64 protein-coding genes, 4 tRNA genes and 2 rRNA genes (1 of these 70 running past the window's edge) are annotated in these 54902 nt (G+C 57.4%); 57 read left to right on the top strand and 13 right to left on the bottom strand.

The window, feature by feature from the left end; translation table 11 throughout:
• From L6D81_RS13455 to bfr, 52 genes are all read left to right on the top strand, one after another.
• Positions 1-75, top strand: a 23S ribosomal RNA gene (locus L6D81_RS13455); the annotation flags it as partial.
• Between the two features lie 151 nt (positions 76-226).
• A 5S ribosomal RNA gene (gene rrf / locus L6D81_RS13460) occupies positions 227-342 on the top strand.
• A 132-nt stretch (positions 343-474) separates the two neighbouring features.
• Positions 475-1428, top strand: a complete 954-nt coding sequence (gene birA, locus L6D81_RS13465; RefSeq protein WP_236180111.1) for a bifunctional biotin--[acetyl-CoA-carboxylase] ligase/biotin operon repressor BirA — start codon at positions 475-477, stop codon at positions 1426-1428.
• On the top strand, positions 1418-2167 hold the full coding sequence (locus L6D81_RS13470; RefSeq protein ID WP_236180113.1) for a pantothenate kinase: 750 nt from the start codon (positions 1418-1420) through the stop codon (positions 2165-2167). The genes birA and L6D81_RS13470 overlap by 11 nt, the downstream gene beginning before the upstream one ends.
• Positions 2168-2174: 7 nt before the next feature.
• Positions 2175-2615: a hypothetical protein gene (locus tag L6D81_RS13475; protein ID WP_236180116.1), complete on the top strand. Its 441-nt coding sequence runs from the start codon at positions 2175-2177 to the stop codon at positions 2613-2615.
• A gap of 143 nt (positions 2616-2758) precedes the next feature.
• Positions 2759-2843: transfer RNA gene (locus L6D81_RS13480), tRNA-Tyr, on the top strand.
• 25 nt (positions 2844-2868) lie between these two features.
• Positions 2869-2942 (top strand) — tRNA-Gly (locus L6D81_RS13485).
• 26 nt (positions 2943-2968) lie between these two features.
• Positions 2969-3044, top strand: a tRNA-Thr gene (locus tag L6D81_RS13490).
• Positions 3045-3129: 85 nt separating this feature from the next.
• The gene (tuf, locus tag L6D81_RS13495) at positions 3130-4323 is read left to right on the top strand and encodes an elongation factor Tu (protein ID WP_236180118.1); all 1194 of its coding nucleotides are present in this window, start codon (positions 3130-3132) and stop codon (positions 4321-4323) included.
• Between the two features lie 53 nt (positions 4324-4376).
• Positions 4377-4452, top strand: a tRNA-Trp gene (locus tag L6D81_RS13500).
• 45 nt (positions 4453-4497) lie between these two features.
• Complete coding sequence (gene secE / locus L6D81_RS13505) at positions 4498-4866, top strand: preprotein translocase subunit SecE (RefSeq protein WP_064589465.1); 369 nt, start codon at positions 4498-4500, stop codon at positions 4864-4866.
• Positions 4867-4875: 9 nt separating this feature from the next.
• Positions 4876-5409, top strand: coding sequence for a transcription termination/antitermination protein NusG (gene nusG / locus L6D81_RS13510; protein ID WP_007957598.1), 534 nt, complete (start codon positions 4876-4878; stop codon positions 5407-5409).
• Between the two features lie 117 nt (positions 5410-5526).
• A complete protein-coding gene (rplK, locus tag L6D81_RS13515; protein WP_003228756.1) occupies positions 5527-5958 on the top strand; it encodes a 50S ribosomal protein L11 in 432 nt (143 codons plus the stop codon).
• The gene (rplA, locus tag L6D81_RS13520; RefSeq protein WP_236180120.1) at positions 5958-6653 is read left to right on the top strand and encodes a 50S ribosomal protein L1; all 696 of its coding nucleotides are present in this window, start codon (positions 5958-5960) and stop codon (positions 6651-6653) included. The genes rplK and rplA overlap by 1 nt, the downstream gene beginning before the upstream one ends.
• 198 nt (positions 6654-6851) lie before the next feature.
• Positions 6852-7352 (top strand): 50S ribosomal protein L10, encoded by a 501-nt coding sequence (gene rplJ, locus L6D81_RS13525; RefSeq protein WP_236180121.1) that lies wholly within the window; start codon positions 6852-6854, stop codon positions 7350-7352.
• 79 nt (positions 7353-7431) lie between these two features.
• Positions 7432-7797: a 50S ribosomal protein L7/L12 gene (rplL, locus tag L6D81_RS13530; RefSeq protein ID WP_007957596.1), complete on the top strand. Its 366-nt coding sequence runs from the start codon at positions 7432-7434 to the stop codon at positions 7795-7797.
• A 220-nt stretch (positions 7798-8017) separates the two neighbouring features.
• Positions 8018-12091, top strand: coding sequence for a DNA-directed RNA polymerase subunit beta (gene rpoB, locus L6D81_RS13535; RefSeq protein ID WP_236180123.1), 4074 nt, complete (start codon positions 8018-8020; stop codon positions 12089-12091).
• 63 nt (positions 12092-12154) lie between these two features.
• A complete protein-coding gene (gene rpoC / locus L6D81_RS13540) occupies positions 12155-16354 on the top strand; it encodes a DNA-directed RNA polymerase subunit beta' (protein ID WP_236180125.1) in 4200 nt (1399 codons plus the stop codon).
• A 215-nt stretch (positions 16355-16569) separates the two neighbouring features.
• Positions 16570-16941: a 30S ribosomal protein S12 gene (gene rpsL, locus L6D81_RS13545; RefSeq protein WP_003186084.1), complete on the top strand. Its 372-nt coding sequence runs from the start codon at positions 16570-16572 to the stop codon at positions 16939-16941.
• A 108-nt stretch (positions 16942-17049) separates the two neighbouring features.
• Positions 17050-17523, top strand: a complete 474-nt coding sequence (rpsG, locus tag L6D81_RS13550) for a 30S ribosomal protein S7 (RefSeq protein WP_007957592.1) — start codon at positions 17050-17052, stop codon at positions 17521-17523.
• A gap of 30 nt (positions 17524-17553) precedes the next feature.
• A complete protein-coding gene (gene fusA / locus L6D81_RS13555) occupies positions 17554-19659 on the top strand; it encodes an elongation factor G (protein WP_236180127.1) in 2106 nt (701 codons plus the stop codon).
• A gap of 31 nt (positions 19660-19690) precedes the next feature.
• Positions 19691-20884 (top strand): elongation factor Tu, encoded by a 1194-nt coding sequence (gene tuf, locus L6D81_RS13560; RefSeq protein ID WP_010220303.1) that lies wholly within the window; start codon positions 19691-19693, stop codon positions 20882-20884.
• A gap of 157 nt (positions 20885-21041) precedes the next feature.
• The gene (gene rpsJ / locus L6D81_RS13565; protein WP_003186070.1) at positions 21042-21353 is read left to right on the top strand and encodes a 30S ribosomal protein S10; all 312 of its coding nucleotides are present in this window, start codon (positions 21042-21044) and stop codon (positions 21351-21353) included.
• Between the two features lie 80 nt (positions 21354-21433).
• Positions 21434-22069 (top strand): 50S ribosomal protein L3, encoded by a 636-nt coding sequence (gene rplC / locus L6D81_RS13570; RefSeq protein WP_007955641.1) that lies wholly within the window; start codon positions 21434-21436, stop codon positions 22067-22069.
• A 12-nt stretch (positions 22070-22081) separates the two neighbouring features.
• The gene (gene rplD / locus L6D81_RS13575) at positions 22082-22684 is read left to right on the top strand and encodes a 50S ribosomal protein L4 (protein WP_003228735.1); all 603 of its coding nucleotides are present in this window, start codon (positions 22082-22084) and stop codon (positions 22682-22684) included.
• Entirely contained in the window at positions 22681-22980 is a 300-nt protein-coding gene (rplW, locus tag L6D81_RS13580; RefSeq protein WP_002555488.1) for a 50S ribosomal protein L23, read from the top strand. Before rplD ends, rplW begins: the two co-directional genes overlap by 4 nt.
• A gap of 14 nt (positions 22981-22994) precedes the next feature.
• Positions 22995-23819: a 50S ribosomal protein L2 gene (rplB, locus tag L6D81_RS13585; RefSeq protein ID WP_003186055.1), complete on the top strand. Its 825-nt coding sequence runs from the start codon at positions 22995-22997 to the stop codon at positions 23817-23819.
• Between the two features lie 16 nt (positions 23820-23835).
• Entirely contained in the window at positions 23836-24111 is a 276-nt protein-coding gene (gene rpsS / locus L6D81_RS13590) for a 30S ribosomal protein S19 (protein ID WP_011336172.1), read from the top strand.
• An 11-nt stretch (positions 24112-24122) separates the two neighbouring features.
• Positions 24123-24455 carry a 50S ribosomal protein L22 gene (rplV, locus tag L6D81_RS13595; protein WP_003103908.1) on the top strand — a complete coding sequence of 111 codons (333 nt, stop codon included), beginning with the start codon at positions 24123-24125 and terminating at the stop codon, positions 24453-24455.
• Positions 24456-24468: 13 nt separating this feature from the next.
• Entirely contained in the window at positions 24469-25155 is a 687-nt protein-coding gene (rpsC, locus tag L6D81_RS13600; RefSeq protein WP_003176422.1) for a 30S ribosomal protein S3, read from the top strand.
• Between the two features lie 12 nt (positions 25156-25167).
• The gene (gene rplP / locus L6D81_RS13605) at positions 25168-25581 is read left to right on the top strand and encodes a 50S ribosomal protein L16 (RefSeq protein ID WP_003228729.1); all 414 of its coding nucleotides are present in this window, start codon (positions 25168-25170) and stop codon (positions 25579-25581) included.
• Positions 25581-25772, top strand: coding sequence for a 50S ribosomal protein L29 (gene rpmC, locus L6D81_RS13610; RefSeq protein WP_002555481.1), 192 nt, complete (start codon positions 25581-25583; stop codon positions 25770-25772). The genes rplP and rpmC overlap by 1 nt, the downstream gene beginning before the upstream one ends.
• Positions 25773-25774: 2 nt before the next feature.
• Positions 25775-26041, top strand: a complete 267-nt coding sequence (gene rpsQ, locus L6D81_RS13615; RefSeq protein ID WP_003194644.1) for a 30S ribosomal protein S17 — start codon at positions 25775-25777, stop codon at positions 26039-26041.
• Between the two features lie 23 nt (positions 26042-26064).
• Entirely contained in the window at positions 26065-26433 is a 369-nt protein-coding gene (rplN, locus tag L6D81_RS13620) for a 50S ribosomal protein L14 (protein ID WP_002555479.1), read from the top strand.
• 11 nt (positions 26434-26444) lie between these two features.
• Positions 26445-26759 (top strand): 50S ribosomal protein L24, encoded by a 315-nt coding sequence (gene rplX / locus L6D81_RS13625; protein WP_003186046.1) that lies wholly within the window; start codon positions 26445-26447, stop codon positions 26757-26759.
• A gap of 20 nt (positions 26760-26779) precedes the next feature.
• Positions 26780-27319, top strand: a complete 540-nt coding sequence (gene rplE, locus L6D81_RS13630; protein ID WP_003210069.1) for a 50S ribosomal protein L5 — start codon at positions 26780-26782, stop codon at positions 27317-27319.
• A gap of 13 nt (positions 27320-27332) precedes the next feature.
• Entirely contained in the window at positions 27333-27638 is a 306-nt protein-coding gene (rpsN, locus tag L6D81_RS13635; protein ID WP_003228726.1) for a 30S ribosomal protein S14, read from the top strand.
• 209 nt (positions 27639-27847) lie between these two features.
• Positions 27848-28240 carry a 30S ribosomal protein S8 gene (rpsH, locus tag L6D81_RS13640; RefSeq protein ID WP_011336171.1) on the top strand — a complete coding sequence of 131 codons (393 nt, stop codon included), beginning with the start codon at positions 27848-27850 and terminating at the stop codon, positions 28238-28240.
• 12 nt (positions 28241-28252) lie between these two features.
• The gene (rplF, locus tag L6D81_RS13645) at positions 28253-28786 is read left to right on the top strand and encodes a 50S ribosomal protein L6 (protein ID WP_011336170.1); all 534 of its coding nucleotides are present in this window, start codon (positions 28253-28255) and stop codon (positions 28784-28786) included.
• Positions 28787-28796: 10 nt separating this feature from the next.
• Positions 28797-29147 carry a 50S ribosomal protein L18 gene (gene rplR / locus L6D81_RS13650; RefSeq protein WP_003186037.1) on the top strand — a complete coding sequence of 117 codons (351 nt, stop codon included), beginning with the start codon at positions 28797-28799 and terminating at the stop codon, positions 29145-29147.
• Positions 29148-29150: 3 nt separating this feature from the next.
• Complete coding sequence (gene rpsE, locus L6D81_RS13655) at positions 29151-29651, top strand: 30S ribosomal protein S5 (RefSeq protein WP_007955637.1); 501 nt, start codon at positions 29151-29153, stop codon at positions 29649-29651.
• Between the two features lie 2 nt (positions 29652-29653).
• A complete protein-coding gene (gene rpmD, locus L6D81_RS13660; RefSeq protein WP_003176408.1) occupies positions 29654-29830 on the top strand; it encodes a 50S ribosomal protein L30 in 177 nt (58 codons plus the stop codon).
• 3 nt (positions 29831-29833) lie between these two features.
• Positions 29834-30271, top strand: coding sequence for a 50S ribosomal protein L15 (rplO, locus tag L6D81_RS13665; RefSeq protein WP_003228720.1), 438 nt, complete (start codon positions 29834-29836; stop codon positions 30269-30271).
• Positions 30272-31600, top strand: a complete 1329-nt coding sequence (secY, locus tag L6D81_RS13670; RefSeq protein WP_003228718.1) for a preprotein translocase subunit SecY — start codon at positions 30272-30274, stop codon at positions 31598-31600.
• A gap of 27 nt (positions 31601-31627) precedes the next feature.
• Positions 31628-31744, top strand: coding sequence for a 50S ribosomal protein L36 (rpmJ, locus tag L6D81_RS13675; protein ID WP_002555468.1), 117 nt, complete (start codon positions 31628-31630; stop codon positions 31742-31744).
• A 130-nt stretch (positions 31745-31874) separates the two neighbouring features.
• Positions 31875-32231 carry a 30S ribosomal protein S13 gene (rpsM, locus tag L6D81_RS13680; RefSeq protein WP_009045849.1) on the top strand — a complete coding sequence of 119 codons (357 nt, stop codon included), beginning with the start codon at positions 31875-31877 and terminating at the stop codon, positions 32229-32231.
• Positions 32232-32261: 30 nt separating this feature from the next.
• Complete coding sequence (rpsK, locus tag L6D81_RS13685; protein WP_002555466.1) at positions 32262-32651, top strand: 30S ribosomal protein S11; 390 nt, start codon at positions 32262-32264, stop codon at positions 32649-32651.
• An 18-nt stretch (positions 32652-32669) separates the two neighbouring features.
• Positions 32670-33290, top strand: coding sequence for a 30S ribosomal protein S4 (rpsD, locus tag L6D81_RS13690; RefSeq protein WP_011336168.1), 621 nt, complete (start codon positions 32670-32672; stop codon positions 33288-33290).
• A 26-nt stretch (positions 33291-33316) separates the two neighbouring features.
• Complete coding sequence (locus L6D81_RS13695) at positions 33317-34318, top strand: DNA-directed RNA polymerase subunit alpha (RefSeq protein WP_003186012.1); 1002 nt, start codon at positions 33317-33319, stop codon at positions 34316-34318.
• 42 nt (positions 34319-34360) lie between these two features.
• A complete protein-coding gene (rplQ, locus tag L6D81_RS13700) occupies positions 34361-34747 on the top strand; it encodes a 50S ribosomal protein L17 (RefSeq protein ID WP_007955635.1) in 387 nt (128 codons plus the stop codon).
• A gap of 238 nt (positions 34748-34985) precedes the next feature.
• Positions 34986-36440: a catalase gene (locus L6D81_RS13705; protein ID WP_236180128.1), complete on the top strand. Its 1455-nt coding sequence runs from the start codon at positions 34986-34988 to the stop codon at positions 36438-36440.
• A 149-nt stretch (positions 36441-36589) separates the two neighbouring features.
• Complete coding sequence (gene bfr, locus L6D81_RS13710) at positions 36590-37057, top strand: bacterioferritin (RefSeq protein WP_236180130.1); 468 nt, start codon at positions 36590-36592, stop codon at positions 37055-37057.
• A 65-nt stretch (positions 37058-37122) separates the two neighbouring features.
• Here bfr and uvrA read toward each other — a convergent pair whose 3' ends face one another.
• Positions 37123-39957, bottom strand: a complete 2835-nt coding sequence (gene uvrA, locus L6D81_RS13715; RefSeq protein WP_236180132.1) for an excinuclease ABC subunit UvrA — start codon at positions 39955-39957, stop codon at positions 37123-37125.
• A 191-nt stretch (positions 39958-40148) separates the two neighbouring features.
• Between uvrA and L6D81_RS13720 the strand changes: the two genes are divergently transcribed.
• Positions 40149-41546, top strand: coding sequence for an MFS transporter (locus L6D81_RS13720; protein WP_236180134.1), 1398 nt, complete (start codon positions 40149-40151; stop codon positions 41544-41546).
• A gap of 9 nt (positions 41547-41555) precedes the next feature.
• The gene (locus L6D81_RS13725) at positions 41556-42074 is read left to right on the top strand and encodes a single-stranded DNA-binding protein (RefSeq protein ID WP_007966163.1); all 519 of its coding nucleotides are present in this window, start codon (positions 41556-41558) and stop codon (positions 42072-42074) included.
• A 76-nt stretch (positions 42075-42150) separates the two neighbouring features.
• Here L6D81_RS13725 and L6D81_RS13730 read toward each other — a convergent pair whose 3' ends face one another.
• From L6D81_RS13730 to L6D81_RS13760, 7 genes are all read right to left on the bottom strand, one after another.
• Positions 42151-43308: a glutathionylspermidine synthase family protein gene (locus L6D81_RS13730; protein WP_236180136.1), complete on the bottom strand. Its 1158-nt coding sequence runs from the start codon at positions 43306-43308 to the stop codon at positions 42151-42153.
• 2 nt (positions 43309-43310) lie between these two features.
• Complete coding sequence (locus L6D81_RS13735; protein WP_236180138.1) at positions 43311-44003, bottom strand: DUF1190 domain-containing protein; 693 nt, start codon at positions 44001-44003, stop codon at positions 43311-43313.
• A 17-nt stretch (positions 44004-44020) separates the two neighbouring features.
• Positions 44021-44446 (bottom strand): DUF350 domain-containing protein, encoded by a 426-nt coding sequence (locus L6D81_RS13740; RefSeq protein ID WP_236180140.1) that lies wholly within the window; start codon positions 44444-44446, stop codon positions 44021-44023.
• 13 nt (positions 44447-44459) lie between these two features.
• Positions 44460-45110, bottom strand: coding sequence for a DUF2491 family protein (locus L6D81_RS13745; protein WP_085654911.1), 651 nt, complete (start codon positions 45108-45110; stop codon positions 44460-44462).
• Between the two features lie 123 nt (positions 45111-45233).
• Positions 45234-45932 carry a PspA/IM30 family protein gene (locus L6D81_RS13750; RefSeq protein ID WP_236180142.1) on the bottom strand — a complete coding sequence of 233 codons (699 nt, stop codon included), beginning with the start codon at positions 45930-45932 and terminating at the stop codon, positions 45234-45236.
• 17 nt (positions 45933-45949) lie between these two features.
• On the bottom strand, positions 45950-46618 hold the full coding sequence (locus tag L6D81_RS13755; protein ID WP_236180143.1) for a YjfI family protein: 669 nt from the start codon (positions 46616-46618) through the stop codon (positions 45950-45952).
• Between the two features lie 142 nt (positions 46619-46760).
• The gene (locus tag L6D81_RS13760) at positions 46761-47315 is read right to left on the bottom strand and encodes a cysteine hydrolase family protein (protein WP_236180145.1); all 555 of its coding nucleotides are present in this window, start codon (positions 47313-47315) and stop codon (positions 46761-46763) included.
• Between the two features lie 100 nt (positions 47316-47415).
• Between L6D81_RS13760 and L6D81_RS13765 the strand changes: the two genes are divergently transcribed.
• The 3 genes from L6D81_RS13765 (at position 47416) to L6D81_RS13775 (ending at position 50444) form a co-directional block, all read left to right on the top strand.
• Positions 47416-48411: a GlxA family transcriptional regulator gene (locus L6D81_RS13765; RefSeq protein ID WP_236180147.1), complete on the top strand. Its 996-nt coding sequence runs from the start codon at positions 47416-47418 to the stop codon at positions 48409-48411.
• A 178-nt stretch (positions 48412-48589) separates the two neighbouring features.
• Positions 48590-49696, top strand: coding sequence for a DUF3182 family protein (locus L6D81_RS13770; protein WP_236180148.1), 1107 nt, complete (start codon positions 48590-48592; stop codon positions 49694-49696).
• Complete coding sequence (locus L6D81_RS13775; RefSeq protein WP_236180150.1) at positions 49686-50444, top strand: alpha/beta hydrolase family protein; 759 nt, start codon at positions 49686-49688, stop codon at positions 50442-50444. Before L6D81_RS13770 ends, L6D81_RS13775 begins: the two co-directional genes overlap by 11 nt.
• On the opposite strand, the gene L6D81_RS13780 is transcribed toward L6D81_RS13775, so the two are convergent.
• The 5 genes from L6D81_RS13780 to L6D81_RS13800 all read right to left on the bottom strand — a co-directional run.
• Positions 50445-51434, bottom strand: coding sequence for a lysylphosphatidylglycerol synthase domain-containing protein (locus L6D81_RS13780; protein WP_236180152.1), 990 nt, complete (start codon positions 51432-51434; stop codon positions 50445-50447).
• Positions 51431-52717 (bottom strand): cardiolipin synthase ClsB, encoded by a 1287-nt coding sequence (gene clsB / locus L6D81_RS13785; protein ID WP_236180154.1) that lies wholly within the window; start codon positions 52715-52717, stop codon positions 51431-51433. Before clsB ends, L6D81_RS13780 begins: the two co-directional genes overlap by 4 nt.
• Positions 52714-53511, bottom strand: a complete 798-nt coding sequence (locus L6D81_RS13790) for an endonuclease/exonuclease/phosphatase family protein (RefSeq protein ID WP_236180156.1) — start codon at positions 53509-53511, stop codon at positions 52714-52716. The genes clsB and L6D81_RS13790 overlap by 4 nt, the downstream gene beginning before the upstream one ends.
• Positions 53508-54434 (bottom strand): DUF72 domain-containing protein, encoded by a 927-nt coding sequence (locus tag L6D81_RS13795; RefSeq protein ID WP_236180158.1) that lies wholly within the window; start codon positions 54432-54434, stop codon positions 53508-53510. Before L6D81_RS13795 ends, L6D81_RS13790 begins: the two co-directional genes overlap by 4 nt.
• A 103-nt stretch (positions 54435-54537) precedes the next feature.
• Positions 54538-54902, bottom strand: partial view of an MFS transporter gene (locus tag L6D81_RS13800; RefSeq protein ID WP_236180160.1) — the 3' portion only. 847 nt of this gene lie beyond the right edge of the window; 365 of the gene's 1212 nt are visible here — the last part of the coding sequence; its start codon lies beyond the right edge, outside the window; the stop codon is at positions 54538-54540.

Below are 54902 nucleotides of genomic sequence, written 5' to 3' on the forward strand. Positions count from 1 at the left end.
CGTTGATAGGTTGGGTGTGTAAGCGCTGTGAGGCGTTGAGCTAACCAATACTAATTGCCCGTGAGGCTTGACCATATAACACCCAAGCAATTTGAGTCGAAAGGCCAGATTGCGGTGTGTGAAGACGCAATGAACCGAAAGTTCGACGTTCACAAGATACCGACAGCTGTCACATACCCAATTTGCTGAAGCGAGGCCAGCCGGCCGCGAGTCAGTACCCGAATTTCTTGACGACCATAGAGCGTTGGAACCACCTGATCCCATCCCGAACTCAGAAGTGAAACGATGCATCGCCGATGGTAGTGTGGGGTTTCCCCATGTGAGAGTAGGTCATCGTCAAGATTAAATTCCGAAACCCCAATTGCGAAAGCAGTTGGGGTTTTGTTTTGTCCGCAGGAAAATGAATTGTTTGAATTCTATGCAGTGGCCCCGTGCATGGCTATTATTCGGGCCTCATTCTGAGGCGAGATCTGCATGCTGACGTTGTTGAACCTTCTGAAGGATGGTCGATTCCATTCCGGTCAGGCCCTGGGTGTTGCCTTGGGAATTAGTCGAAGTGCGGTGTGGAAGCAGCTTCAGCATTTGGAGGTGGAGCTTGGGTTATCCATACATAAAGTTCGAGGGAGGGGCTATCAATTAGCCTCGCCGCTGACGTTGCTTGATTCGCTCAAAATAGAGGAAGGTCTTGTCGGCTTGTCTGTCAGTGTCTTCGATTCTATCGACTCAACTAATGCTGAATCGTTGCGCGCCGTCGATCGAGGCCGGGTGGCGCCCTTTCTAATATTGGCTGAGCGGCAGAGCTCCGGGCGCGGGCGCAGAGGTCGTAAATGGGTAAGCCCGTTTGCCGAAAACCTTTATTACAGTCTCGTGTTGCGTGTTGATGGTGGGATGCGTCAGCTTGAAGGGTTAAGTCTCGTTGTTGGTCTCGCGGTCATGCAGACCTTGCGCGCGCTTGGGGTGCAAGGTGCTGGGCTGAAATGGCCCAATGATGTATTGGTCGGGCAAAAAAAAATCGCCGGGATACTGTTGGAGCTGGTTGGTGATCCGGCAGACGTGTGCCATGTAGTGTTGGGCATAGGCATCAATGTGAACATGCAGGCTACAGATGAAGTCGATCAGCAATGGACTTCGATGCGTTTGGAGTCGGGCAAATCCTGTGATCGCAACAATCTGGCGGTTGAGCTGAGTAAGCGGCTGCAACTCTATTTGCAACGGCACCAAACTGACGGCTTCTCTACGCTTCAGGCGGAGTGGGAGGCAAGCCACTTGTGGCAAGGAAAGCCGGTTTCTCTCACTGCCGGCGTCAATCAGGTGGATGGTGTGGTGCTAGGAATTGATAATCAAGGTGCGCTCCGGCTGAAGGTGGATGGTATGGAAAAAGTCTTTAGTGGTGGTGAGCTCAGCTTGAGGTTGCGTGATGATTCTTGAGCTTGATTGTGGAAACAGCTTTATCAAATGGCGGGTGCTGAGTGCTGAGGCGGGTGCTCTGGTCGCGGAAGGTGTAGTTGATTCTGATGGGGCATTGGTCGAGGGGCTTCGATCGCTAGAGAACATGTCTCTCGATAAATGCCGCCTCGTCAGCGTAAGAACCGAAGAAGAGACCCGTTTGCTGATTGGTTTGCTCGAGCGGGAGTTCGGTATTTCCGTTATCTGTGCGGCGCCAGCTCGCGAGATGTCCGGCGTGAAAAATGGTTACGACGATTATGAGCGCCTTGGCCTCGATCGCTGGCTGGCGATGCTTGGTGGTTTTCGCTTGGCTAAAGGGGCTTGTCTGGTACTTGATTTCGGGACGGCGGTGACTGCCGATTTCATCTCGGCGGACGGTGAGCATCTGGGAGGTTTCATTTGTCCTGGCATGCCGCTAATGCGTAATCAGTTGCGTACCCATACCCGAAAAATTCGCTATGGAGATCTCGTGGCGGAGCGGGCATTGATGAGTCAGGCTCCGGGGCAAAATACGGCTGAGGCTGTAGAGCGTGGCTGTTTGTTGATGCTCAGGGGGTTCGTATTGACCCAGTTAGAGATGGCGCATTCCTACTGGGGTGATGACTACAGTGTCTTCATTACGGGTGGTGATGCGGAGCTGGTCTCGGATATTGCTCCGGAGGCCCGCGTTGTTTCCGATTTGGTGTTCGTGGGTTTGGCTATGGCGTGTCCTTTTTCCTGAGGTTGGTATGCGTTGGTTGTTCCTTCTGCTTCTGGTACTCAATGTGTTTTATTACGTCTGGCATCAGCAGGAGGCGCCGCTGCGTGCAAAGGATGTTACGCCGCTCAGTCTTTATCGTGGCCCGCAACAAGATATTCGCTTGTTGAGTGAGGCGGGTGGTAATGCTTTTCGTGAAAAAAGGACTGGGGCAAAGTCTGATAGTCAGTGCCTATATATAGGTGGCTTGAGTCGCCCTGAGTCTGCTCGGGCATTGGAGCAGCGTTTTGCTGAAGTGGGGGCCAAAGCTCTTCAATTGCCGAAAGAGTCTCCCGGCGGCTCATATTGGTTCCAGGTCACCCCCGAAACCCAGTGTTTGCTGGGGGATGCTCAACTTCAAAACCTTTCCAAGGAATTCAATGAGTTAAAACATAAAATAATGCCGTGCGAGGGGGTTGCACCTGCTGAATAGTTTGCATAGAATGGCGCCCGCTCCACAGCGAAGACCTGAAAAGGTTGGTGCGGCGGAGTGGTGTCAATGCAGCTAACCTCAGGTTTTTAAATGAGAAAATGCTTGACAGGGGTTTGGCATAGTATAGAATGCCGGCCTGATTAGGAGGGGTTCCCGAGCGGCCAAAGGGATCAGACTGTAAATCTGACGTCTACGACTTCGAAGGTTCGAATCCTTCTCCCTCCACCAGATTTTAGCGTGAGCTGCAGGCTCCGCGGGTATAGTTTAGTGGTAGAACCTCAGCCTTCCAAGCTGATGATGCGGGTTCGATTCCCGCTACCCGCTCCAAGTTTGCAGGTTGTGCAAGGCGTTACGCTCTTGTAGCTCAGTTGGTAGAGCACACCCTTGGTAAGGGTGAGGTCAGCGGTTCAAATCCGCTCAAGAGCTCCATATAACAAGGCAGATATGAAAATATCTGCCTTTGTTTTAATGGTTTGTGTTGTTTGCTCAATTTCTTCTGTTAGGGGTGATATCGATGGCTAAGGAAAAATTTGATCGTTCCCTGCCGCACGTCAACGTAGGGACCATTGGTCACGTCGACCACGGTAAAACCACTCTGACCGCTGCTCTGACTCGCGTCTGCTCCGAGGTTTTCGGTTCGGCCGCAGTTGAATTCGACAAGATCGACAGCGCTCCAGAAGAAAAAGCTCGCGGTATCACCATCAACACCGCGCACGTTGAGTACAACTCGAACATTCGTCACTACGCTCACGTTGACTGCCCAGGTCACGCTGACTACGTGAAGAACATGATCACTGGTGCTGCGCAGATGGACGGCGCGATCCTGGTTTGCTCGGCCGCTGATGGTCCGATGCCGCAAACCCGTGAGCACATCCTGCTGTCCCGTCAGGTAGGCGTTCCGTACATCGTGGTTTTCCTGAACAAGGCTGACCTGGTAGACGACGCTGAGCTGCTGGAACTGGTTGAGATGGAAGTTCGCGACCTGCTGTCCACCTACGACTTCCCAGGCGACGACACCCCGATCATCATCGGTTCGGCTCGTATGGCGCTGGAAGGCAAAGACGACAACGAAATGGGCACCAGTGCTGTCAAGAAGCTGGTGGAAACTCTGGACAGCTACATCCCAGAGCCAGAGCGTGCTATCGACAAGCCGTTCCTGATGCCAATCGAAGACGTGTTCTCGATCTCGGGTCGCGGTACTGTTGTAACTGGTCGTATCGAGCGCGGTATCGTTCGTGTTCAAGACGCCCTGGAAATCGTTGGTCTGCGTGACACCACCACCACCACCTGCACCGGTGTTGAGATGTTCCGCAAGCTGCTGGACGAAGGTCGTGCTGGCGAGAACTGCGGCGTTCTGCTGCGTGGCACCAAGCGTGACGACGTTGAGCGTGGTCAGGTTCTGGTCAAGCCAGGTTCGGTTAAGCCGCACACCAAGTTCACCGCAGAAGTTTACGTTCTGAGCAAGGAAGAAGGCGGTCGTCACACTCCGTTCTTCAAAGGCTACCGTCCACAGTTCTACTTCCGTACTACTGACGTGACTGGTAACTGCGAGCTGCCAGAAGGCGTTGAAATGGTAATGCCAGGTGACAACATTCAGATGACTGTTACCCTGATCAAAACCATCGCGATGGAAGACGGTCTGCGTTTCGCAATCCGTGAAGGCGGCCGCACCGTTGGTGCTGGTGTTGTAGCCAAGATCATCGAGTAAACAGTTGTAATGTCTTTTTCGGGCCGGCATAATGGTCGGCCTGATTTTGTTTTAGGTCAGTAGCTCAATTGGCAGAGCGACGGTCTCCAAAACCGTAGGTTGGGGGTTCGATTCCCTCCTGACCTGCCAGATTCACTCGGTGTGTCTGGCTTTCTTTTCACAGGATCTTCATAGATGACTCCTAAGGCTGAAGCTCAAGGCTCTCGCTTCGATTTGCTCAAGTGGCTTGTAGTAGTCGCTTTGGTGGTTGTTGGCGTTGTTGGCAATCAGTATTACGCTGCTTCGCCGATCCTGTACCGTGTGCTCGCTTTGCTTGTTATTGCTGCTGTGGCTGCCTTTGTAGGTCTGCAAACAGCCAAGGGCAAGTCTTTCTTTGTACTGGTTAAGGAAGCTCGCACCGAGATTCGTAAAGTCGTATGGCCAACTCGCCAAGAGACCACGCAGACCACGCTGATTGTTGTGGCTGTTGTTCTGGTTATGGCGTTGCTGTTGTGGGGGCTTGATTCCCTGCTCGGCTGGCTTGTTTCCTTGATTGTCGGCTAAGGGTGTCCCGTGGCTAAGCGTTGGTACGTTGTGCATGCTTACTCGGGTTACGAGAAGCATGTCATGCGTTCGTTGATCGAGCGCGTAAAGCTGGCTGGCATGGAAGATGGCTTCGGCGAAATTCTGGTTCCCACTGAAGAAGTGGTTGAGATGCGTAATGGCCAGAAACGCAAAAGCGAGCGCAAATTCTTCCCAGGTTATGTGCTGGTTCAGATGGATATGAACGAGGGTACTTGGCACTTGGTCAAGGATACTCCTCGGGTGATGGGTTTTATCGGCGGTACTGCTGATAAGCCAGCACCAATCACAGATAAAGAAGCTGAGGCGATTCTGCGTCGCGTTGCCGACGGTAGTGACAAGCCGAAGCCGAAGACGTTGTTCGAGCCAGGTGAAACCGTTCGAGTCAATGACGGGCCTTTCGCTGACTTTAACGGTGTCGTTGAAGAAGTTAACTACGAAAAGAGCCGGATCCAAGTGGCGGTGCTCATTTTCGGACGCTCTACTCCGGTAGAGTTGGAGTTCAGTCAGGTCGAAAAGGTCTAGCTGAGCAAGCATCCCAACCCCGCAGCCCTAGGCTGTGGGGTTTTGTCGTCACTGGGATAAACGCGCAAGTAACCGGGGAGCCTTTCGAGGCGTTCGAACCCGTAATTGGAGTGCCTCATGGCCAAGAAGATTACCGCTTACATCAAGCTGCAAGTGAAGGCCGCTCAGGCTAACCCAAGCCCACCTGTTGGTCCTGCTCTGGGTCAGCATGGCGTGAACATCATGGAATTCTGCAAAGCTTTCAACGCCCGTACCCAGGGTCTGGAAGCGGGTCTGCCGACTCCAGTGATCATCACTGTCTACAGCGACCGTAGCTTCACTTTCGAAACCAAATCCACCCCTGCTTCGGTTCTGCTGAAGAAGGCGGCCGGTCTGACCAGCGGTTCCGCTCGTCCAAACACCGTTAAGGTTGGCACTGTTACCCGTGCTCAGCTGGAAGAAATCGCGAAAACCAAAAACGCGGATCTGACTGCAGCTGATATGGATGCAGCCGTGCGCACTATCGCCGGTTCTGCTCGTAGCATGGGCCTTAACGTGGAGGGTGTGTAATGGCTAAGCTGACCAAGCGCCAAAAGGCTATCGCTGAAAAAATCGAAGCGGGCAAGTCCTACAACTTCGAAGAGGCCGCAACTCTGCTGGCTTCGCTGCCGGCTGCCAAGTTCGTCGAGTCGTTCGACGTAGCTGTAAACCTGGGCGTAGACCCGCGTAAATCCGACCAGGTCGTTCGTAGCGCTACTGTGCTGCCACACGGCACTGGCAAGACTGTTCGCGTTGCTGTGTTCACCCAGGGTCCAGCTGCTGAGGCCGCTCTGGCTGCCGGCGCTGACCGTGTAGGTATGGACGACCTGGCTGCCGAAATGAAAGGCGGCGACCTGAACTATGACGTAGTGATCGCATCCCCGGATGCCATGCGCGTTGTAGGTCAACTGGGTCAGATCCTCGGTCCACGTGGTCTGATGCCTAACCCGAAAGTCGGCACTGTTACCCCAGACGTCGCTACCGCGGTTAAAAATGCCAAGGCTGGTCAGGTTCGTTATCGCACCGACAAAAACGGCATCATCCACACTTCCGTTGGCAAGATCGGCTTCGATGCCGTCAAGCTGAAGGAAAACGTTGAAGCCCTGATCGCTGATCTGAAGCGTATCAAGCCAGCTTCTTCGAAAGGTATCTACGTCAAGCGCGTTACCCTGAGCACCACTATGGGCCCAGGTCTGGTCATCGACCAGAGCTCGCTGGACGCGTAAGACAAAAATTGGCGCAGTTGACTGCGCCAATTGAAAGATTGGGGTCCCTGCCTGGCGGGGGCTATCCAAGACCGTAGGCGACGCAAGTCTTAAACCTCAAGCCTACGCAGATGGTGCTCCCGGTTCCTTACCGAATCAGACACCAAAACGACATTCGGTTTCGATCGAATGAAACGGTAACAAGCAGGAGTTAAACCCGTGGCAATTAATCTCGAAGACAAGAAGGCCATCGTCGCTGAAGTCAACGAGGCTGCCAAAGTCGCTCTGTCCGCTGTCGTGGTTGATGCCCGTGGCGTAACAGTAGGCGCAATGACCGGACTCCGTAAAGAGGCTCGTGAAGCTGGCGTTTACGTACGTGTTGTACGTAACACCCTGCTCAAGCGCGCTGTTGCTGGCACTTCATACGAAGTGCTGGGCGGCGCGTTCACCGGCCCGACCCTGATTGCATTCTCCAACGAACATCCGGGCGCTGCTGCTCGTCTGTTCAAGGAATTTGCCAAGGGTCAGGACAAGTTCGAGATCAAGGCAGCTTCGTTCGAGGGCAAGTTCCTCGCAGCGAATGAGATCGACGTGCTGGCAAGCCTGCCAACTCGCGACGAAGCTATTGCGAAACTGATGAGCGTGATTCAAGGCGCTACCAGCAAGCTGGCTCGTACTCTGGCGGCAATTCGCGATCAGAAAGAAGCAGCTGCAGCCTGAGGCTGAGCGTTTCCACTCTCGCGTATTTTTGTTTATTTCGACAGCCGTACAGGCTGTCCACCAAATCAGGAATTGAGTCATGTCTCTGACTAACGAACAAATCATCGAAGCAATCGGCCAGAAAACCGTTCTGGAAGTTGTTGAGCTGATCAAAGCAATGGAAGAAACCTTCGGCGTGACCGCTGCTGTTGCTGCTGCTGGTCCAGCTGCTGCTGCCGCTGTTGTTGAAGAGCAAACCGAGTTCAACGTTGTTCTGGTTGAAGCCGGCGAGAAGAAAGTCAACGTGATCAAGGCAGTTCGTGAACTGACCGGTCTGGGCCTGAAAGAAGCCAAAGAGAAAGTCGACGGCGCTCCTCAGGTTGTAGCTGAAGGCGTTTCGAAAGAAGCTGCTGAAGACGCTAAGAAGAAGCTGGAAGAAGCAGGCGCTAAAGTCGAGCTGAAGTAAGCATCGACTTTGCTCCTCCAGCCCGAGCGTCAAGCGACAGGCTGATGGCTGGTGGCTCTTGCCACCGGCCTTTTTCCGTTATTGGCAGCCGACTGGGTCGGTGTCGATAACGAGCTGTAACCACCCGATGCGGTGGCGCAAACCATGGGGTTTGCACGATTTTCTGGCTGCTCCCGTCGGGAGGGGCCAAACAAGCAGGTGACCAAGCTGGGGAACGCTGATGGCTTACTCATATACTGAGAAAAAACGTATCCGCAAGGACTTTAGCAAGTTGCCGGACGTCATGGATGTGCCTTACCTCCTGGCCATCCAGCTGGATTCGTATCGTGAATTCTTGCAAGCGGGAGCGACTAAAGATCAGTTCCGCGACGTGGGCCTGCATGCGGCCTTCAAATCCGTTTTCCCGATCATCAGCTACTCCGGCAATGCTGCGCTGGAGTACGTCGGTTATCGCCTGGGCGAACCGGCATTTGATGTCAAAGAATGCGTATTGCGCGGTGTAACTTTCGCCGTACCTTTGCGGGTAAAAGTGCGCCTGATCATTTTCGACAAAGAATCGTCGAACAAAGCGATCAAGGACATCAAAGAGCAAGAAGTCTACATGGGTGAAATCCCATTGATGACTGAGAACGGTACCTTCGTAATCAACGGTACCGAGCGCGTTATCGTTTCCCAGCTGCACCGTTCCCCGGGCGTGTTCTTCGACCACGACCGTGGCAAGACGCACAGCTCCGGCAAACTGCTGTACTCCGCGCGTATCATTCCTTACCGCGGTTCGTGGCTGGACTTCGAGTTCGACCCGAAAGACTGCGTCTTCGTGCGTATCGACCGTCGTCGCAAGCTGCCGGCCTCGGTTCTGCTGCGAGCACTCGGTTACACCACCGAAGAAGTGCTTGACGCGTTCTACACCACCAACGTATTCCACCTGAGCGGCGAAACCCTCAGCCTGGAGCTGGTGCCATCGCGCCTGCGTGGTGAAGTTGCGGTTCTGGACATCCAGGATGAGAAGGGCAAGGTCATCGTTGAGCAAGGCCGCCGTATTACCGCGCGCCACATCAACCAGATCGAAAAAGCCGGTATCAAGACGCTGGATGTGCCGCTGGACTACGTCCTCGGTCGTACGACCGCCAAGGCCATCGTGCATCCGGCTACCGGCGAGATCCTGGCGGAGTGCAACACCGAGCTGTCGACCGAAGTCCTGGCGAAAATCGCCAAGGCTGGCGTTGTACGCATCGAAACGCTGTACACCAACGACATCGACTGCGGCCCGTTCGTCTCCGACACGCTGAAGATCGACTCCACCAGCAACCAACTGGAAGCGCTGGTCGAGATCTATCGCATGATGCGTCCAGGCGAGCCGCCAACGAAAGACGCTGCCGAGACCCTGTTCAACAACCTGTTCTTCAGTCCTGAGCGCTATGACCTGTCTGCGGTCGGCCGGATGAAGTTCAACCGTCGTATCGGTCGTACCGAGATCGAAGGTTCGGGCGTGCTGTGCAAGGAAGACATCGTCGCGGTACTGAAGACTCTGGTCGATATCCGTAACGGTAAAGGCATCGTCGACGACATCGACCACCTGGGTAACCGTCGTGTTCGCTGCGTTGGCGAAATGGCCGAGAACCAGTTCCGCGTTGGTCTGGTACGTGTTGAGCGTGCGGTCAAAGAGCGTCTGTCGATGGCTGAAAGCGAAGGCCTGATGCCGCAAGACCTGATCAACGCCAAGCCAGTGGCTGCGGCTGTGAAAGAGTTCTTCGGTTCCAGCCAGCTGTCGCAGTTCATGGACCAGAACAACCCGCTGTCCGAGATCACCCACAAGCGTCGTGTCTCTGCACTCGGCCCTGGCGGTCTGACTCGTGAGCGCGCGGGCTTCGAAGTCCGTGACGTACACCCGACTCACTATGGTCGTGTCTGCCCGATTGAGACGCCGGAAGGTCCGAACATCGGTCTGATCAACTCCCTGGCTGCTTACGCGCGCACCAACCAGTACGGTTTCCTTGAGAGTCCGTACCGCGTGGTGAAAGAGGGTGTGGTCACCGACGACATCGTGTTCCTGTCCGCCATTGAAGAAGCCGATCACGTGATCGCGCAGGCTTCGGCGACCATGAACGAGCAGAAAGTCCTGATCGACGAACTGGTGGCCGTACGTCACCTGAACGAATTCACCGTCAAGGCGCCGGAAGACGTGACCTTGATGGACGTTTCGCCGAAGCAGGTAGTTTCGGTTGCAGCGTCGCTGATTCCGTTCCTCGAGCACGACGACGCCAACCGTGCGTTGATGGGTTCGAACATGCAGCGTCAAGCTGTACCAACCCTGCGCGCTGACAAGCCGCTGGTCGGTACCGGCATGGAGCGTAACGTGGCTCGCGACTCCGGCGTTTGCGTCGTGGCTCGTCGTGGCGGCGTGATCGACTCCGTTGATGCCAGCCGTATCGTGGTTCGCGTTGCTGATGACGAAGTTGAAACCGGCGAAGCGGGTGTCGACATCTACAACCTGACCAAGTACACCCGCTCGAACCAGAACACCTGCATCAACCAGCGTCCGCTGGTGAGCAAGGGTGATCGTGTTCAGCGTGGCGACATCATGGCCGACGGCCCGTCCACCGACATGGGTGAACTGGCTCTGGGTCAGAACATGCGCATCGCGTTCATGGCATGGAACGGCTTCAACTTCGAAGACTCCATCTGCCTGTCCGAGCGTGTGGTTCAGGAAGACCGTTTCACCACGATCCACATTCAGGAACTGACCTGTGTGGCTCGTGACACCAAGCTTGGCCCAGAGGAAATCACTGCGGACATCCCTAACGTGGGTGAAGCTGCACTGAACAAGCTGGACGAAGCCGGTATCGTTTACGTCGGTGCTGAAGTCGGCGCCGGCGACATTCTGGTAGGTAAGGTCACTCCGAAAGGCGAGACCCAACTGACTCCGGAAGAAAAGCTGCTGCGTGCGATCTTCGGTGAAAAAGCCAGCGACGTTAAAGACACTTCCCTGCGTGTGCCAACCGGCACCAAAGGTACTGTCATCGACGTGCAGGTCTTCACTCGTGACGGTGTTGAGCGTGATGCTCGTGCCCTGTCGATCGAGAAGTCCCAGCTGGACGAGATCCGCAAGGATCTGAACGAAGAGTTCCGCATCGTTGAAGGCGCGACCTTCGAGCGTCTGCGTTCCGCTCTGGTAGGCCACAAGGCTGAAGGTGGCGCGGGCCTGAAGAAAGGTCAGGACATCACCGACGAAGTACTCGACGGTCTTGAGCATGGTCAGTGGTTCAAACTGCGCATGGCTGAAGATGCTCTGAACGAGCAGCTCGAGAAGGCCCAGGCCTACATCGTTGATCGTCGCCGTCTGCTGGACGACAAGTTCGAAGACAAGAAGCGCAAACTGCAGCAGGGCGATGACCTGGCTCCAGGTGTGCTGAAAATCGTCAAGGTTTACCTGGCAATCCGTCGTCGCATCCAGCCGGGCGACAAGATGGCCGGTCGTCACGGTAACAAAGGTGTGGTCTCCGTGATCATGCCGGTTGAAGACATGCCGCACGATGCCAATGGCACACCGGTCGACGTCGTCCTCAACCCACTGGGCGTACCTTCGCGTATGAACGTTGGTCAGATCCTTGAAACCCACCTGGGCCTCGCGGCCAAAGGTCTGGGCGAGAAGATCAACCGGATGGTCGAAGAGCAGCGTAAAGTCGCTGAACTGCGTACCTTCCTGGACGAGATCTACAACCAGATCGGCGGTCGTAACGAAGATCTGGACAGCTTCTCCGATCAGGAAATCCTGGATCTGGCGAAGAACCTGCGTGGTGGTGTTCCAATGGCCACTCCAGTGTTCGACGGTGCCAAGGAAAGCGAAATCAAGGCCATGCTGAAACTGGCAGACCTGCCAGAAAGCGGCCAGATGCAGCTGACCGACGGCCGTACCGGCAACAAGTTCGAGCGTCCAGTTACCGTTGGCTACATGTATATGCTGAAGCTGAACCACTTGGTAGACGACAAGATGCATGCGCGTTCTACCGGTTCGTACAGCCTGGTTACCCAGCAGCCGTTGGGTGGTAAGGCGCAGTTCGGTGGTCAGCGTTTCGGGGAGATGGAGGTCTGGGCACTGGAAGCATACGGTGCTGCTTACACTCTGCAAGAAATGCTCACAGTGAAGTCGGACGATGTGAACGGCCGGACCAAGATGTACAAAAACATCGTGGACGGCGATCACCGTATGGAGCCGGGCATGCCCGAGTCCTTCAACGTGTTGATCAAGGAAATTCGTTCCCTCGGCATCGATATCGATCTGGAAACCGAATAACACGTGACGCGATCGAGAGCGGGGCAGGATTGCCCGCTCTCTGCTCCGCCAGGAGGAAAGGCCTTGAAAGACCTACTGAATTTGCTGAAAAACCAGGGTCAAGTCGAAGAGTTCGACGCCATCCGTATCGGATTGGCCTCGCCTGAGATGATCCGCTCGTGGTCGTTCGGTGAAGTTAAAAAGCCGGAAACCATCAACTACCGTACGTTCAAGCCTGAGCGTGACGGTCTGTTCTGCGCCAAGATCTTTGGCCCGGTAAAGGATTACGAGTGCCTGTGCGGTAAGTACAAGCGCTTGAAGCACCGTGGTGTGATCTGCGAGAAGTGCGGCGTTGAAGTTGCACTGGCCAAGGTTCGTCGTGAGCGCATGGCGCACATCGAACTGGCTTCGCCGGTTGCCCACATCTGGTTCCTGAAATCGCTGCCGTCCCGTATCGGCCTGCTGATGGACATGACCCTGCGTGATATCGAACGCGTTCTCTACTTCGAGAGCTATGTCGTTATCGATCCGGGCATGACCACTCTTGAGAAAGGTCAGCTGCTGAACGACGAGCAGTACTTCGAAGCGCTGGAAGAGTTCGGTGACGACTTCGACGCCCGCATGGGTGCTGAAGCTGTGCGTGAGCTGCTGCACGCTATCGACCTGGAACACGAGATTGGCCGTCTGCGTGAAGAAATTCCGCAAACCAACTCCGAAACCAAGATCAAGAAACTGTCCAAGCGTCTGAAGTTGATGGAAGCCTTCCAGGGTTCCGGCAACCTGCCAGAGTGGATGGTGCTGACCGTTCTGCCGGTTCTGCCGCCAGATCTGCGTCCACTGGTACCGCTGGATGGTGGTCGTTTCGCGACTTCCGACCTCAACGATCTGTATCGTCGAGTGATCAACCGTAACAACCGCTTGAAGCGTCTGCTGGATCTGTCCGCTCCGGACATCATCGTGCGCAACGAAAAGCGTATGTTGCAGGAAGCTGTCGATGCACTGCTCGACAACGGTCGTCGTGGCCGCGCTATCACAGGTTCGAACAAGCGTCCTCTGAAATCCCTGGCTGACATGATCAAGGGTAAACAAGGTCGTTTCCGTCAGAACTTGCTCGGTAAGCGTGTTGACTACTCCGGTCGTTCGGTAATTACCGTAGGTCCGACCCTGCGTCTGCACCAGTGCGGTCTGCCGAAGAAGATGGCTCTCGAGCTGTTCAAGCCGTTCATTTTCGGCAAGCTGGAAATGCGTGGTCTGGCGACCACCATCAAGGCCGCCAAGAAAATGGTCGAGCGTGAGCTGCCAGAGGTTTGGGACGTTCTCGCTGAAGTGATTCGCGAACACCCGGTTCTTCTCAACCGTGCACCGACCCTTCACCGTCTGGGCATCCAGGCGTTTGAACCGGTACTGATCGAAGGTAAGGCTATCCAGCTGCACCCGCTGGTCTGCGCCGCGTACAACGCCGACTTCGACGGCGACCAAATGGCCGTGCACGTACCGCTGACGCTGGAAGCCCAGCTCGAAGCGCGTGCGTTGATGATGTCGACCAACAACATTCTGTCGCCAGCCAACGGTGAGCCGATCATCGTTCCGTCGCAGGACGTTGTATTGGGTCTGTACTACATGACTCGTGAAGCGATCAACGCCAAGGGCGAAGGTCGTGTGTTCGCGGATCTGCAGGAAGTTGACCGTGTGTTCCGTGCCGGCGAAGCCGCACTGCACGCCAAGATCAAGGTTCGTATCAACGAAACCGTGAATGATCGTGACGGCAACAGCGTGAACAACACCCGTATCGTCGACACCACTGTCGGCCGTGCGCTGCTGTTCCAGGTTGTGCCGAAAGGTCTGTCGTTCGACGTCGTCAACCTGCCGATGAAGAAAAAGGCGATCTCCAAGCTGATCAACCAGTGCTACCGCGTGGTGGGTCTGAAAGAGACCGTGATCTTCGCTGACCAGTTGATGTACACCGGTTTTGCCTACTCGACCATTTCCGGCGTTTCCATCGGTGTTAACGACTTCGTTATCCCGGATGAAAAAGCCCGCATCATCGGTGCTGCCACCGACGAAGTGAAAGAGATCGAGAGCCAGTACGCCTCCGGCCTGGTAACCCAGGGCGAGAAGTACAACAAAGTGATCGACCTTTGGTCGAAAGCGAACGACGAAGTCTCCAAGGCGATGATGGCCAACCTCTCGAAAGAGAAAGTCATCGACCGTCACGGCGACGAAGTCGAGCAAGAATCGTTCAACTCGATGTACATGATGGCCGACTCGGGTGCGCGGGGTTCCGCAGCACAGATTCGTCAGCTGGCCGGTATGCGTGGTCTGATGGCCAAGCCGGACGGTTCCATCATCGAAACGCCGATTACTGCGAACTTCCGTGAAGGTCTGAGCGTACTCCAGTACTTCATCTCGACTCACGGTGCTCGTAAAGGTCTGGCGGATACCGCATTGAAAACTGCGAACTCCGGTTACCTGACTCGTCGTCTGGTAGACGTGGCGCAGGATCTGGTCGTGACCGAGATCGATTGCGGCACCGAACACGGTCTGCTGATGACTCCGCACATTGAAGGCGGTGACGTTGTAGAGCCGTTGGGTGAGCGCGTATTGGGTCGTGTCATTGCCCGTGACGTATTCAAGCCGGGTACCGAGGACGTCATCGTTCCTGCAGGCACTCTGGTAGACGAGAAGTGGGTCGAGTTCATCGAGCTGAACAGCATCGACGAAGTGATCGTGCGTTCGCCGATCAGCTGCGAAACCCGCTATGGCATTTGCGCCAAGTGCTACGGCCGTGATCTGGCTCGTGGTCACCAGGTCAACATCGGTGAAGCGGTCGGCGTTATCGCTGCCCAGTCCATTGGTGAGCCGGGTACCCAGCTGACGATGCGTACGTTCCACATCGGTGGTGCGGCAAGCCGTACTTCCGCAGCCGACAGTGTTCAGGTGAAGAATGGCGGTACCGTCCGTCTGCACAACCTGAAACACGTTGAGCGTGTGGACGGCAATCTGGTTGCTGTGTCCCGTTCCGGTGAGCTGGCAATCGCTGACGACTTCGGTCGTGAGCGCGAGCGTTACAAGCTGCCGTACGGTGCCGTGATTTCGGTTAAAGAAGGTGACAAGGTCGACGCTGGCGCTATCGTGGCCAAGTGGGATCCGCACACTCACCCGATCGTTACCGAAATGAAAGGTACCGTGACCTACGTGGGCATGGAAGAAGGCATCACGATCAAACGTCAGACTGACGAATTGACCGGTATGACCAACATTGAAGTGCTTGATCCGAAAGATCGTCCAGCTGCCGGCAAGGACATTCGTCCAGCTGTGAAGATGGTCGATGACAACGGCAAGGATCTGTTGCTGCCAGGCACTGACGTTATCGCTCAGTACTTCCTGCCAGCCAACGCCCTGGTCGGTGTTGCGGACGGTGCGAAGATCGCGATCGGTGATGTTATCGCTCGTATCCCGCAAGAGACTTCGAAGACCCGTGACATCACCGGTGGTCTGCCGCGTGTTGCCGACCTGTTCGAGGCTCGTCGTCCGAAAGAAGCATCGATTCTGGCTGAAGTCAGCGGCACCATCGCGTTCGGTAAAGAAACCAAGGGCAAGCGCCGTCTGGTCATTACCCCGAACGACGGTAGCGATCCGTACGAAGAGCTGATTCCGAAGTGGCGTCACCTGAACGTGTTCGAAGGCGAACAGGTAAACCGCGGCGAAGTTATCTCCGACGGCCCGAGCGATCCGCACGACATCCTGCGTCTGCTGGGTGTGAGCGCGCTGGCCAAGTACATCGTCAACGAGATCCAGGACGTTTACCGTCTGCAAGGCGTGAAGATCAACGACAAGCACATCGAGACCATCCTGCGTCAGATGCTGCGTAAAGTTGAGATCTCCGAGTCTGGCGATTCCAGCTTCATCAAGGGCGACCAGATGGAACTGACTCACGTTCTGGTGGAGAACGAGCGTCTGAACGCGGAAGACAAGTTTGTCTCCAAGTTCACCCGCGTTCTGCTGGGTATCACCAAGGCGTCGTTGTCGACCGAATCGTTCATCTCGGCGGCTTCCTTCCAGGAAACCACCCGCGTATTGACCGAAGCGGCCGTAACCGGCAAGCGCGATTACCTGCGCGGCCTGAAAGAAAACGTGGTCGTGGGTCGTCTGATCCCGGCCGGTACCGGTCTGGCTTATCACAGCGAGCGCAAGCGTCGTCGTGATGCAGACAAGCCGTTGCGCGTAAGCGCCAGTGAAGTGGAAGCTGCACTGACCGAAGCGCTGAACTCGAGCGGTAACTGAGTTCTGCGAAAAATGAGCTGAGGCCCTGATCAAGCCGTTCATCGAGTCGAGACAATTTGTCGAGGTTCGACGAGCGGGGAGGTCGGGGCCTTGCCTTGACTGGGGACAAGATCCTCTTTAGACTCTTGATCCCCTAAATTTGGCGGGAATTCGTTCCTGCCATTTTGCTTTTCTTGCAAGACAATAGCGTCGCAAGACAACAGTGGAGCTAGTAGATGGCAACTATCAACCAGCTGGTACGTCAGCCGCGTAAGCGTATCGTCGAGAAATCCGACGTGCCTGCGCTGCAGAACTGCCCGCAACGTCGTGGCGTGTGCACCCGTGTGTACACCACTACGCCGAAAAAACCTAACTCGGCACTGCGTAAAGTATGCCGTGTGCGTCTGACCAACGGTTTCGAGGTTTCCTCGTACATCGGTGGTGAAGGCCACAACCTGCAAGAGCACAGCGTGGTACTGATCCGCGGCGGTCGTGTAAAAGACTTGCCAGGTGTTCGTTACCACACCGTTCGCGGCTCCTTGGATACTTCCGGCGTTAAAGGTCGTAACCAGGGTCGTTCGAAGTACGGTACCAAGCGTCCGAAGTAATCGGCCGTTTTGCAGATTTTCATTTTATTGAGTCGATAAGAGTAAGGTCGGGCGCGCATCCACTGGATCTGTCCCGAGCTAACCTGAAGACCGTTTGAGGGCTTATCAATGCCAAGACGTCGCGTAGCAGCAAAGCGTGAGATTCTGGACGATCCGAAATACGGAAGCCAAATCCTCGCCAAATTCATGAACCACGTTATGGAAAGCGGCAAGAAAGCCGTTGCCGAGCGTATCGTTTATGGTGCCCTGGAAACCGTTGCGGCTCGCAAGACCGGTACCGATCCCCTGGAACTCTTCGAAAAAGCACTCGACGCCATCGCTCCGCTGGTCGAAGTGAAGTCGCGCCGCGTTGGTGGTGCTACTTACCAGGTTCCGGTCGAGGTTCGTCCGTCCCGTCGTAACGCTCTGGCAATGCGCTGGTTGGTAGACTTCGCCCGCAAGCGTGGCGAGAAGTCTATGGCTCTGCGCTTGGCTGGCGAGCTGCTGGATGCTGCTGAGGGTAAAGGTGCTGCTGTTAAGAAGCGTGAAGACGTGCACCGTATGGCCGAAGCTAACAAAGCTTTCTCGCACTACCGCTTCTAATTTTAGCTTCACTAATTTTGCGAGGGCTTTATGGCTCGTACTACTCCGATTAATCGCTACCGTAACATTGGTATCGTCGCACACGTGGATGCTGGTAAAACCACCACCACTGAGCGCGTCCTTTTTTACACCGGCAAAAGTCACAAAATGGGCGAGGTGCATGACGGCGCCGCGACCACAGACTGGATGGTTCAGGAGCAGGAGCGTGGTATTACCATTACTTCTGCTGCCATTACCGCCTTCTGGAAAGGTTCCGAGAAGCAGTACCCACACGAGCATCGCTTCAACGTAATCGATACCCCGGGCCACGTAGACTTCACCATTGAAGTAGAGCGTTCCCTGCGTGTACTCGACGGCGCTGTCGTTGTGTTCTGCGGTACTTCGGGTGTTGAGCCTCAGTCGGAAACCGTATGGCGTCAGGCCAACAAATACGGCGTTCCACGTCTTGTTTACGTAAACAAGATGGACCGTGCTGGTGCCAACTTCCTGCGCGTGATCGGTCAGATCAAGCAGCGTTTGGGTCACACTCCGGTGCCGATCCAGCTGGCTATCGGTTCGGAAGACAACTTCCAGGGCCAGATCGACCTGATCAACATGCAAGCTGTCTACTGGAACGACTCTGATAAGGGTATGGTTCCGGTTCGCAAGGAAATCCCTGCGGACATGCTTGAACTGGCTGAAGAATGGCGCAACAACATGGTTGAAGCCGCCGCCGAAGCCAGCGAAGAGCTGATGAACAAGTACCTGGAAGGTGAAGAGCTGTCGATCGCCGAGATCAAGGCTGCTTTGCGTCAGCGTACTATCGCCGGCGAAATCGTTCTGGCCGTTTGCGGTTCTTCGTTCAAGAACAAGGGTGTTCCCCTGGTTCTCGACGCCGTTATCGACTTCCTGCCAGCTCCGACCGACATTCCTGCTATCAAGGGTTCCAACCCTGATAACGAGGAAGAGGAAATGGAGCGTCACGCAAGTGATGACGAGCCGTTTGCAGCACTGGCGTTCAAGATCGCTACCGACCCATTCGTGGGTACCTTGACCTTCGTCCGTGTTTACTCGGGCGTGTTGAACTCCGGCGACGGCGTGATCAACTCGGTTAAAGGCAAGAAAGAGCGCGTGGGTCGTATGGTGCAAATGCACGCAAACGCCCGTGAAGAGATCAAGGAAGTGCGCGCTGGCGACATCGCGGCCCTGATCGGCATGAAGGACGTCACCACTGGTGAAACCCTCTGCAACGCTGAGAAGCCAATCATCCTGGTTCGCATGGACTTCCCGGAGCCGGTTATTTCGGTTGCTGTAGAGCCTAAGACCAAGGATGACCAGGAAAAAATGGGTATCGCTCTGGGCAAGCTTGCTCAGGAAGACCCGTCTTTCCGCGTTAAAACTGATGAAGAGACTGGTCAAACGATCATCTCCGGCATGGGCGAGCTGCACCTGGACATCCTGGTTGACCGGATGCGCCGTGAGTTCAACGTCGAAGCCAACATCGGCAAGCCGCAGGTTTCGTACCGTGAGCGCATCACGAAGAACTGCGAAATCGAAGGCAAGTTCGTTCGTCAGTCCGGCGGTCGTGGCCAGTTCGGTCATTGCTGGATTCGCTTTGCTCCTGCTGACGAAGGTCAGGAAGGTCTGCAATTCCTGAACGAAGTAGTGGGTGGTGTGGTTCCTAAGGAATACATCCCGGCTATCCAGAAGGGTATCGAAGAGCAGATGAAGAACGGCGTTGTTGCCGGCTATCCGCTGATCGGCCTGAAGGCTACCGTGTTCGATGGTTCTTACCACGACGTCGACTCCAACGAGATGGCGTTTAAAGTGGCTGCTTCCATGGCGACCAAGCAACTGGCCCAGAAGGGCGGTGGTGAGTTGCTCGAGCCGATCATGGCGGTAGAGGTTGTTACGCCTGAAGACTATATGGGTGATGTGATGGGCGACCTTAACCGTCGTCGCGGCATGATCCAGGGTATGGAAGACACAGTGTCCGGCAAGGTTATCCGTGCCGAAGTTCCACTGGGTGAGATGTTCGGTTATGCGACCGACGTTCGTTCCATGTCCCAGGGTCGCGCAAGCTACTCTATGGAATTCAAAAAATACGATACGGCTCCGTCGCACATCGTCGAATCCGTTACCAAAAAACAAGGCTGATTCAGCCCCTTTAGGCTAGGAGTTAATTGTCGTGGCTAAAGAAAAATTTGATCGTTCCCTACCGCACGTAAACGTTGGCACCATCGGCCACGTTGACCACGGTAAAACCACTCTGACCGCTGCTCTGACTCGCGTCTGCTCCGAAGTTTTCGGTTCGGCCGTAGTTGAATTCGACAAGATCGACAGCGCTCCAGAAGAAAAAGCTCGCGGTATCACCATCAACACCGCGCACGTTGAGTACAACTCGAACATTCGTCACTACGCTCACGTTGACTGCCCAGGTCACGCTGACTACGTGAAGAACATGATCACTGGTGCTGCGCAGATGGACGGCGCGATCCTGGTTTGCTCGGCCGCTGATGGTCCGATGCCGCAAACCCGTGAGCACATCCTGCTGTCCCGTCAGGTAGGCGTTCCGTACATCGTGGTTTTCCTGAACAAGGCTGACCTGGTAGACGACGCTGAGCTGCTGGAACTGGTTGAGATGGAAGTTCGCGACCTGCTGTCCACCTACGACTTCCCGGGCGACGACACCCCGATCATCATCGGTTCGGCTCGTATGGCGCTGGAAGGCAAAGACGACAACGAAATGGGCACCACCGCTGTTAAGAAGCTGGTGGAAACTCTGGACAGCTACATCCCAGAGCCAGAGCGTGCTATCGACAAGCCGTTCCTGATGCCAATCGAAGACGTGTTCTCGATCTCGGGTCGCGGTACTGTTGTGACCGGTCGTATCGAGCGCGGTATCGTTCGTGTTCAAGACGCCCTGGAAATCGTTGGTCTGCGTGACACCACCACCACCACCTGCACCGGTGTTGAGATGTTCCGCAAGCTGCTGGACGAAGGTCGTGCTGGCGAGAACTGCGGCGTTCTGCTGCGTGGCACCAAGCGTGACGACGTTGAGCGTGGTCAGGTTCTGGTCAAGCCGGGTTCGGTTAAGCCGCACACCAAGTTCACCGCGGAAGTTTACGTTCTGAGCAAGGAAGAAGGCGGTCGTCACACTCCGTTCTTCAAAGGCTACCGTCCACAGTTCTACTTCCGTACTACTGACGTGACTGGTAACTGCGAGCTGCCAGAAGGCGTTGAAATGGTAATGCCAGGTGACAACATTCAGATGACTGTTACCCTGATCAAAACCATCGCGATGGAAGACGGTCTGCGTTTCGCAATCCGTGAAGGCGGCCGTACCGTTGGTGCTGGCGTCGTAGCTAAAATCATCGAGTGATCTCTTTATTGAGTCAGCTTTGATGAGTTGAAAGAGCCCCCGCTTAGCGGGGGCTTTTTTATTGGGTTGACACCTATCTGGGGCGTCTATAGAATTGCGCCTCCTTTTAACGGGCGTATTGCGCCCGGTGGGAATAGCAGCCGGAGTCTGAAATCCAATGCAAAATCAGCAAATCCGTATCAGGTTGAAGGCTTTTGACCATCGCCTGATCGACCAATCAACCCAGGAAATCGTGGAAACCGCGAAACGTACTGGTGCTCAAGTGCGTGGTCCAATTCCACTGCCTACCCGTAAAGAGCGGTTCACCGTTCTGGTTTCTCCGCACGTCAACAAAGACGCGCGTGACCAGTACGAGATCCGCACTCATAAGCGCGTTCTGGACATCGTCCAGCCAACGGATAAAACCGTTGATGCACTTATGAAGCTTGATCTTGCGGCCGGTGTGGAAGTGCAGATCAGCCTCGGCTAAGACTCGGTCTTGGTCGTGTAACGCTCTGAAATGGGCGGCCATAGCGGGTGAAAGCCCCGTACACTCATGAGGTTTACAACATGACTATTGGTGTAGTCGGTCGTAAAGCGGGTATGACCCGTATTTTCACCGAAGAAGGTGTCTCCATTCCGGTCACGGTCATTGAGATCGAGCCGAATCGCGTCACCCAGTTCAAAACTGAAGAAACCGATGGCTATCGTGCAGTGCAAGTCACTGTCGGCGAGCGTCGTGCTTCCCGTGTTACAGCTGCTCAGGCTGGCCACTTCGCCAAGGCGAACGTTGCCGCTGGTCGTACCGTAATGGAGTTCCGTCTTGAAGAAGGCGAGTACCAGGCCGGCGATCTGATCAACGCTGAAATCTTCGCTGCTGGTCAACTGGTTGATGTAACCGGTCAGTCCAAAGGTAAAGGCTTCCAGGGTACGATCAAGCGTTGGAACTTCCGCGGGCAAGATAATACCCACGGTAACTCCGTATCCCACCGCGTCCCAGGCTCTATCGGCCAGTGCCAGACTCCTGGTCGTGTATTCAAGGGCAAAAAAATGTCCGGTCATATGGGCGCTGAGCGCGTGACCGTGCAGTCCCTGGAAGTAGTGCGCGTGGACGCTGAACGCAATCTGTTGTTGGTCAAGGGCGCTGTACCTGGCGCTACTGGCGGCAACCTGGTTGTACGTCCGGCAGCCAAGGCTCGCGGTTAAGGGGAAGCTGACATGCAATTAAATGTAAATGACGCTCAAGCGATCGAAGTTTCCGAACTGACATTTGGCGGCGAGTTCAACGAGACGCTGGTTCACCAAGCAGTCGTGGCCTACATGGCTGGCGGCCGTCAGGGTAGCAAGCAGCAGAAGACCCGTTCCGACGTTCGTGGTGGCGGCAAGCGCCCATGGCGTCAGAAAGGTACTGGCCGTGCTCGTGCCGGTACTATCCGCAGCCCAATCTGGCGCGGCGGCGGCACCACCTTTGCAGCTCGTCCACAGGATCACTCCCAGAAGCTGAACAAGAAGATGTATCGCGCAGCAATGCGTTCCATCCTTGCTGAGCTGGTGCGTACTGATCGTCTGGTCGTGGTTCAGGATTTCGCAGTTGAAACTCCGAAAACCAAAGACCTGCTGGGCAAACTGAACAACATGAGCCTGACCGATGTTCTGATCGTGTCGGATGCTGTTGATCAGAACCTGTACCTGGCTGCTCGCAACCTGCCGCACGTAGATGTACGTGACGTGCAAGGTTCCGATCCAGTTAGTCTGATCGCATACGACAAGGTGTTGATCACCGTGTCGGCCGTGAAGAAATTCGAGGAGCTGCTGGGATGAACCAGGAACGCGTATTTAAAGTTCTGCTTGGCCCGCACGTTTCCGAGAAGGCTACGGTTCTGGCAGACAAGAAAGGCCAGTTCGTTTTCAAGGTTGCTACTGACGCAACCAAGCTGGAAATCAAGAAGGCCGTCGAAAGCCTGTTCAGCGTGAAAGTTGAGCGTGTTACTACCCTGAATGTTCTGGGTAAGAGCAAGCGCACCGCTCGCGGTCTGGGCAAGCGTAATGACTGGAAGAAGGCAGTTATCTCCCTTCAGCCAGGCCAAGATCTCGATTTCAGCAGCAGTGCTGAGTAAGGAAGGGGTGCATCATGGCAATCGTTAAATGCAAACCGACTTCCCCTGGCCGCCGTTTTGTGGTCAAGGTGGTCAACCAGGAGCTGCATAAAGGCGCTCCTCACGCACCGCTGCTCGAGAAAAAATCGAAGTCTGGTGGTCGTAACAACAATGGCCGTATTACCACTCGTCACATCGGTGGTGGTCATAAGCAGCATTATCGTCTGGTCGACTTCCGTCGCAACGACAAAGATGGCATCGCTGCCACTGTCGAGCGTATCGAATACGATCCAAACCGTACTGCTCACATCGCTCTGCTGCTGTACGCAGATGGCGAGCGTCGCTACATCATCGCCCCTAAAGGCGTGAGCGCTGGCGACCAGCTGATCGCAGGTGCTCTGGCACCGATCAAGCCGGGCAACGCTCTGCAACTGCGCAACATTCCAGTTGGTAGCACCGTACACGGCATCGAACTGAAGCCAGGTAAAGGCGCACAAATCGCTCGTTCCGCTGGTGCTTCGGCTCAGCTGATCGCTCGTGAAGGCGTTTACGTGACCCTGCGTCTGCGTTCCGGTGAAATGCGCAAAGTGCTGGCTGAGTGCCGTGCGACCCTGGGTGAAGTCTCGAACTCCGAGCACAGCCTGCGTTCGCTGGGTAAAGCTGGTGCCAAGCGCTGGCGTGGCGTTCGCCCAACCGTTCGTGGTGTTGCCATGAACCCGGTTGACCACCCACATGGTGGTGGTGAAGGTCGTACCTCTGGTGGTCGTCATCCGGTATCGCCATGGGGCTTCCCGACTAAGGGCGCGAAGACTCGTGGTAATAAGCGTACCGACAAAATGATCGTCCGTCGTCGCAAGTAAATAGAGGGATACGACAGTGCCACGTTCTCTGAAAAAAGGTCCTTTTATTGATCTTCACCTACTGAAGAAGATCGAAGTGGCGGCGGAAAAGAACGATCGCAAACCAATTAAGACTTGGTCGCGTCGTTCGATGATCCTGCCACAAATGGTCGGTCTGACCATCGCAGTACACAACGGTCGTCAGCACGTCCCAGTTCTCGTTAACGAAGACATGGTCGGCCACAAACTGGGCGAGTTCGCCGGTACCCGCAACTATCGCGGGCACGTGGCAGACAAGAAAGCCAAGCGTTAAGGGGTAAGGAAATGGAAGTAGCCGCTAAGTTGTCGGGCGCTCGAATCTCCGCCCAGAAAGCCCGCTTGGTCGCCGACCAGATCCGCGGGAAGAAGGTGGGCGAAGCGCTCAACCTGTTGGCTTTCAGCAGTAAGAAAGCCGCCGAGATCATGAAAAAAGTGCTGGAGTCGGCCGTAGCCAACGCCGAGCATAACGAAGGCGCAGACGTTGATGACCTGAAGGTCAGCACCGTTTTCGTCAACGAAGGGCGTTCGCTGAAGCGCATCATGCCACGTGCCAAAGGCCGTGCTGATCGCATCGTCAAGCGGTCTTGCCATATCACTGTCAAGGTTGCTGACAAGTAACGGAGTCGAAGAGATGGGTCAGAAAGTACATCCCATTGGCATTCGCCTGGGAATCGTCAAGGAGCACACCTCCGTCTGGTACGCAGACGGTCGGACTTATGCGGACTACTTGTTCGCTGATCTGAAGGTGCGTGAATACCTCCAAGACAAACTAAAAAGCGCGTCCGTAAGCCGTATCGATATCCATCGTCCGGCCCAAACTGCACGCATCACCATCCACACCGCTCGTCCAGGTATCGTTATCGGGAAGAAAGGTGAAGATGTTGAGAAACTGCGTCAGGACCTGACCAAGCAAATGGGTGTGCCTGTGCACATCAATATCGAAGAGATCCGCAAGCCGGAGCTCGACGGTATGCTGGTTGCGCAGAGCGTAGCTCAGCAGCTGGAGCGTCGTGTAATGTTCCGTCGCGCCATGAAGCGCGCTGTACAGAACGCCATGCGCATTGGTGCCAAAGGCATCAAAATCCAAGTGAGCGGTCGTCTCGGCGGTGCTGAAATTGCACGTACTGAATGGTATCGCGAAGGTCGTGTGCCACTGCACACCCTGCGTGCCGACATCGACTATGCCAACTACGAAGCTCACACCACTTACGGTGTGATCGGTGTAAAGGTTTGGATCTTCAAAGGCGAAGTAATTGGTGGTCGCCAAGAAGAGCTGAAGCCACAAGCACCAGCGCCTCGTAAAAAAGCTGCTAAGTAAGGGGTACGCCAAATGTTGCAACCTAAGCGTACGAAGTTCCGCAAGCAGATGACCGGCCACAACCGTGGTCTGGCACTGCGCGGTAGCAAAGTCAGCTTCGGCGAGTTCGCGCTGAAGTCTGTAGCTCGTGGTCGTCTCACCGCTCGTCAGATCGAGTCAGCGCGTCGTGCTCTGACCCGTCACGTAAAACGTGGCGGCAAGATCTGGATCCGTGTATTCCCGGACAAGCCGATCTCCAAAAAACCTCTCGAGGTTCGTATGGGTAAAGGTAAGGGTAACGTGGAGTACTGGGTTGCCCAGATTCAGCCAGGCAAAGTCCTGTATGAAATCGAGGGTGTTTCTGAAGAGCTGGCGCGTGAGGCTTTCGCCCTGGCTGCTGCAAAGCTGCCGCTCGCCACCTCCTTTGTTAAACGGACGGTGATGTGATGAAAGCGAATGAACTTCGTGAAAAATCCGCACAGCAGCTGAACGAGCAACTGCTCGGCTTGCTGCGCGACCAGTTCAATCTGCGTATGCAGAAAGCAACTGGCCAGTTGGGGCAGTCTCATCTGCTCTCGCAAGTTAAGCGTGACATCGCTCGCGTGAAGACTGTGCTCAACCAGCAGGCAGGTAAGTGATCATGGCTGAAGCCGAAAAAACTGTCCGTACGCTGACTGGCCGTGTTGTCAGCGACAAGATGGACAAAACCATCACCGTTCTGATCGAGCGTCGCGTTAAGCACCCGATCTACGGTAAATACGTTAAGCGTTCGACTAAGCTGCACGCGCACGACGAAACCAATCAGTGCCACATCGGCGACAAAGTCACTATTCGTGAAACTCGTCCGATGGCTAAGACCAAGTCTTGGGCGCTGGTTGATGTTCTCGAACGCGCTGTGGAAGTCTAAGGGCTAGGGGTCGGAGAAATTATATGATTCAGACTCAATCCATGCTCGATGTGGCCGATAACAGCGGCGCTCGCCGTGTTATGTGCATCAAGGTGCTGGGTGGCTCCCATCGTCGTTACGCTGGTATCGGTGACATCATCAAAGTTACCGTGAAGGAAGCAATTCCTCGCGGTAAGGTGAAAAAAGGCCAAGTGATGACTGCTGTTGTAGTCCGCACTCGTCACGGCGTACGTCGTGCTGATGGCTCCATTATCCGCTTTGATGGCAACGCTGCTGTTCTTCTGAACAACAAGCAAGAGCCGATCGGCACCCGTATCTTTGGGCCAGTGACCCGTGAACTTCGTACTGAGAAGTTCATGAAGATCGTCTCGCTCGCCCCAGAAGTGCTGTAAGGAGATCCGACATGCAAAAGATTCGTCGTGACGACGAGATCATCGTGATCGCCGGCAAAGACAAAGGTAAGCGCGGTAAGGTGCTGAAGGTTCTTGCTGACAACCGTCTGGTTGTTGGTGGTCTGAACCTGGTCAAGCGTCATACCAAGCCTAACCCGATGTCGGGCGTACAGGGCGGTATCGTCGAGAAAGAAGCGCCACTGCACGCTTCCAACGTCGCCATCTTCAATGGCGAAACCAACAAGGCTGACCGCGTTGGTTTCAAAGTAGAAGACGGTAAGAAAATTCGTGTCTTCAAGTCGACCCAAAAAGCGGTTGATGCTTGAACACTGCTAGGTAGAAGACCATGGCACGACTAAAAGAGATTTACCGGAAGGAAATCGCTCCGAAACTTAAGGAAGAACTTAAGCTTTCGAACGTGATGGAAGTTCCGCGCGTTACAAAAATCACCCTGAACATGGGTCTGGGCGAAGCTATCGGCGACAAAAAAGTCATCGAGCACGCTGTTGCTGACCTGGAAAAGATCACCGGCCAGAAAGTCGTTGTGACCTACGCTCGCAAATCCATCGCTGGCTTTAAAGTCCGTGAAGGTTGGCCGATCGGCGTCAAAGTGACTCTGCGCCGTGAGCGTATGTACGAGTTCCTGGATCGTCTGCTGTCGATCTCCCTGCCTCGGGTTCGCGACTTCCGCGGCCTGAATGCCAAGTCCTTCGATGGTCGTGGCAACTACAGCATGGGCGTGAAAGAGCAGATCATCTTCCCGGAAATCGACTACGACAAGATCGATGCTCTCCGCGGTCTGGACATTACCCTGACCACCACTGCCAAGAACGATGACGAAGGCCGCGCTCTGCTGCGTGCTTTCAAATTCCCGTTCCGCAACTGATTGGAGTAGGAAAATGGCCAAGAAGAGCATGAAAAACCGTGAGCTGAAGCGTCAGCTCACTGTTGCCAAGTACGCCACCAAGCGTGCAGCGCTGAAAGCTATCATCGTTGATCTGAACGCAAGTCCAGAAGCGCGTTGGGAAGCTACCGTAGCTCTGCAGAAGCAGCCTCGTGACGCAAGCGCTTCGCGCATGCGTAACCGCTGCCGCTTGACTGGTCGTCCGCACGGCGTTTACCGCAAGTTCGGCCTGGGCCGTAACAAGCTGCGTGAAGCTGCAATGCGTGGTGACGTTCCAGGTCTGGTTAAAGCCAGCTGGTAATTGCTGTCAAAGTCTCGATGGCTTGGTTCGCAAGAACCTGACCATCGGTGGCCTTGAACATGAATCAAGCCCCTTTTGGGGCTTGATTCATTTCTGGGGTGTGTCTAGAATGACCGGCTCGCCTGAGCCCGTGTTTTTTATGCCCGGAATTTCTCGGCGACAAGTAGTAGCCGCAAGGCTAATTTTTCTGTATTAGGAGCGTCTAGCCCATGAGTATGCAGGACCCGTTAGCGGACATGCTAACTCGAATCCGTAATGCCCAGATGGCTGAAAAGTCCGTCGTAAGCATGCCTTCTTCCACGTTGAAGGTGGCTGTAGCTAAAGTCCTGAAGGACGAAGGTTACATCGCGGGTTATCAGATCAGCAGCGAAACCAAGCCACTGCTGTCTATCGAGCTGAAATATTTCGAAGGCCGTCCGGTCATCGAAGAAGTCAAGCGCGTTAGCCGTCCAGGCCTGCGTCAGTACAAGTCCGTCGAAGAGCTGCCAAAAGTACGTGGCGGTCTCGGCGTGTCTATCGTCTCCACCAACAAAGGTGTGATGACTGATCGTGCTGCGCGCGCTGCCGGTGTCGGCGGCGAAGTTCTTTGCACTGTGTTCTAAGGGGGGATAAGCATGTCTCGCGTCGCTAAGAACCCCGTTAAGCTGCCAGCCGGTGTCGAAGTCAAATTCGCAGGCCAACAGCTTTCGGTGAAGGGTGCCAAGGGTACTCTTGAACTGAACGTCCATTCGTCCGTTGAAGTCGTTGAAGAAGCCGGTGAGCTGCGTTTTGCTGCTCGCAATGGCGATCAACAGACTCGCGCAATGGCCGGTACCACTCGTGCGTTGGTAAACAACATGGTCCAGGGCGTAAGCCAAGGCTTCGAGCGCAAGCTCCAGCTGGTCGGTGTTGGTTACAAAGCGCAAGCAAAAGGTCAGGTGCTGAACCTGGCTCTTGGCTTCTCGCACCCAGTGGATTACGAACTGCCGGAAGGCATCACCGCTGAGACTCCTAGCCAGACCGATATCCTGATCAAGGGCATCGACAAGCAGCTGGTAGGTCAAGTGGCCGCCGAGATCCGCGACTTCCGTCCACCAGAGCCGTACAAAGGCAAAGGTGTGCGCTACGCGGACGAAGTCGTCCGTCGTAAAGAAGCCAAGAAGAAGTAGGGCATAGCAAATGACCGACAAAAAAGTTACTCGACTGCGTCGCGCTCGCAAAGCACGCCTGAAAATGCACGAACTCGAAGTCGTGCGTCTCTGCGTGTTCCGCTCTTCGCAGCACATCTACGCCCAGGTCATTTCGGCCGACGGCAACAAAGTCCTGGCAAGCGCCTCGACTTTGGATAAAGAACTGCGTGATGGCGCCACTGGCAACATCGACGCGGCCACTAAGGTTGGCCAGCTGGTCGCTACGCGTGCTAAGGCCGCTGGCGTCTCGCAGGTGGCTTTCGACCGCTCTGGCTTCAAGTACCACGGCCGCGTTAAAGCGCTGGCTGATGCTGCTCGTGAAGCTGGGCTGGAGTTCTAAGTTATGTCAAATAACGACCAAAAGCGCGACGAAGGCTACATCGAGAAGCTGGTTCAAGTTAACCGCGTAGCCAAAACCGTTAAAGGCGGCCGTATCTTCACTTTCACCGCGTTGACCGTGGTTGGTGATGGTAAAGGGCGTGTTGGCTTCGGCCGTGGCAAGTCGCGTGAAGTGCCTGCTGCGATCCAGAAGGCAATGGAAGCTGCTCGCCGCAACATGATCCAGGTTGATCTGAACGGCACCACCCTGCAGTACGCAATGAAGTCTGCCCACGGCGCTTCGAAGGTGTACATGCAGCCTGCTTCTGAAGGTACCGGTATCATCGCAGGCGGCGCTATGCGTGCTGTCCTCGAAGTTGCTGGCGTTCAGAACGTTCTGGCCAAGTGCTACGGCTCGACTAACCCCGTAAACGTGGTTCACGCCACTTTCAAGGGTCTGAAGGCTATGCAGTCTCCTGAGTCCATTGCAGCCAAGCGTGGCCTGCGTGTTGAGGAGATCAAGTAATCATGGCTACCGTTAAAGTTACGCTGATCAAAAGCATGACCGGCCGCATCCCTAACCACAAACTGTGCGTTAAGGGTCTGGGTCTGCGTCGCATCGGTCACACTGTAGAAGTCCAGGATACTCCCGAGAATCGCGGGATGATCAACAAGGCTTACTACATGCTGCGTGTCGAGGGTTAATCGATGAAACTCAATGATCTGAGTCCAGCGCCGGGTTCCCGTCGCGAAAAGCATCGTCCGGGCCGTGGTATCGGTAGTGGTTTGGGTAAGACTGGTGGCCGTGGTCACAAAGGTCAGACTTCCCGCTCCGGTGGCACTATTGCTCCAGGCTTTGAAGGTGGTCAACAGCCACTGCATCGTCGCCTGCCGAAGTTCGGTTTCGTTTCCCTGAAGGCCATGGATCGCGCAGAAGTGCGTCTGTCCGAGCTGGCTAAAGTGGAAGGCGACATCGTCACCGTGCAGTCCCTGAAAGATGCCAACGTGATCAACGTCAACGTACAGCGTGTGAAAATCATGCTGTCCGGTGAAGTGACTCGCGCTGTCACTATCGGCAAGGGAATCGGCGCCACCAAAGGTGCGCGTGCGGCTATCGAAGCAGCTGGCGGCAAGTTCGAGGAATAAATGGCTAAGCAAGGTGCTCTCTCTGCGCTCGGCAAAGGCGGTATGTCTGAACTTTGGGCTCGTCTGCGTTTTCTGTTCCTGGCGATTATCGTCTACCGAATAGGCGCACACATCCCGGTTCCAGGTATCAATCCGGACCGACTCGCAGACCTGTTTCGACAGAATGAGGGGACCATTCTTAGCTTGTTCAACATGTTTTCCGGCGGCGCGCTGGAGCGGATGAGCATCTTTGCACTGGGGATCATGCCGTATATTTCGGCATCGATCATCATGCAGCTGATGACCGCTGTCAGCCCGCAGCTGGAGCAGTTGAAGAAGGAAGGTGAAGCTGGCCGTCGCAAGATCAGCCAGTACACCCGCTACGGCACCGTCGTCCTCGCTCTCGTCCAGGCCATTGGCATGTCCATTGGTCTGGCGGGGCAGGGCGTTGCGTTCACTGGTGACTTTGGCTTCCATTTCGTCGCGGTCTCCACGTTTGTGGCTGGCGCGATGTTCATGATGTGGCTGGGTGAGCAGATTACTGAGCGTGGTGTAGGCAACGGTATCTCGATGTTGATTTTTTCGGGTATCGTCGCCGGTCTTCCGAGAGCAATCGGGCAGTCTTTCGAGTCTGCACGTCAGGGCGATATCAACATCTTCGCTTTGGTTGCCATCGGTTTGCTGGCAGTAGCGATTATCGGTTTCGTGGTGTTCATTGAGCGTGGTCAGCGGCGTATCGCTGTTCACTACGCCAAGCGTCAGCAGGGCCGAAAGGTTTTTGCTGCGCAGACAAGCCACTTGCCGCTGAAGGTGAACATGGCCGGTGTTATTCCGGCTATTTTCGCGAGCAGCATTTTGCTGTTTCCGGCTTCGTTGGGTGCCTGGTTTGGTCAGTCTGAAGGTATGGGCTGGTTGCAGGACATCTCGCAGTCGATCGCTCCTGGTCAGCCGTTGAATATTCTGCTGTTTAGTGCAGGGATTATTTTCTTCTGCTTCTTCTATACGGCGTTGATGTTCAATCCGAAAGACGTAGCGGAAAACCTGAAGAAGTCCGGTGCCTTTATTCCGGGCATCCGTCCAGGTGAGCAGTCCGCACGCTATATTGATGGCGTTCTGACTCGCTTGACCATGTTCGGTGCTCTTTACATGACGGCCGTGTGCTTGTTGCCCCAGTTCCTGGTGGTTGCAGCAAACGTTCCGTTCTACCTTGGCGGGACCTCGTTGCTGATCGTGGTCGTGGTTGTGATGGACTTCATGTCCCAAGTACAATCGCACCTCGTTTCGCACCAGTACGAATCCCTGATGAAGAAAGCCAACCTGAAGGGTTACGGCAGCGGCATGTTGCGCTGAGTACCCATAAGGTTCGAGGAGTTGGTGATGAAAGTTCGTGCATCGGTGAAAAAGCTGTGCCGTAACTGCAAGATTATTCGCCGCGAAGGTGTTGTTCGAGTAATTTGCAGCGCGGAACCGCGTCACAAACAGCGCCAAGGCTGAGTGTGATTGTGCTTCAAGCCCGGTAGCTAGTGCGCTACCGGGTTGATTATTTGTTATTACAGCGATATTATCTCGCGCCCTATTTCTTGGCTTCCGGGGCGTAGGTAGCTGTCAATTGGAGTCCCACTGAATGGCCCGTATTGCAGGCGTTAACATTCCAGATAACAAGCATACTGTTATCTCGCTGACCTACATCTATGGTGTTGGTCGCACTACTGCACAGAAGATCTGTGCAGAGACTGGGGTAAACCCAGCCGCAAAGATCAAGGATCTGAGCGACGAGCAGATTGAACAGCTGCGTGGCGAAGTGGCGAAGTTCACCACTGAAGGTGACCTGCGTCGCGAAATCAACATGAAAATCAAGCGCTTGATGGACCTCGGTTGCTATCGCGGTCTGCGTCATCGTCGTGGTCTGCCAGTACGCGGTCAGCGTACCAAGACCAACGCGCGTACCCGTAAAGGTCCGCGTAAGCCGATCCGCAAGTAATCGCCCCAGCGAATCGACAGGAATTTAATCATGGCAAAACCTGCTGCTCGTCCTCGTAAAAAAGTTAAAAAGACAGTGGTTGATGGCATCGCCCACATCCATGCCTCTTTTAACAACACCATCGTGACCATCACCGACCGTCAAGGTAACGCTCTTTCCTGGGCTACCTCCGGTGGTTCGGGTTTCCGCGGTTCCCGCAAGTCCACCCCGTTCGCTGCTCAAGTAGCTGCTGAGCGTGCTGGTCAAGCTGCGCTGGAATACGGCCTGAAAAACCTCGACGTGAACGTCAAGGGCCCAGGTCCAGGTCGTGAATCCGCAGTCCGCGCTTTGAACGGCTGTGGCTACAAGATCGCCAGCATCACCGACGTGACGCCAATCCCGCACAACGGGTGCCGTCCGCCGAAGAAGCGCCGCGTGTAATCCAGGAGATTGTAAAGAATGGCTCGTTACATTGGTCCAAAATGCAAACTCGCTCGTCGCGAAGGCACCGATCTCTTCCTGAAGAGCGGCGTGCGCGCGATCGAATCGAAGTGCAACATTGAAGCAGCACCTGGTATCCACGGCCAGCGCCGCGGTCGCCAGTCCGATTACGGCACCCAACTGCGCGAAAAGCAGAAGGTCCGTCGTATCTACGGCGTTCTCGAGCGTCAGTTCAGCGGCTACTACAAAGCTGCTGCCAGCAAGAAAGGTGCAACCGGTGAAAACCTGCTGCAACTGCTCGAATGCCGTCTGGACAACGTTGTATACCGTATGGGCTTCGGTTCGACTCGTGCCGAATCCCGTCAGCTGGTATCGCACAAGTCGATCAGCGTTAACGGTCAGACCGTAAACGTTCCGTCCTACCAGGTTCGTGCTGGTGACGTGGTTGCTGTTCGCGAGAAGGCAAAGAACCAACTTCGCATTGTCCAAGCTCTCGAGCTGTGCGCCCAACGTGGTCGCGTAGAATGGGTAGAGGTAGATGCTGAGAAGAAGTCGGGCGTTTTCAAGAACGTTCCTGCTCGCAGTGATCTGTCCGCCGACATCAACGAAAGCCTGATTGTCGAGCTCTACTCCAAGTAAGTAAGGGCTAGAAAATAGGTGCATCCATGCAGATTTCGGTAAATGAGTTCCTGACACCCCGCCACATTGATGTGCAGGTTGTCAGTCCAACCCGCGCCAAGATCACTCTCGAGCCTCTCGAGCGTGGTTTTGGCCACACCCTGGGCAACGCGCTGCGCCGCATCCTGTTGTCCTCAATGCCCGGCTGCGCAGTAGTCGAGGCCGAGATTGACGGTGTGCTCCACGAGTACAGCGCCATCGAAGGTGTACAGGAAGACGTAATTGAAATCCTGTTGAACCTTAAAGGTCTGGCCATCAAGCTGCACGGTCGTGACGAAGTTACGCTGACCTTGTCGAAGAAGGGTTCGGGGGTGGTTACCGCTGCCGATATTCAGCTGGATCATGATGTCGAGATCGTTAATCCCGATCACGTAATCGCTAACCTGGCGTCTAACGGCGCCCTGAACATGAAGCTCACCGTAGCTCGTGGTCGTGGTTATGAACCAGCCGACTCGCGTCAGAGCGATGAAGACGAAAGCCGCAGCATCGGTCGCTTGCAGCTCGACTCTTCGTTCAGCCCGGTTCGCCGTATCGCATACGTGGTGGAAAACGCCCGTGTCGAGCAGCGTACCAACCTGGACAAGCTGGTTATTGATCTGGAAACCAACGGTACTCTGGATCCTGAAGAGGCTATCCGCCGTGCTGCAACCATCCTGCAACAGCAGTTGGCTGCGTTCGTCGACCTCAAAGGTGACAGTGAGCCAGTGGTTGTCGAGCAGGAAGACGAGATCGATCCGATCCTGCTTCGCCCGGTTGACGATCTGGAACTGACTGTACGTTCGGCTAACTGCCTTAAGGCGGAAAACATCTACTACATCGGTGACCTGATTCAGCGTACCGAAGTAGAGCTGTTGAAGACTCCGAACCTGGGCAAGAAATCCTTGACCGAAATCAAGGACGTTCTGGCCTCCCGCGGTCTGTCCCTCGGCATGCGCCTCGACAACTGGCCGCCTGCAAGTCTTAAGAAGGACGACAAGGCGACTGCCTGATCGTCGTAATCACCGAACGTAGTGTTTGGTAAGGAATGAACCATGCGTCATCGTAAAAGTGGGCGTCACCTGAGCCGCACCAGCTCGCACCGCAAGGCCATGTTCCAAAACATGGCGGTGTCGCTGTTCGAGCACGAGCTGATCAAAACTACTCTGCCAAAAGCCAAAGAACTGCGCCGCGTTGCCGAGCCGCTGATCACTCTGGCCAAGACAGACAGCGTTGCTAACCGTCGTCTGGCTTTCGACCGTACTCGTTCGAAAGCTATCGTTGGTAAGCTCTTCAACGACCTGGGCAAGCGTTACGCTACCCGTGAGGGTGGCTACCTGCGCATCCTCAAGTGCGGTTTCCGCGCTGGCGACAACGCGCCTATGGCGTACGTCGAACTGGTTGATCGTGCTGTCGGCGGTGAAGCTGTATCCGCTGAGTAAGACATCAGTCTGAAACAAGGAACCGGGCCTAGTGCCCGGTTTTTTGTGCCTGTAAGAAATGCGCTGTTCGTACAAGTTTCTAACCTGTTTGGGTCTGCACTATATGCGGGGAGTTATCGTTAGTTTTTCTCTATTGATGACTATAAGTTAATGAATTTGTGGCTGTCATATTGATGATCGATACTCCCCAACAAGCCGATTAGCCGGCAGTTCAAGACCGATAGAGGAAGAAGATCGCATGAGCCAGAACAAGACGCTTACGACCGCCAGTGGCGCACCTGTCGCCGATAACCAGAACTCTCGCTCCGCTGGCCCTCGTGGCCCTTTGCTGCTCGATGACTTCCATTTGATCGAAAAGCTTGCTCACTTCAACCGGGAAAATATTCCTGAGCGCCGTGTACACGCCAAGGGTTCGGGTGCCTACGGGACTTTCACCGTGACCCGTGACATTACGCAGTACACCAACGCCAAACTGTTTTCTGTTGTCGGCAAACAAACCCCGACCTTTCTGCGTTTTTCAACAGTGGGTGGCGAGCGTGGTTCGGCCGATACCGAACGCGATCCGCGTGGCTTTGCACTCAAGTTTTATACCGAAGAAGGCAACTGGGACATCGTTGGGAATAACACGCCAGTGTTCTTCATTCGCGATCCGCTGAAATTCCCTGACTTTATTCATACCCAGAAACGCCTGCCGCAAAGCAACCTGAAAAGTGCGCAGATGATGTGGGACTTCTGGTCGCATTCGCCTGAGGCGCTGCACCAGGTCACCATTCTGTTCTCCGATCGCGGCATTCCGGACGGCTATCGCCATATGCATGGTTTTGGCAGTCACACCTACAGCCTGATCAACGCACAAGGTGAGCGTCATTGGGTGAAATGGCACTACAAGACCAAACAAGGCATCAAGAACCTCGCGCCGGCAGAGGCGGCGCGCCTGGCGGGCACAGATCCCGATTACGCACAGCGTGATTTGTTCGAAGCGATCGAGCGCGGTGATTTCCCGAAATGGCGCGTTTGCATCCAGATCATGACTGAAGCCCAGGCTGCTGCGCACTACGAGAACCCGTTCGACGTGACCAAGACCTGGTCGCAAAAGGAGTTTCCACTGATCGAAGTGGGTGAGCTGGAATTGAACCGTAATCCGCTCAACTACTTTGCCGAGGTCGAGCAAGCGGCGTTCGGTCCAAGCAACATGGTGCCCGGTGTCGGTCTGTCACCAGATCGCATGCTGCAAGGTCGTGTGTTTGCTTACGCCGATGCCCACCGCTACCGCGTCGGCACCAACCACCAGCAACTGCCGGTGAATGCGCCGCGCAGCCCGGTGAACACCTATCAGCGCGACGGTTCGATGGCCTTTGGCAACAACGGTGGAGCTGCGCCGAACTACGAGCCAAACAGCTACGTAGAGTCGCCTAAGCAAGCGCCGCACTATGCCGAGCCTGCACTGGCCCTGAGCGGCGCGGCTGATCGCTACGATCACCGTGAAGACACCGACTACTACAGTCACGCCGGTGCGCTGTTCCGCTTGATGAGCGATGAGCAGAAAGCGTTGCTGGTCAGCAACATCGCCGGTGCGATGGCAAGTGTTTCGAGTGATGTCGTCGATCGTCAGCTGCAGCATTTCTACAAGGCCGATCCGGCGTACGGAGAAGCAATCGCCAAGCTGCTCAACGTACAGCTTAACGAAGTCTAAACGAGAAGCAGAACCGCCCTCATTAGGGCGGTTTTTGCGTTATTTAGGCTGCTTTTCTCAGAATTTCTTCGCTTTTATTGCGCGAAGTGAGTGACCTTCCAGTCAGGTTGGTTCAAACTACAGACTTTCAAGCAGGGAGATGTAGGGCGATGCAAGGCCACCCAGACGTTATCGATTACCTCAACACGTTGCTGACCGGCGAACTGGCCGCGCGTGACCAATATTTTGTTCACTCGCGGATGTATGAGGACTGGGGATTCACCAAGCTCTACGAACGAATCAACCACGAGATGGAAGAAGAGGCCGGTCATGCCGATGCGCTGATGCGCCGGATTCTGATGCTCGAAGGCACTCCGCGCATGCGCCCGGATGACCTGGACGTCGGCACCTCCGTGCCGGAAATGCTCGAAGCGGATCTGCGCCTCGAATACAAGGTGCGCGCCGCGCTGTGCAAGGGCATCGAACTGTGCGAACAGCACGGCGACTATGTCAGCCGCGAGATCCTGCGGGTGCAGCTCAATGACACCGAAGAAGATCACACCTACTGGCTGGAAAAGCAGCTGGGCCTGATCAAGCTGATCGGTATCCAGAACTACCTGCAGTCCCACGCGTCCTGATTGCAGCCGATACAAAACAGCCCCTGTCACTGACGAAGTGACAGGGGCTTTTTCATGCCTGGCAATCAGGCCCGATCGCGGATCAGCAGCGGCTTGAGGTAATGCCCGGTGTGAGACTGTTTCATCTCGGCCACTTCCTCCGGCGTACCGGTGGCGATGATCTGTCCGCCTTTCGAGCCACCCTCAGGGCCAAGATCCACCAGCCAGTCGGCGGTCTTGATCACGTCGAGGTTGTGTTCGATCACCACCACGGTGTTGCCGTGGTCGCGCAGGCGATGCAGTACGTCGAGCAATTGCTGGATATCCGCGAAGTGCAGACCGGTGGTCGGCTCATCGAGGATGTACAGGGTTTTGCCGGTATCGCGCTTGGACAGCTCGCGGGACAACTTGACCCGCTGGGCCTCACCGCCGGACAGCGTGGTCGCCGACTGCCCTAGCTTGATGTACGACAAGCCCACATCCATCAGCGTTTGAAGCTTGCGCGCCAGCGCCGGCACCGCGTCGAAGAACTCCCGCGCTTCCTCGATAGTCATCTCGAGGGTTTCGTGGATGCTCTTGCCCTTGTATTTGATCTCGAGGGTTTCGCGGTTGTAGCGCTTGCTCTTGCACACGTCGCATGGGACGTAGATGTCCGGCAGGAAGTGCATTTCCACTTTGATCAGGCCATCGCCCTGGCAGGCTTCGCAGCGACCGCCCTTGACGTTGAACGAGAAACGCCCCGGGCCGTAACCACGGGAGCGGGACTCGGGCACGCCGGCGAACAGTTCGCGAATCGGCGTGAACAGCCCGGTGTAGGTCGCCGGGTTGGAGCGCGGCGTGCGACCGATCGGGCTCTGGTCGATGTCGACGACCTTGTCCAGATGTTCCAGGCCCTTGATGCTGTCGTGGGCTGCCGCTTCCAGGGTGGTCGCGCCATTGAGCGCCGTGGCGCTCAGTGGGAACAGCGTGTTGTTGATCAGCGTCGATTTGCCGGAGCCGGAGACGCCGGTCACGCAAGTCAGCAGGCCGATCGGGATTTCCAGGTCGACGTTGCGCAGGTTGTTGCCCCGCGCGCCCTTGAGCGACAGCACCTGCTTCTTGTTGCGCGGTGTGCGCTTGGCCGGCACTTCGATCTTGACCCGGCCCGACAGGTATTTGCCGGTCAGCGAGTCCGGGTGCGCCATGACTTCGCCTGGTGTGCCTTCGGCGACGATCTGTCCCCCGTGAACACCGGCGCCCGGGCCGATATCCACTACGTAGTCGGCCAGGCGGATCGCGTCTTCGTCGTGCTCGACCACAATCACCGTGTTGCCGATGTCGCGCAGGTGCTTGAGGGTGCCGAGCAGACGATCGTTGTCGCGCTGGTGCAGACCAATCGACGGCTCGTCGAGGATGTACAGAACACCCACCAGGCCTGCGCCGATCTGACTGGCCAGACGAATCCGCTGCGCCTCGCCGCCGGACAATGTATCGGCACTGCGATCCAGCGACAGATAGTCCAGGCCGACGTTGACCAGAAACTGCAGGCGTTCACGGATCTCCTTGAGAATCTTGTCGGCGATTTCGCCACGGCGGCCGGTCATCTTCAGCGCGCCGAAGTAATCGCAGGCGTCGCCGATCGGCAGGTTGGTCACCGCCGGCAGGGTTTTCTCGCCCACCCACACGTGCCGCGCTTCGCGACGCAGGCGGGTGCCACGGCAATCCGGGCACGACTGGGTGCTGAGGAACTTCGCCAGTTCTTCACGCACGCTGGCCGATTCGGTTTCGCGGTAGCGGCGCTCAAGGTTCGGCACGATGCCTTCGAACGGGTGCGAGCGTTTGACGATGTCGCCCCGGTCGTTGAGGTATTTGAAATCGACGTTCTGCGAACCACTGCCGTGCAGGATGAACTTCTGCTGATCGGCCGGCAGCTCGTTGAACGGCTGCTCCAGACTGAAGCCGTAATGCGCGGCCAGTGAGCCGAGCATCTGGAAGTAATAGACGTTGCGCCTGTCCCAGCCACGGATCGCGCCTTCGGCCAGGGTCAAATCACCGTTGACCAGTCGCTTGATGTCGAAGAACTGCTTCACCCCCAGACCATCGCAGGTCGGGCAGGCGCCGGCCGGGTTGTTGAAGGAAAACAGCTTGGGTTCCAGCTCGCTGATCGCGTGGCCGCAGACCGGGCAGGCGAAGCGCGCGGAGAAGATCATCTCTTCGCCCGGTTCATCGTCCATCGGCGCCACCAGGGCAATGCCGTCGGCCAGCTTCAGCGCGGTTTCGAAGGATTCGGCCAGACGCTGCTGCAGGTCGGCGCGAACCTTGAAACGGTCGACCACCACTTCGATCGTGTGCTTCTTCTGTTTATCCAGTTTTGGCAGTTCGTCCAGCTCGCACAGCCGGCCATTGACCCGAGCCCGGACGAAGCCCTGGGCACGCAGTTCCTCGAATACCGACAGGTGCTCGCCCTTGCGCTCGCGGATCACCGGCGCCAGCAGCATCAGCTTGCTGCCTTCCGGCTGAGCCAGCACCAGGTCGACCATCTGGCTGACGGTCTGCGCTTCCAGCGGGATGTCGTGATCCGGGCAGCGTGGCGTACCGACGCGCGCATAAAGCAGACGCAGGTAGTCGTAGATTTCGGTGATGGTGCCGACCGTGGAACGCGGGTTGTGCGAGGTCGACTTCTGTTCGATGGAGATCGCCGGCGACAGGCCTTCGATGGTGTCGACGTCGGGTTTTTCCATCATCGACAGGAACTGTCGGGCATAGGCCGACAGGGATTCGACATAGCGGCGCTGACCTTCGGCGTACAGCGTGTCGAAGGCCAGGGACGACTTGCCGGATCCGGACAGGCCGGTGATGACGATCAGTTTGTCCCGTGGCAGGGTCAGGTCGATGTTCTTCAGGTTGTGGGTACGGGCCCCACGAATCAGGATCTTGTCCAAAATGGCCTCGCTCGGCGGGCGTCGAAAACACAGGAGTATACGGCCAAATACTGGATGGATGCACACTATCAAGTGAAGGGTTTTTTGCCTTACATGAAGAGAGTTTCATCTGTACGCGTCAAAGCGTCGCGATATACCCCGTCTCTCGATGGGACTGGTAGAATCGCCGCCGGTTCACACGAGGTTTTTCCATGCACGATCCCCACAGCGAACGCATGAGTGGCAGCGAGACCCGCGCGGCGAGCGGTCTGGCCCTGGTGTTCGCCTTCCGTATGCTTGGCATGTTCATGGTGTTGCCGGTACTGGCGACCTACGGCATGGATCTGGCGGGAGCGACCCCGGCCCTGATCGGGCTGGCGATCGGCGCTTACGGCCTGACCCAGGCGATTTTCCAGATTCCGTTCGGGATCATTTCCGACCGCATCGGCCGGCGTCCGGTGATTTACCTGGGGCTGATCGTCTTCGCCCTCGGCAGCGTGCTGGCGGCGCAGGCCGATTCGATCTGGGGCGTGATTGCCGGGCGGATCCTGCAGGGCGCCGGCGCTATTTCCGCGGCGGTCATGGCCTTGCTTTCCGACCTGACCCGCGAACAGCACCGCACCAAAGCCATGGCCATGATCGGCATGACCATCGGCCTGTCGTTCGCCGTGGCCATGGTGGTCGGCCCGCTGCTGACCCGTGCGTTCGGCTTGTCCGGCCTGTTTTTCGCCACCGGCGGCATGGCCCTGGTCGGGATCGTGATCGTGATGTTCATGGTGCCGAAATCCACCGGGCCGCTGAGCCACCGCGAGTCTGGCGTGGCACGCCAGGCGTTGATGCCGACGCTCAAGCACCCGGACCTGCTGCGGCTGGACCTGGGCATTTTTGTGTTACATGCGATGTTGATGTCGAGCTTCGTCGCACTGCCCCTGGCGCTGGTCGAAAAGGCCGGCCTGCCCAAAGAGCAGCACTGGTGGGTCTACCTCACCGCGCTGCTGATTTCTTTCTTCGCCATGATCCCCTTCATTATCTACGGCGAGAAAAAACGCAAAATGAAACGAGTTTTGCTCGGCGCCGTGATGACGCTGATGCTGACTGAGCTATTCTTCTGGCAGTTCGGCGACAGCCTGCGGGCTCTGGTGATCGGGACGGTGGTGTTCTTCACCGCGTTCAATCTGCTGGAAGCATCGCTGCCGTCGCTGATCAGCAAGGTTTCACCGGCAGGTGGCAAGGGCACGGCCATGGGCGTGTACTCCACCAGTCAGTTCCTCGGCTCGGCACTCGGCGGGATTCTCGGCGGCTGGATGTTCCAGCATGGCGGTCTGTCGGTTGTGTTCCTTGGATGTGCCGGGCTGGCTGCACTTTGGCTGGCCTTTGCTGTTACCATGCGCGAACCTCCCTACGTGACGAGCCTGCGCCTGCCGCTATCGCCCGAAGCGATCCGCGAAGCGGGTCTGGTCGAGCGTCTCAAGGCCCTCGTAGGGGTAACTGATGCAGTGATAGTCGCTGATGAAGCGGCGATCTACATCAAACTGGACACCGAATTAATGGATCGCACCACTCTCGAGCGCCTGGTGAACAACCCGGCGCAGACTGCGTGCGAAGCCTAGGAGAACGTTATGGCCCGTGGGGTTAACAAAGTCATTCTGGTCGGTACTTGCGGCCAGGATCCCGAAGTCCGCTACCTGCCCAACGGTAACGCCGTGACCAACCTGAGTCTGGCGACCAGCGAGCAATGGACCGACAAGCAGACCGGTCAGAAGGTCGAGAAGACCGAGTGGCACCGCGTATCGATGTTCGGCAAGGTTGCCGAGATTGCCGGCGAATACCTGCGCAAGGGTTCGCAGGTCTACATCGAAGGCAAGCTGCAGACCCGCGAGTGGGAAAAGGACGGTATCAAGCGTTACACCACCGAGATCGTGGTCGACATGCAAGGCACCATGCAACTGCTGGGCGGCCGTCCACAACAGGGCGACCAGCAAGGCGGTGGCAACAATTATCAGCAGCAGGCGCCACGCCAGCAGGCTCCGCGCCCGCAGCAGTCGGCACCGCAGCAGCGTCCGGCCCCGGCTCCACAGCAGGCCGCACCGCAACCGGCTCCGGATTTCGACAGTTTCGATGACGACATTCCGTTCTGATTCGCTGTTGTATCCGCGCTAAACAAAAAAGGCCCGTCGCTGAACACGACGGGCCTTTTTCATGTGTGCAGGTTTTTCAGTCAAGAATCAGATGCGGCAGAAACCGGCTCGAATCCTTGGTGATCAGGCTGTTGTCTTCGCGCACGCCAATCCCGGCCGCCTGATCGCCGATCACCCATGAGCCGATCAGCGTGTAGCTGTCGTCGAACTTCGGCAAAGGGGCAAATTCCTGCAGGATGAAGGGCGCGTCGGTGTAGGGCCCATCCTCTTTGACAATCAGGCCCTCGGCGGTCTGCAGCTCGATGTTGGCGCCTTCCCGGGAGAAGTATGGCTTGCGTACCCAACCCTTGGGCACCGGGCTGTCCGGGTTCGGATCGAGGTGCGCGGCGAGCAGGTTCGGATGGCCTTTGTGCAGTTCCCAAAGCAACGGCAGGGCGCCCTTGTTGGAGAGGATCGACTTCCACGCCGGTTCGAAAAACTGGGTGTCGCACTCAGCGATCGCCGCGCCGAACGGTTCGTGGAAGATGAACTCCCAGGCGTGCAGCTTGAACAGGTGCGGGATCCAGCGATCCTCAAGATCCACGAAACGACCGTCAGCGCTCAGGCCGATGTCTTCGATGTCGATGTGCCGCGATTCGATGCCGACCTTCTCTGCGATCAGCCGCAGATAATCCGTGGTGCCCTTGTCTTCGACCGAGTCTTTCATCGAGGCGAAGTAAAACGGCCGCGTGAGTTTCAGTTCGGCGAAGGCCTCGTGCAGTCGGGTGTCGATGCTGTTGAACTGGTCGGCATGGCGCGGCAGCAGCCCGCGCTCGATGCACTGCTCCAGCCAGCCCCACTGGAACGCTGCCGCTTCGTAAAGACTGGTGGGCGTGTCGTAGTTGAGTTCGAGCAGCTTCGCCGGGCCGTTGCCGCTGTAGGAGAAGTCCATGCGCCCGTACAGATGCGGATGACCTTCCAGCCAGGACGTTCGGATCATGTCGTAGTACGCCGCCGGAATGCTCAGGCGATCCAGCAGTTCTTCGCTGTGCACGACGCGGTCGACCAGATCCATGCACATCTCGTGCAGCTCGGTGGTCGGGTCCTCCAGATCGGTTTCGATCTGCGCCAGCGTGAACTGGTAATAGGCGCGCTCGTCCCAGTACGGCTCGTCGTCGATGGTGTGAAACAGAAAGCCGAGGCTTTCGGCGGTCTGTTTCCAGTCATGGCGCTCGGCGCAATGGATTTTCTTCATGGTCAGCTGCTCGAACGGCCCCAGCCGCCCCAACCGCTGCGCGCGCTGGACTGGCTGCCGAAGCCGCCACGGGAGGTGGACGAAGCGACGTTGACCGGTTTGCGGTAATCGCTGTCGTAGTCCCGCTGGCTGCGGCTCGGCGCCGATTCGATGCGACGGTTCAGCGTTGAGGTGTCGTAGGTCTGGCGGGTATTGCGCTCACGATAAACCGGCCGCGAGTCGCTTGTGCGGTTGTTGCTCATGGCATTGCCGATCAGCCATCCGGTGAGCCAGCCATTGCCGGCACCGCCTGATGAGTGCGAAGTGCTCGTCTGATTGCTCTGTACGGCCGCAGCGTCGCCAGCGGGCATCTGGGCATTGGCGATTGCATCGAGGTTTTGCGCCGGCTCACCGTCCTGCGGCACCTTGAAACCACCGAGCTTGGGCACGAAACGGCCGGCGGAATTTTTCTGACACCAGTCGGCGGCAAAGTCCGCGTCGCAGGCCGCCTTGTCGTCGTAGGCCGGGGAGATCCGTCGGTGCTCGGCCAGGGCGGCGACGTAGGCGTTCGAGCAGACATCCGGCGCCACTTCGGCATCGACGCATTGCTCAACACTCTGGAAGTTGCGTTGCTGCTCTTGGGCGGCTGCTTCACCGGAAATCGCCAGGGCTACCGAAGCGGCCAGCGACAGTTGAACGTACTTGCTTCGTTTCATCTCAGGCTTCCTGCCGATCAGTAGGACGGGGTCATGCACGCGGCGTTGAGCATGCCGACGCTGATCGCCACCGCCGCCACATAAATGCCCGCAGCGATTTCACCGTTGGCGATGCGCTGGGACGTGCCCTTGAGCACCAGCCCGGTCGCCAGGAACGCCAGCAATTGCACCGCGGCCGCGATCACCGCCCAGAGGACGAAGTCGAGGACGTTGATCGAATGGGCGATCACGTTGCTCGCCGGAATCGCGAAGCCGATGATTGCGCCGGCCAGGGCAATGGCGGCGGCGACGTTGCCGGAACGGATCAGCTCGAATTCCTTGTGCGGTGTGATGCGGGTGTAGACGAATTGAAACAGCATGAACAGCAGCACGGCGCCGATCAGGTACGCGACGAAACCGACCAGCGCGGCTTTGTTCAGGGAAATGGACAACGCTTCCAGCATGGAAAACTTCCTTTTAAATGGTGCTCAAATCGGTGGTGTACAGCGAGATGCCCAGCGAGGTGCTCAGGCTGACGGTGCCTTCTTCATCCTGCTCGACGGAGAACAGCAAGAGTTCGCGGCGATCGGTCAGGCCGGTGTCCCGGGCGTAGAGCATCGAGTGATGGTTGATGGTGTAGGACTCGTCCGGGTTGATCACCTGTTCGGTGAGCGGCACCAGTTCGGTCTGGCCGCGTTCGGTGCCCCATTCTCGGGTGTACTCGACACCTTCATGGCGATAGGTCGGCAGGCCGATCAGGCTGTTCGGCCCGGCCAGGCGCTGCAGTTCGGCGTCACTGTTGACCGTCACATAGCTGACGTAGTTGAACAGCGTCACCGATTCGATCTGGTCGTCGCCGGTGACATGGATCTGTACCCAGAATTCTTCATCGTTCAGGTAGTAGCGATGCAGTTTGTTCGACTGACCGAGGTCGATCCAGCCCGCGCTCCAGATGGCCTGGGCGTCGGGAACCCGCACTGAAGTGCTGCCGTCGAGCAACAGGCCGAGGGTCGTGTCGAAGCGGATCGCCTTGCCCTGCGCCAGTCCGAGGGGGCCGCCGGCAGACCCTGACGCCGGCGCTGCCGACTGCCAGTTGCTGGTGCCGAGCAAATCTTTGAACCATCCCATGGGTACATTCCTTGAAGCGGGTGGAGGTATTCGTTGGCAAAACGCCGCTAGTGTACCGGGCGCGCGGCGAACGAGCAGGCAAAAAAGAAGGGCACCCGGTGCCCTTCTTTACTCCCGCCGCCGTTACGGAGCGGACTTCTGCTTCAGACGCTCGAGGATGGCGTTGGCGCTGCCTTCGTTCGGCGTGATGCCGGCTTCGCGCAGCTTGCGATCCAGGTCGTTGCCGGTCGAAGCATCGGCCAGTTCGTCGGCAGCACTCAGCTCGGCCGCGCGTTGCTGCTGTTTGGCTTGCAGACGGTTCAGGGTACCGACGGCAGTTTCCAGCTTGCCGTTGGCGCCGCCGCTGGCGATCGAGGCGCTGACCTGAGCCTTCTGCACGCTTTCACGGGCCTTGGCCATGTCCACTTGCTGGCGAAGGCTCTTGATCCGCGCTTCGGCCTTGTTGATGTCCTTGCGCATGTTGTCGGCGTAGGTGCCGAACTCGTCGCTCTGCTTTTTCTCGACGTCGAGGTCGTTGGTCAGGGTCGAGATCGCTTCAGCCACTTCCAGCGCCAGGTCTTCACGGCCGGCGTTCAGGGCGGAAACGGCCTTGGCTTCCAGGTCCTTGATCTTGGCTTCGTACTCGCTCACGCGGTCGGCGGAGAGTTTGTGCTTGGCCATGATGGTGACCAGTTCGCGACGGGCGTTGGACAGCGCGCTGTCGGCGTCACGGATTTCCTGATCGAGGATGCGCAGGGCCTGCTGGTCGGCGATCGCTTCGCCGACTTCGTTGGCGCCGCCGCGCAGCGCGGTGAACAACTTGCTCCAGATGGACTGAGTCATTGGATATTCCCTGTTGATTACTTGAAGAAGTGTTCGAAGGCTTCGCTGGCGCGCTGCACGTTATCGACCAGGGTTTTCACCTCGGTCACCACGTTGGTCAGGCTCGAGTCGGCACTCAGTGCACCGAACATGTTGTAGACGGTCTGGCCGTTGGGCATGGTCTCGATGCCGATCGACGACAGCGGGAACATTTCCCGGCTGCGCAGCACGGCGTCGTTGAACGCGCGCACGTCGGTGATCGAATCGATGTCCACCAGCACGGTGTCGACAATGATCTGCTGACCGGCGATGGCGATGTGAATCGGCAGACCGCCGAATTCGTTCATTTCCAGCTTGAGGCTGGGTTCGGAGCTCTGGATCAGAGACAGCGTGATCTCTTGCGAAGCCACCTCGTCCAGCGCCTTGAAAGCGTTGTGGAGGCTCTCGATGTTCCAGTTGTTGCCTGCGCTCATGTAATTCTCCGACATGAAAGAGCCAGCCAGAATCGGTTGGCGTAGCTGTTGCTCCATTTGCTTGAGCAAGCTTCGGTTTTCCGGAAGCACCCAAGTTTCGTGTTTCACATAACCGGCGGCAGCCAGGCCCGCGCGCATCTGCTTCATGTAGAAGCTCGACGGTTTTTTCGCGGACGGTGTCGAGCGCACTCCCTTTGGGCTCTCTGACGGCGTAGCAGGGGAGCGGCTTTTCATGGCGATGACTCCGTTATGAACATCTCACGCGTGAGCCACACTACAACCAAATCAAAATGCCATCAATGGCTCACGCGTGAGATTTTCATGACCCACGAAAAAACGCCCGCAACGAGGCGGGCGCAGGCTTTGTCACTTGTACTTAGCGGATGGCGGAGAGGAACTCATCGGTGGATACCACGCTGGCGTAGGCAAAACCCAGTGCTGACATGAACGCCGCATGCACGTGGGCGGCGGGCACGGTCAGGCCGTTGAATTCCAGGTCGCGGGTGGCGCAGGCATCGTGGATGACCGTGACGGTGTAACCCAGATCGGCCGCCGCACGGGTGATGCCGTCGACGCACATGTGGCTCATGCTGCCGACCACCACCAGCTCCTTGATGCCTTGTTCGTCGAGGATTGATTGCAGTTCGGTTTCGCGGAACGAGTTGACGAAGTGCTTGAGCACCACCGGCTCGTCAGCGCGGTTGAGTACTTTCGGATGCAGTTTCGCGCCTTCGGAGCCCGGGGTGAAAAACGGTGCCTCGGGCGAGGTGAATTCGTGGCGGATGTGCACCACCGAATCGCCGGCCTCGCGGAATGCCGCAATCAGCCGGGCAGCGTTGTCCGCGGCGGCGTCGGCCCCCGCCAGCGGCCACTTGCCTTGGGGGAAGTAGTCGTTCTGGATATCGACTACGATGAGCGCTTGCCTGGCCATGGGTGTGTCCTCGAAGTATGGGTGGGTGTGGGTTCAGTATTGGCGCTGGCCACGTCTTCGAGGATTGGCCGCACCGACAATACACAGGGGAAAACTGACAATGGACGCGAAACCGGCGGTCGTCGAATTGGGTGTGCTGATCTATCCCGGCGCGCAGATGGCGGCGGTGCATGGCCTGACCGACCTGTTCGGGGTCGCCAACCGGATCGCCGCCGAACACCAGACCACGCAATTGCCACTGCTGCGGATCAGCCATTGGCAGGTCGATGGAGATCGGCCACCGTTACGTGTCCATGACACTCATTCAGCTGCCGACAACGGTTTGCTGGCGGTGTTGATCCCGCCATCCATTGCCGGTTTTTCCGCGGCACAGATGCCGGCCGGGCTGCTGCCCTGGCTGCGTGAACAACATGCTCGTGGCGCGACACTTGGCGGGGTCTGTGTCGGCTCGTGGCTGCTGGCGGAGAGCGGGTTGCTCGATGGTCGCAGTGCTACCACGCACTGGACTTCGGCCAAGGCCTTCGCCGAGTGTTACCCGAAGATCAGGCTCAAGGCCGACACGCCGATTGTCGACGACGGTGACCTGATAACGACGGCGGGGCTGATGGCCTGGTCAGAGCTTGGTTTGCGTCTGGTGGACCGATTGCTCGGGCCGAGCATCGCCAGCAGCACCGCGCGGTTTCTGGTGGTGGAACACAGCGACAGCGCCAGTGCCTGCGGAAGCAATTTTGCGCCAATCCTCAATCATGGCGACGGCGCTATTCTCAAGGTTCAACACTGGCTGCAAGGCAATGGCGCGACGGATGTCTCACTGACGGCGATGGCAGAACGCGCGGGGCTCGAGGAACGTACCTTCCTGCGCCGCTTCCGTGCGGCGACCGGCCTGAAACCCACCGAATACTGCCAGCACTTGCGGGTCGGCAAGGCGCGGGAAATGCTCGAGTTCACCAATGGCACCATCGATTTCATCGCGTGGACGGTGGGCTATCAGGATCCGGGAGCGTTTCGCGCCATCTTCAGGAAAATCACCGGGCTGGCGCCGAGTGAATACCGGACGCGATTCGGCGTGAGTCCGCCGACGGCCGTGGTGAAGTAAAACGCACCCGTCGTGCAGAATACCGGAGTCATCGAGCCGGTCGTGCAGATTGAAACAGGCGCGGTGCCAGTACGGTTTTGACAAGTGGCTGATTTTCACCACGTTTCAGGCAAACCCCGGTTGGCCTGATCTCTGCACCCTCTGACCTACATTCAACCCGCCGTTGGAAGGGGGGCGCATGACCCCGAAACCCCGCAGGAAACTGGTCGTCGCCCATTCGGTCCGGCCCGGCGCGCCACAGCATGAAGTGCAGACCAACAAGGCCCTCGCGCGATGGCTGGCGCAGATCCTTGGCCTCAAGTTCGGCGGCAGTTACGACGCTGAAAAACATCGCGGCCGGGATATTTATCTGTTGCCGACCCAGACCCTCGTCGGCGCCGCGGCCCGTGAGTTGGGCGTGAGCGGCCCGGACGATTTATGGGGTGGCTTCGTCGAGCACGACTTCATCTGCACCAAAGCCATCAGCCACGGTTTGCGCAGCCATCAGGCCCAAGCGCCGCAAGGCTGGTCGCCCTTGTTTTCCGAGCGGGTGCGCACCGTGGTGCTGGACGGGCTCAGCGTCTTTGCGCTGGAGGATGCGCGGGCCGCTGCCGAACATCTGTTGTACAGCGGGCCGATCCGTCTCAAGCCGATCCATGCCTGTGCCGGGCGCGGTCAGGAAGTGATCAAGAGCCTCGATGCATTCGACGAAATCCTCGCCCGACCCGAAGCCGGAAAACTGTTCAGCGAGGGTGTGGTGCTGGAGCAGGATTTGAGTGGGGTGGTCACCCACAGCGTCGGTCAGTCGTTCATCGGCGACCGGGTACTGAGTTACTGCGGTGATCAATACTTGACCCAAGACACCCACGGCGAAGCGGTGTATGGCGGTTCGAACCTGCTGGTGGTGCAGGGCGGTTACGAGGATCTGCTGGCGCTGGATCTGCCCGACGACGTGCGTCTGGCCATCCAGCAGGCGCAGGTGTTCGACCGGGCGGCGGACGAAGCCTATCCGCGATTCTATGCCTCGCGGCGCAATTACGACATCGCCCAGGGCCTGGACAGCGAAGGCCGGCCGCGCAGTGGCGTGCTCGAACAGTCCTGGCGAATGGGCGGCGCCAGCAGCGCGGAAGTCGCGGCGCTGCAAAGCTTCGTCAACGACCCCTCGATGCACGCGATCCGCGTGTCGTCGGTGGAAACCTATAGCGATCAGGCGCTGCCGGCGGATGCCATCGAGGTGTATCGCGGGCCTGCCGAAAACAGCGACTTTCTTCTCAAATACGTAACGGTCAAATCCTATGACGGCTAGAAGCGAAAGCATTCAAATCGACATTGATGATGAACAGATGAGCGGGACCTTCCTCAGTCCCAAATCGAAAGTCCCCGGCGTGTTGTTCGTGCACGGCTGGGGTGGCAGTCAGGAGCGGGATCTGGAGCGGGCCAAAGGCATCGCGGGTCTGGGCTGTGTCTGTCTGACGTTCGACCTGCGCGGGCACACCGGCGGTACCGGCATCCCGCTGAGCCGGGTCACCCGCGAAGACAATCTGCGCGATTTGCTGGCGGCCTACGATCGGCTGCTCGCCCACCCGGCGCTGGACACCTCGGCGATTGCGGTGGTGGGCACCAGTTATGGCGGTTACCTCGCCTCGATCCTGACTTCGCTGCGCCCGGTGCGCTGGCTGGCGCTGCGGGTGCCGGCGCTGTACCGCGACGAGCAATGGCACACGCCCAAGCGCGACCTGGACAAGGCTGACCTGCGGGATTATCGCGGCACGCGGGTGCGCGCCGACAGCAACCGCGCCTTGCACGCCTGTTCGAAATTCACCGGCGATGTGCTGCTGGTGCAGTCGGAAACCGATGAATACGTACCCCACGCGACCATCATGAGTTACCGCGCCGCGTGCCAGCAGACCCATTCGCTGACCCACCGTATCATCGACGGCGCCGACCATGCCCTGAGCGATCCGACTTCGCAGCAGGCCTACACCTCGATCCTGGTCGACTGGATCACCGAGATGGTGGTGGGCGAGCGGTTGAGCATCATTCAGTCGCGCTGATCACGACGTGGGTTTCTTCTCGATCCGCAACGCCTTGGCCTTGGCTTCCACCACCAGGTACATCAGCACGGTGATCAGCAGCGGCAGCAGAAAATAGATCGCCCGATACGCCAGCAATCCTGCCACCAGACTGCCGCGCGAAGCCTCGTGTTGCAGCAGTGCCACAAACACCGCTTCCAGTACTCCAAGCCCGGCGGGAATGTGGGTGATGACCCCGGCAATCGCGCTGATCAGCAGAACCCCGAGCACCAGCGGATAGTCGAGCTTGTTCGGCAGCAAGGTGAATATCACCGCCGCCATCAGCGACCAGTTCAATGCCCCCAGCAGCAATTGCAGGACCGCCATGCGCAGCGACGGCAGGTTGATTTCCACCCCGCGAATCGACCACTCGCGACGCCGGGAAAACTGGCAGGCGACCAGATAACCGACACTGACCAACAGCAGCAACACGCCAATGCCCTGCAACGCGCCGCTGCTGATTTTCCAGCCCGGTGGCATGCTCACCAGCCCGCTGGCGAACACCACGCCGGCGATGGTCATGTAGCCGAACCAGTTGGTCGCCAGGCTCAGACCGAGGATCTTGGCGATGTTGCTTTTGCTCACCCCGAGCCGCGAATACAACCGATAACGCATGGCGATCCCGCCGACCCATGCACTGAGGTTGAGGTTGAATGCATAACTGATGACGCCCACCGGCAGGATCTGTTTCCAGGTCAGGTCCTGGCGGATGTAGGTGCGGCCGATCAAATCGAAACTGGCGTACACCAGAAAGCTCAGCAAGGTCAGGCTGGAGGCGATGATCAGCGTGCGCACCTTGAAGTCGGCGAGGGTTTGCAGCACCTCGGCCCATTCGATGCGACTGGCGAACATCGTCAGCAAAACGATCAGCGCGAGAAAGAACAGCAGGGTCAGCGGACGTTTCCAGCGGCTCCAGCGGGACTTGCCCGCAGGTATAGGACGCGCCGCCGCGTGGGCTTCGGAATGGCTCATGAAGGATCGCTCCCGGCGGCTGGGGTAAAGGGTTTGAGCCGTGGCTTGTGCGCCGGCAGCCAGCCGGCCATGGCTGGAAAGTGCCGCAAGAAGTGAAACACCAGAAAACCCACGGTCATGTGCCAGATCCGCCCGCGTGGCGATTTCGCGGCGTCCATCGCCTTGCAGTGGTTGTGGCTGAGGTCTTCGAGGCGCTCGAACAAGTGGCAATTGAAAGCGCGGTCGCGGATCAGCACGTTGGCCTCCAGGTTCAGCGACAGGCTCAGCGGGTCGAGATTGCTCGAGCCGACGGTGCTCCATTCTTCGTCCACCAGCGCCACTTTGCCGTGCAGCGGCCGTTCGCAATATTCGTGGATCTGCACCCCGGCCTTGAGCAGGTAGTCGTAGGTCATGCGCGCGGCGAGTTTGGCCACCAGCATGTCCGGCTGGCCCTGCAGGATCAGCCGCACCTCGACCCCGCGCCGGGCGGCGTTGCGGATCTCACGCAGCAGGCGATAGCCAGGAAAGAAGTAGGCGTTGGCGATCACCACCCGCCGTTGGGCGCGGCGCAGCACCTGCAGATAGACGTCTTCGATATCGGTGTGGTGGCGGTCGTTGTCGCGGAACACCAGACGCACCTGACCGTCGTGATCTTCGAACGCCATCTCGGCACGCCGCTGTCGACGGCGTTGCCACCAGAACCTTGCGCGTCCCGGACGGCCGCTTTGCAGCAGGGCGAAATGATGGATGTCGGCCACCGCCGGGCCCTGAATTTCCACCGAGTAATCCTGCTTCGCTTCGGGGCCGAAATCGGCCAGGTGATCGCCGGAAAAGTTGATGCCGCCGATGAACGCAACCAGCCCGTCGACCACCACAATCTTGCGATGCAAGCGCCGGAACCAGTTGGTGCGAATGCCCAGATGCCTGGGGGCCGGATCGAACATCTGCAGGTGCACGCCGGCATCGCTCAGCGCGGTCAGATAACCGGTGCTCAGTTCGCCGCAACCGAAGCCGTCGAGGCTGACGGTGGTGCGCACGCCACGTCGGGCGGCATCGATCAGAATTTCCTGCAACTCTTTCCCGACCTTGTCTTCGAAGACGATGAACGTCTCCAGCAGGATTTCGCTTTTCGCTGCGCGCATCGCTTCGAACACCCGGGGGAAATACTCCTCGCCGTTTTCCAGCAACTCGACGCGGTTGTTGCCTTGCCAGCGATACTCGACATCGACGGTGCCGGGCTCGCGCACGGGCGGGGTGATGCTGACGGGCTCCACGGCGGTTTTCTCCAGCGGTGCACTGCTCATAGTTCAATCTCCACCGATAGCGGTGCGTGGTCGGAAAGGTGTGACCAGGGGCGGTTCGCCAGCACTTTGGGCTGGCTGGCTTTGAGGTTGCGTACGTAGATCCGGTCCAGGCGCAGCAACGGCAGACGTGCGGGAAAACTGCGCGCTGCCCGGCCGTGATGTGCAGCGAACACCTCACGCAGACCGCAGGGTTCAAGCAAGGCATCGGCGCGCTGGCGCCAGTCGTTGAAATCGCCGGCGACGATCACTGGCGCATCATCAGGCAGTTCGGCCAGGCGCTCTCGCAAAAGGCGCAACTGATCGTTGCGATGGCTTTCGCGCAGGCCCAGATGGACGCAGATCGCATGCAGTTCACGGTCGTCTCCCGGCAGGCGCAGCACGCAGTGCAACAGCCCGCGGTTTTCGTGGCCGCTGATCGAAACGTCGAGATTGTCATGACGCACGATCTGGAATTTCGACAGCACCGCATTGCCATGATCGCCCTCCGGGTACACCGCGTTGCGCCCGTAGGCGAACTGCGGCCAGAGACTGTCGGCGAGAAATTCGTACTGCGGCATCGTCGGCCAATTGTTGTAGCGCTTGGGATGATGTTCGTGGGTGCCGTGGACTTCCTGAAGAAACACCACATCGGCGGACACGCTGCGCACCGCTTCGCGCAGTTCCGGCAGGATGAAACGCCGGTTCAGTGCAGTGAAGCCCTTGTGGGTGTTGACCGTCAGCACGGTGAAACGGCGCAGCGTGGTGACCACTGAGGTCTGCTCGTCGGTGAAGCCGAGCGGCTCGGGGATGCTCATGCGAGTACTCCTTCGGCGGCCGGTTCACCGGGCACGGTTTCGAGGTTTTTATCCAGATCGAAACGCTGCAACAGGCTGCGGGCATCGAAAGGCGCGCGCACTTTGATGTCGTTGTCGAAGTAACAGAAAACCTCGCGGGATTTACGGGCCCGAGGCTTCAGGCGCGGCGCGATCAAATGGGCGTCGCCCGGTTGCCGGCCATGGTGCCAGGCATCAATCCGTTCGGCCCAGCGTTGCAGCGCGGCCCGGGTGTAGCCGCTGGCGTAAAGTTCTTCGGTACCGTGCAGGCGCAGATAGACGAAGTCGCTGGTCAGGTCTTCGCGGTACGGCCATTTCCCGGCGGTGTCGGCGATCACCAGCGCGGTGTTGTAGCGTTTGAGCAGGCGCACGAAACCAGGGTCGATGAAACTGTCGTGGCGGATTTCCACGGCATGGCGCAGCGGTTTTTTACCGTAGGCCTTCAGGCTCGCGTGGCCGTGCAAGTGTGAGTCGTGCTGATGGGCGAGGGCGGCAGCGGCCTGCGTGTCGCGGGGTAACTGGTCGAGAAAGGCTTCGAAACGCTCGGGGTCGAACGTGAAATTGGGCGGGAATTGCCAGAGAACCGGGCCGAGTTTTTCCTTCAGTTCCAATACCCCGGAGGCGAAGAAATTGGCCAGGGGTTTCTCGATCTCGCGCAGACGACGGATGTGGGTGATGAAGCGCGGCGCCTTGATGCTGAACACGAAATCGTCCGGCGTTTCGGCGTACCACCGGGCATAACGTTCAGGCCGCTGCAGGGCGTAGAACGATCCGTTGATTTCGATGCTGTTGACCGCCCGTGAGGCGAATTGCAATTCGCGTTTGTGCGCCAGCCCCTTCGGGTAAAAGTCCCCGCGCCACGGGGCGTAACGCCAGCCTGAAATGCCGATATGAATCGTTGCCATGCCGCCCTCCCGTCGAAAGTCCCCATTCGGCCTCTGTCTGTGGATGACTGCGGACGATTGGGGAAAGTTTCGCCGGGATTACGGACGGTCAGGCTGTGAAGGTTCAGTGGCCGGTGACGACCCGGGCCGAGCCGTCGGCGGGTTCGGCATACACCGGGCCCAGCCGATCGAGGCGTCCGCTCCAGGCGGTCAGGGCCAGCGCCACCAGCACCACCAGGCCGCCGATCCATGCGGTATGGATCAGGCCGATGTGCTCGACGATCAAGCCGCCCCCCCACGCACCGCCGGCAATCCCGAGGTTGAACGCGGCAATGTTCAGGCCCGAGGCCACGTCCACGGCGTGCGGTGTGTGATGTTCAGCCTGACGCACCACATACACCTGCAAGCCCGGCACGTTGCCGAACGCGACTGCGCCCCAGACCAGCACGGTGGCCAGTGCCAGCCACGGGTTGCCGGCGGTGAAAGTGA

The sequence above is a fragment of the Pseudomonas sputi genome (genome assembly GCF_021603585.1).
Classification (GTDB): Bacteria; Pseudomonadota; Gammaproteobacteria; order Pseudomonadales; family Pseudomonadaceae; genus Aquipseudomonas; species Aquipseudomonas sputi.

Bases quoted from the DNA above. Each gene is read 5' to 3' on its own strand.
- birA (WP_236180111.1), top strand. From the start codon at position 475: ATGCTGACGTTGTTGAACCTTCTGAAGGATGGTCGATTCCATTCCGGT.
- L6D81_RS13470 (WP_236180113.1), top strand. From the start codon at position 1,418: ATGATTCTTGAGCTTGATTGTGGAAACAGCTTTATCAAATGGCGGGTG.
- L6D81_RS13475 (WP_236180116.1), top strand. From the start codon at position 2,175: ATGCGTTGGTTGTTCCTTCTGCTTCTGGTACTCAATGTGTTTTATTAC.
- tuf (WP_236180118.1), top strand. From the start codon at position 3,130: ATGGCTAAGGAAAAATTTGATCGTTCCCTGCCGCACGTCAACGTAGGG.
- secE (WP_064589465.1), top strand. From the start codon at position 4,498: ATGACTCCTAAGGCTGAAGCTCAAGGCTCTCGCTTCGATTTGCTCAAG.
- rplK (WP_003228756.1), top strand. From the start codon at position 5,527: ATGGCCAAGAAGATTACCGCTTACATCAAGCTGCAAGTGAAGGCCGCT.
- rplA (WP_236180120.1), top strand. From the start codon at position 5,958: ATGGCTAAGCTGACCAAGCGCCAAAAGGCTATCGCTGAAAAAATCGAA.
- rplL (WP_007957596.1), top strand. From the start codon at position 7,432: ATGTCTCTGACTAACGAACAAATCATCGAAGCAATCGGCCAGAAAACC.
- rpoB (WP_236180123.1), top strand. From the start codon at position 8,018: ATGGCTTACTCATATACTGAGAAAAAACGTATCCGCAAGGACTTTAGC.
- rpsL (WP_003186084.1), top strand. From the start codon at position 16,570: ATGGCAACTATCAACCAGCTGGTACGTCAGCCGCGTAAGCGTATCGTC.
- rpsG (WP_007957592.1), top strand. From the start codon at position 17,050: ATGCCAAGACGTCGCGTAGCAGCAAAGCGTGAGATTCTGGACGATCCG.
- fusA (WP_236180127.1), top strand. From the start codon at position 17,554: ATGGCTCGTACTACTCCGATTAATCGCTACCGTAACATTGGTATCGTC.
- rpsJ (WP_003186070.1), top strand. From the start codon at position 21,042: ATGCAAAATCAGCAAATCCGTATCAGGTTGAAGGCTTTTGACCATCGC.
- rplC (WP_007955641.1), top strand. From the start codon at position 21,434: ATGACTATTGGTGTAGTCGGTCGTAAAGCGGGTATGACCCGTATTTTC.
- rplD (WP_003228735.1), top strand. From the start codon at position 22,082: ATGCAATTAAATGTAAATGACGCTCAAGCGATCGAAGTTTCCGAACTG.
- rplW (WP_002555488.1), top strand. From the start codon at position 22,681: ATGAACCAGGAACGCGTATTTAAAGTTCTGCTTGGCCCGCACGTTTCC.
- rplB (WP_003186055.1), top strand. From the start codon at position 22,995: ATGGCAATCGTTAAATGCAAACCGACTTCCCCTGGCCGCCGTTTTGTG.
- rplV (WP_003103908.1), top strand. From the start codon at position 24,123: ATGGAAGTAGCCGCTAAGTTGTCGGGCGCTCGAATCTCCGCCCAGAAA.
- rpsC (WP_003176422.1), top strand. From the start codon at position 24,469: ATGGGTCAGAAAGTACATCCCATTGGCATTCGCCTGGGAATCGTCAAG.
- rplP (WP_003228729.1), top strand. From the start codon at position 25,168: ATGTTGCAACCTAAGCGTACGAAGTTCCGCAAGCAGATGACCGGCCAC.
- rpmC (WP_002555481.1), top strand. From the start codon at position 25,581: ATGAAAGCGAATGAACTTCGTGAAAAATCCGCACAGCAGCTGAACGAG.
- rpsQ (WP_003194644.1), top strand. From the start codon at position 25,775: ATGGCTGAAGCCGAAAAAACTGTCCGTACGCTGACTGGCCGTGTTGTC.
- rplN (WP_002555479.1), top strand. From the start codon at position 26,065: ATGATTCAGACTCAATCCATGCTCGATGTGGCCGATAACAGCGGCGCT.
- rplX (WP_003186046.1), top strand. From the start codon at position 26,445: ATGCAAAAGATTCGTCGTGACGACGAGATCATCGTGATCGCCGGCAAA.
- rplE (WP_003210069.1), top strand. From the start codon at position 26,780: ATGGCACGACTAAAAGAGATTTACCGGAAGGAAATCGCTCCGAAACTT.
- rpsN (WP_003228726.1), top strand. From the start codon at position 27,333: ATGGCCAAGAAGAGCATGAAAAACCGTGAGCTGAAGCGTCAGCTCACT.
- rpsH (WP_011336171.1), top strand. From the start codon at position 27,848: ATGAGTATGCAGGACCCGTTAGCGGACATGCTAACTCGAATCCGTAAT.
- rplF (WP_011336170.1), top strand. From the start codon at position 28,253: ATGTCTCGCGTCGCTAAGAACCCCGTTAAGCTGCCAGCCGGTGTCGAA.
- rplR (WP_003186037.1), top strand. From the start codon at position 28,797: ATGACCGACAAAAAAGTTACTCGACTGCGTCGCGCTCGCAAAGCACGC.
- rpsE (WP_007955637.1), top strand. From the start codon at position 29,151: ATGTCAAATAACGACCAAAAGCGCGACGAAGGCTACATCGAGAAGCTG.
- rpmD (WP_003176408.1), top strand. From the start codon at position 29,654: ATGGCTACCGTTAAAGTTACGCTGATCAAAAGCATGACCGGCCGCATC.
- rplO (WP_003228720.1), top strand. From the start codon at position 29,834: ATGAAACTCAATGATCTGAGTCCAGCGCCGGGTTCCCGTCGCGAAAAG.
- secY (WP_003228718.1), top strand. From the start codon at position 30,272: ATGGCTAAGCAAGGTGCTCTCTCTGCGCTCGGCAAAGGCGGTATGTCT.
- rpmJ (WP_002555468.1), top strand. From the start codon at position 31,628: ATGAAAGTTCGTGCATCGGTGAAAAAGCTGTGCCGTAACTGCAAGATT.
- rpsM (WP_009045849.1), top strand. From the start codon at position 31,875: ATGGCCCGTATTGCAGGCGTTAACATTCCAGATAACAAGCATACTGTT.
- rpsK (WP_002555466.1), top strand. From the start codon at position 32,262: ATGGCAAAACCTGCTGCTCGTCCTCGTAAAAAAGTTAAAAAGACAGTG.
- rpsD (WP_011336168.1), top strand. From the start codon at position 32,670: ATGGCTCGTTACATTGGTCCAAAATGCAAACTCGCTCGTCGCGAAGGC.
- L6D81_RS13695 (WP_003186012.1), top strand. From the start codon at position 33,317: ATGCAGATTTCGGTAAATGAGTTCCTGACACCCCGCCACATTGATGTG.
- rplQ (WP_007955635.1), top strand. From the start codon at position 34,361: ATGCGTCATCGTAAAAGTGGGCGTCACCTGAGCCGCACCAGCTCGCAC.
- L6D81_RS13705 (WP_236180128.1), top strand. From the start codon at position 34,986: ATGAGCCAGAACAAGACGCTTACGACCGCCAGTGGCGCACCTGTCGCC.
- bfr (WP_236180130.1), top strand. From the start codon at position 36,590: ATGCAAGGCCACCCAGACGTTATCGATTACCTCAACACGTTGCTGACC.
- L6D81_RS13720 (WP_236180134.1), top strand. From the start codon at position 40,149: ATGCACGATCCCCACAGCGAACGCATGAGTGGCAGCGAGACCCGCGCG.
- L6D81_RS13725 (WP_007966163.1), top strand. From the start codon at position 41,556: ATGGCCCGTGGGGTTAACAAAGTCATTCTGGTCGGTACTTGCGGCCAG.
- L6D81_RS13730 (WP_236180136.1), bottom strand. From the start codon at position 43,308: ATGAAGAAAATCCATTGCGCCGAGCGCCATGACTGGAAACAGACCGCC.
- L6D81_RS13735 (WP_236180138.1), bottom strand. From the start codon at position 44,003: ATGAAACGAAGCAAGTACGTTCAACTGTCGCTGGCCGCTTCGGTAGCC.
- L6D81_RS13740 (WP_236180140.1), bottom strand. From the start codon at position 44,446: ATGCTGGAAGCGTTGTCCATTTCCCTGAACAAAGCCGCGCTGGTCGGT.
- L6D81_RS13745 (WP_085654911.1), bottom strand. From the start codon at position 45,110: ATGGGATGGTTCAAAGATTTGCTCGGCACCAGCAACTGGCAGTCGGCA.
- L6D81_RS13750 (WP_236180142.1), bottom strand. From the start codon at position 45,932: ATGACTCAGTCCATCTGGAGCAAGTTGTTCACCGCGCTGCGCGGCGGC.
- L6D81_RS13755 (WP_236180143.1), bottom strand. From the start codon at position 46,618: ATGAAAAGCCGCTCCCCTGCTACGCCGTCAGAGAGCCCAAAGGGAGTG.
- L6D81_RS13760 (WP_236180145.1), bottom strand. From the start codon at position 47,315: ATGGCCAGGCAAGCGCTCATCGTAGTCGATATCCAGAACGACTACTTC.
- L6D81_RS13765 (WP_236180147.1), top strand. From the start codon at position 47,416: ATGGACGCGAAACCGGCGGTCGTCGAATTGGGTGTGCTGATCTATCCC.
- L6D81_RS13770 (WP_236180148.1), top strand. From the start codon at position 48,590: ATGACCCCGAAACCCCGCAGGAAACTGGTCGTCGCCCATTCGGTCCGG.
- L6D81_RS13775 (WP_236180150.1), top strand. From the start codon at position 49,686: ATGACGGCTAGAAGCGAAAGCATTCAAATCGACATTGATGATGAACAG.
- L6D81_RS13780 (WP_236180152.1), bottom strand. From the start codon at position 51,434: ATGAGCCATTCCGAAGCCCACGCGGCGGCGCGTCCTATACCTGCGGGC.
- clsB (WP_236180154.1), bottom strand. From the start codon at position 52,717: ATGAGCAGTGCACCGCTGGAGAAAACCGCCGTGGAGCCCGTCAGCATC.
- L6D81_RS13790 (WP_236180156.1), bottom strand. From the start codon at position 53,511: ATGAGCATCCCCGAGCCGCTCGGCTTCACCGACGAGCAGACCTCAGTG.
- L6D81_RS13795 (WP_236180158.1), bottom strand. From the start codon at position 54,434: ATGGCAACGATTCATATCGGCATTTCAGGCTGGCGTTACGCCCCGTGG.